The organism is Hallerella porci, assembly GCF_003148885.1.
Classification (GTDB): domain Bacteria; phylum Fibrobacterota; class Fibrobacteria; order Fibrobacterales; family Fibrobacteraceae; genus Hallerella; species Hallerella porci.
Genome location: NZ_QGHD01000014.1, coordinates 1 through 56,330 on the forward strand (window position 1 = coordinate 1; position 56,330 = coordinate 56,330).

The 56,330-nt window shown below is 45.6% G+C and carries 50 protein-coding genes; 29 read left to right on the forward strand and 21 right to left on the reverse strand.

Translation table 11 applies throughout. The features are described from left to right. Positions 1 to 43: 43 nt before the first annotated feature. From B0H50_RS07650 to B0H50_RS07680, 7 genes are read right to left on the reverse strand one after another with little or no spacing between them, the layout of a single operon-like run. On the reverse strand, positions 44 to 700 hold the full coding sequence (locus B0H50_RS07650) for an ATP-binding protein (protein WP_109587510.1): 657 nt from the start codon (positions 698 to 700) through the stop codon (positions 44 to 46). A 2-nt stretch (positions 701 to 702) separates the two neighbouring features. Further along, positions 703 to 1,248: a hypothetical protein gene (locus B0H50_RS07655; RefSeq protein WP_109587511.1), complete on the reverse strand. Its 546-nt coding sequence runs from the start codon at positions 1,246 to 1,248 to the stop codon at positions 703 to 705. Continuing rightward, entirely contained in the window at positions 1,232 to 1,519 is a 288-nt protein-coding gene (locus B0H50_RS07660) for a hypothetical protein (RefSeq protein WP_109587512.1), read from the reverse strand. The genes B0H50_RS07655 and B0H50_RS07660 overlap by 17 nt, the downstream gene beginning before the upstream one ends. 3 nt (positions 1,520 to 1,522) lie before the next feature. Continuing rightward, a complete protein-coding gene (locus B0H50_RS07665; RefSeq protein ID WP_109587513.1) occupies positions 1,523 to 2,674 on the reverse strand; it encodes a restriction endonuclease subunit S in 1,152 nt (383 codons plus the stop codon). A 49-nt stretch (positions 2,675 to 2,723) separates the two neighbouring features. Beyond that, positions 2,724 to 4,598, reverse strand: coding sequence for a class I SAM-dependent DNA methyltransferase (locus tag B0H50_RS07670; RefSeq protein ID WP_109587514.1), 1,875 nt, complete (start codon positions 4,596 to 4,598; stop codon positions 2,724 to 2,726). Then, complete coding sequence (locus B0H50_RS07675) at positions 4,591 to 6,087, reverse strand: ATP-binding protein (protein ID WP_109587515.1); 1,497 nt, start codon at positions 6,085 to 6,087, stop codon at positions 4,591 to 4,593. Before B0H50_RS07675 ends, B0H50_RS07670 begins: the two co-directional genes overlap by 8 nt. A 37-nt stretch (positions 6,088 to 6,124) precedes the next feature. Then, positions 6,125 to 9,250, reverse strand: a complete 3,126-nt coding sequence (locus B0H50_RS07680; RefSeq protein WP_109587516.1) for a type I restriction endonuclease subunit R — start codon at positions 9,248 to 9,250, stop codon at positions 6,125 to 6,127. A 234-nt stretch (positions 9,251 to 9,484) separates the two neighbouring features. On the opposite strand from B0H50_RS07680, the gene B0H50_RS07685 reads away from it, so the two are divergent. Together B0H50_RS07685 and B0H50_RS13460 are read left to right on the forward strand one after the other, a co-directional pair. Beyond that, positions 9,485 to 9,670 carry a hypothetical protein gene (locus tag B0H50_RS07685; RefSeq protein WP_146193710.1) on the forward strand — a complete coding sequence of 62 codons (186 nt, stop codon included), beginning with the start codon at positions 9,485 to 9,487 and terminating at the stop codon, positions 9,668 to 9,670. A gap of 196 nt (positions 9,671 to 9,866) precedes the next feature. Further along, complete coding sequence (locus tag B0H50_RS13460; protein ID WP_199219620.1) at positions 9,867 to 10,250, forward strand: hypothetical protein; 384 nt, start codon at positions 9,867 to 9,869, stop codon at positions 10,248 to 10,250. Between the two features lie 178 nt (positions 10,251 to 10,428). Here the strand turns inward: B0H50_RS13460 and B0H50_RS07695 are convergent, their stop codons facing one another. Continuing rightward, positions 10,429 to 11,661, reverse strand: coding sequence for a cysteine desulfurase (locus tag B0H50_RS07695; RefSeq protein WP_109587518.1), 1,233 nt, complete (start codon positions 11,659 to 11,661; stop codon positions 10,429 to 10,431). A gap of 132 nt (positions 11,662 to 11,793) precedes the next feature. On the opposite strand from B0H50_RS07695, the gene B0H50_RS07700 reads away from it, so the two are divergent. From B0H50_RS07700 to epmA, 3 genes are all read left to right on the forward strand, one after another. Then, positions 11,794 to 13,683, forward strand: a complete 1,890-nt coding sequence (locus B0H50_RS07700) for an EAL domain-containing protein (RefSeq protein ID WP_106198670.1) — start codon at positions 11,794 to 11,796, stop codon at positions 13,681 to 13,683. 71 nt (positions 13,684 to 13,754) lie between these two features. After that, positions 13,755 to 14,867 carry an FISUMP domain-containing protein gene (locus tag B0H50_RS07705; protein ID WP_146129179.1) on the forward strand — a complete coding sequence of 371 codons (1,113 nt, stop codon included), beginning with the start codon at positions 13,755 to 13,757 and terminating at the stop codon, positions 14,865 to 14,867. A 17-nt stretch (positions 14,868 to 14,884) separates the two neighbouring features. Next, on the forward strand, positions 14,885 to 15,841 hold the full coding sequence (epmA, locus tag B0H50_RS07710) for an EF-P lysine aminoacylase EpmA (protein WP_106198672.1): 957 nt from the start codon (positions 14,885 to 14,887) through the stop codon (positions 15,839 to 15,841). Here the strand turns inward: epmA and B0H50_RS07715 are convergent. Next, entirely contained in the window at positions 15,822 to 16,298 is a 477-nt protein-coding gene (locus B0H50_RS07715; protein WP_106198673.1) for a TlpA family protein disulfide reductase, read from the reverse strand. The two genes, epmA and B0H50_RS07715, sit on opposite strands and share 20 nt — an antisense overlap. A gap of 29 nt (positions 16,299 to 16,327) precedes the next feature. On the opposite strand from B0H50_RS07715, the gene B0H50_RS07720 reads away from it, so the two are divergent. From B0H50_RS07720 to B0H50_RS07735, 4 genes are all read left to right on the forward strand, one after another. Continuing rightward, positions 16,328 to 17,395 (forward strand): type IV pilus twitching motility protein PilT, encoded by a 1,068-nt coding sequence (locus tag B0H50_RS07720; RefSeq protein WP_106198674.1) that lies wholly within the window; start codon positions 16,328 to 16,330, stop codon positions 17,393 to 17,395. Positions 17,396 to 17,398: 3 nt separating this feature from the next. After that, on the forward strand, positions 17,399 to 18,601 hold the full coding sequence (locus B0H50_RS07725; protein ID WP_106198675.1) for a type II secretion system F family protein: 1,203 nt from the start codon (positions 17,399 to 17,401) through the stop codon (positions 18,599 to 18,601). A gap of 142 nt (positions 18,602 to 18,743) precedes the next feature. Next, positions 18,744 to 19,094 carry a SpoVG family protein gene (locus tag B0H50_RS07730; RefSeq protein ID WP_233244633.1) on the forward strand — a complete coding sequence of 117 codons (351 nt, stop codon included), beginning with the start codon at positions 18,744 to 18,746 and terminating at the stop codon, positions 19,092 to 19,094. An 11-nt stretch (positions 19,095 to 19,105) separates the two neighbouring features. Then, on the forward strand, positions 19,106 to 20,647 hold the full coding sequence (locus B0H50_RS07735) for a YifB family Mg chelatase-like AAA ATPase (RefSeq protein WP_109587519.1): 1,542 nt from the start codon (positions 19,106 to 19,108) through the stop codon (positions 20,645 to 20,647). Positions 20,648 to 20,687: 40 nt separating this feature from the next. Here B0H50_RS07735 and B0H50_RS07740 read toward each other — a convergent pair whose 3' ends face one another. Together B0H50_RS07740 and B0H50_RS07745 are read right to left on the reverse strand one after the other, a co-directional pair. Then, positions 20,688 to 21,059, reverse strand: a complete 372-nt coding sequence (locus B0H50_RS07740) for a dihydroneopterin aldolase (protein ID WP_106198677.1) — start codon at positions 21,057 to 21,059, stop codon at positions 20,688 to 20,690. Beyond that, positions 21,059 to 22,171 (reverse strand): hypothetical protein, encoded by a 1,113-nt coding sequence (locus B0H50_RS07745; protein WP_106198678.1) that lies wholly within the window; start codon positions 22,169 to 22,171, stop codon positions 21,059 to 21,061. The genes B0H50_RS07740 and B0H50_RS07745 overlap by 1 nt, the downstream gene beginning before the upstream one ends. 97 nt (positions 22,172 to 22,268) lie before the next feature. Between B0H50_RS07745 and hemA the strand changes: the two genes are divergently transcribed. The 4 genes from hemA to B0H50_RS07765 are packed head-to-tail and all read left to right on the forward strand — an operon-like array spanning position 22,269 to position 26,026. Next, positions 22,269 to 23,543 (forward strand): glutamyl-tRNA reductase, encoded by a 1,275-nt coding sequence (hemA, locus tag B0H50_RS07750; RefSeq protein WP_106198679.1) that lies wholly within the window; start codon positions 22,269 to 22,271, stop codon positions 23,541 to 23,543. A 2-nt stretch (positions 23,544 to 23,545) separates the two neighbouring features. Continuing rightward, positions 23,546 to 24,523 carry a hydroxymethylbilane synthase gene (hemC, locus tag B0H50_RS07755; RefSeq protein ID WP_106198680.1) on the forward strand — a complete coding sequence of 326 codons (978 nt, stop codon included), beginning with the start codon at positions 23,546 to 23,548 and terminating at the stop codon, positions 24,521 to 24,523. Further along, positions 24,474 to 25,127: a uroporphyrinogen-III synthase gene (locus B0H50_RS07760; protein WP_106198681.1), complete on the forward strand. Its 654-nt coding sequence runs from the start codon at positions 24,474 to 24,476 to the stop codon at positions 25,125 to 25,127. Before hemC ends, B0H50_RS07760 begins: the two co-directional genes overlap by 50 nt. Further along, positions 25,127 to 26,026: a TIGR01212 family radical SAM protein gene (locus tag B0H50_RS07765; protein WP_106198682.1), complete on the forward strand. Its 900-nt coding sequence runs from the start codon at positions 25,127 to 25,129 to the stop codon at positions 26,024 to 26,026. Before B0H50_RS07760 ends, B0H50_RS07765 begins: the two co-directional genes overlap by 1 nt. A 1-nt stretch (position 26,027) precedes the next feature. Here the strand turns inward: B0H50_RS07765 and B0H50_RS07770 are convergent, their stop codons facing one another. Together B0H50_RS07770 and B0H50_RS07775 are read right to left on the reverse strand one after the other, a co-directional pair. Beyond that, the gene (locus tag B0H50_RS07770; RefSeq protein ID WP_233244636.1) at positions 26,028 to 27,359 is read right to left on the reverse strand and encodes an MATE family efflux transporter; all 1,332 of its coding nucleotides are present in this window, start codon (positions 27,357 to 27,359) and stop codon (positions 26,028 to 26,030) included. 79 nt (positions 27,360 to 27,438) lie between these two features. Continuing rightward, positions 27,439 to 29,121, reverse strand: coding sequence for a proline--tRNA ligase (locus B0H50_RS07775; protein ID WP_106198684.1), 1,683 nt, complete (start codon positions 29,119 to 29,121; stop codon positions 27,439 to 27,441). Between the two features lie 67 nt (positions 29,122 to 29,188). Between B0H50_RS07775 and B0H50_RS07780 the strand changes: the two genes are divergently transcribed. From B0H50_RS07780 to ftsZ, 13 genes are all read left to right on the forward strand, one after another. Beyond that, a complete protein-coding gene (locus tag B0H50_RS07780; protein ID WP_106198685.1) occupies positions 29,189 to 30,334 on the forward strand; it encodes an FKBP-type peptidyl-prolyl cis-trans isomerase N-terminal domain-containing protein in 1,146 nt (381 codons plus the stop codon). A 350-nt stretch (positions 30,335 to 30,684) separates the two neighbouring features. Continuing rightward, entirely contained in the window at positions 30,685 to 31,167 is a 483-nt protein-coding gene (locus tag B0H50_RS07790) for a division/cell wall cluster transcriptional repressor MraZ (protein ID WP_106198686.1), read from the forward strand. Then, positions 31,154 to 32,089 (forward strand): 16S rRNA (cytosine(1402)-N(4))-methyltransferase RsmH, encoded by a 936-nt coding sequence (gene rsmH, locus B0H50_RS07795; protein ID WP_233244638.1) that lies wholly within the window; start codon positions 31,154 to 31,156, stop codon positions 32,087 to 32,089. The genes B0H50_RS07790 and rsmH overlap by 14 nt, the downstream gene beginning before the upstream one ends. Further along, positions 32,086 to 32,373, forward strand: a complete 288-nt coding sequence (locus B0H50_RS07800; protein WP_106198688.1) for a hypothetical protein — start codon at positions 32,086 to 32,088, stop codon at positions 32,371 to 32,373. Before rsmH ends, B0H50_RS07800 begins: the two co-directional genes overlap by 4 nt. Continuing rightward, on the forward strand, positions 32,374 to 34,254 hold the full coding sequence (locus tag B0H50_RS07805; protein ID WP_106198689.1) for a penicillin-binding protein: 1,881 nt from the start codon (positions 32,374 to 32,376) through the stop codon (positions 34,252 to 34,254). 5 nt (positions 34,255 to 34,259) lie between these two features. Next, on the forward strand, positions 34,260 to 35,666 hold the full coding sequence (locus B0H50_RS07810) for a UDP-N-acetylmuramoyl-L-alanyl-D-glutamate--2,6-diaminopimelate ligase (protein ID WP_106198690.1): 1,407 nt from the start codon (positions 34,260 to 34,262) through the stop codon (positions 35,664 to 35,666). Then, on the forward strand, positions 35,666 to 37,066 hold the full coding sequence (locus B0H50_RS07815; protein ID WP_106198691.1) for a UDP-N-acetylmuramoyl-tripeptide--D-alanyl-D-alanine ligase: 1,401 nt from the start codon (positions 35,666 to 35,668) through the stop codon (positions 37,064 to 37,066). Before B0H50_RS07810 ends, B0H50_RS07815 begins: the two co-directional genes overlap by 1 nt. A 3-nt stretch (positions 37,067 to 37,069) precedes the next feature. Further along, positions 37,070 to 38,221, forward strand: a complete 1,152-nt coding sequence (ftsW, locus tag B0H50_RS07820; protein ID WP_106198692.1) for a putative lipid II flippase FtsW — start codon at positions 37,070 to 37,072, stop codon at positions 38,219 to 38,221. Then, positions 38,221 to 39,294: an undecaprenyldiphospho-muramoylpentapeptide beta-N-acetylglucosaminyltransferase gene (gene murG, locus B0H50_RS07825; RefSeq protein WP_106198693.1), complete on the forward strand. Its 1,074-nt coding sequence runs from the start codon at positions 38,221 to 38,223 to the stop codon at positions 39,292 to 39,294. Before ftsW ends, murG begins: the two co-directional genes overlap by 1 nt. Before the next feature lies 1 nt (position 39,295). Beyond that, entirely contained in the window at positions 39,296 to 40,681 is a 1,386-nt protein-coding gene (gene murC / locus B0H50_RS07830) for a UDP-N-acetylmuramate--L-alanine ligase (RefSeq protein ID WP_106198694.1), read from the forward strand. A gap of 38 nt (positions 40,682 to 40,719) precedes the next feature. Next, positions 40,720 to 41,490, forward strand: a complete 771-nt coding sequence (locus tag B0H50_RS07835; RefSeq protein ID WP_158256481.1) for a cell division protein FtsQ/DivIB — start codon at positions 40,720 to 40,722, stop codon at positions 41,488 to 41,490. Next, entirely contained in the window at positions 41,490 to 42,830 is a 1,341-nt protein-coding gene (gene ftsA / locus B0H50_RS07840) for a cell division protein FtsA (protein WP_109587521.1), read from the forward strand. The genes B0H50_RS07835 and ftsA overlap by 1 nt, the downstream gene beginning before the upstream one ends. Positions 42,831 to 42,860: 30 nt before the next feature. Beyond that, positions 42,861 to 44,396: a cell division protein FtsZ gene (gene ftsZ, locus B0H50_RS07845; protein WP_109587522.1), complete on the forward strand. Its 1,536-nt coding sequence runs from the start codon at positions 42,861 to 42,863 to the stop codon at positions 44,394 to 44,396. 80 nt (positions 44,397 to 44,476) lie between these two features. On the opposite strand, the gene B0H50_RS07850 is transcribed toward ftsZ, so the two are convergent. Genes B0H50_RS07850 through greA form a run of 4 tightly spaced genes read right to left on the reverse strand, consistent with a single transcriptional unit; the run spans position 44,477 to position 48,654 of the window. Further along, complete coding sequence (locus tag B0H50_RS07850; RefSeq protein ID WP_106198698.1) at positions 44,477 to 45,355, reverse strand: YicC/YloC family endoribonuclease; 879 nt, start codon at positions 45,353 to 45,355, stop codon at positions 44,477 to 44,479. A gap of 32 nt (positions 45,356 to 45,387) precedes the next feature. Then, the gene (metX, locus tag B0H50_RS07855; protein WP_233244640.1) at positions 45,388 to 47,160 is read right to left on the reverse strand and encodes a homoserine O-acetyltransferase MetX; all 1,773 of its coding nucleotides are present in this window, start codon (positions 47,158 to 47,160) and stop codon (positions 45,388 to 45,390) included. 57 nt (positions 47,161 to 47,217) lie between these two features. Next, a complete protein-coding gene (holA, locus tag B0H50_RS07860; RefSeq protein ID WP_106198700.1) occupies positions 47,218 to 48,186 on the reverse strand; it encodes a DNA polymerase III subunit delta in 969 nt (322 codons plus the stop codon). After that, entirely contained in the window at positions 48,187 to 48,654 is a 468-nt protein-coding gene (greA, locus tag B0H50_RS07865; protein ID WP_106198709.1) for a transcription elongation factor GreA, read from the reverse strand. A gap of 158 nt (positions 48,655 to 48,812) precedes the next feature. On the opposite strand from greA, the gene argJ reads away from it, so the two are divergent. Both argJ and B0H50_RS07875 read left to right on the forward strand, forming a co-directional pair. Beyond that, positions 48,813 to 50,021, forward strand: coding sequence for a bifunctional glutamate N-acetyltransferase/amino-acid acetyltransferase ArgJ (argJ, locus tag B0H50_RS07870; protein ID WP_109587526.1), 1,209 nt, complete (start codon positions 48,813 to 48,815; stop codon positions 50,019 to 50,021). 316 nt (positions 50,022 to 50,337) lie between these two features. Further along, positions 50,338 to 51,318: an Rpn family recombination-promoting nuclease/putative transposase gene (locus B0H50_RS07875; protein ID WP_109587523.1), complete on the forward strand. Its 981-nt coding sequence runs from the start codon at positions 50,338 to 50,340 to the stop codon at positions 51,316 to 51,318. Positions 51,319 to 51,574: 256 nt separating this feature from the next. On the opposite strand, the gene B0H50_RS07880 is transcribed toward B0H50_RS07875, so the two are convergent. The 4 genes from B0H50_RS07880 to yajC are packed head-to-tail and all read right to left on the reverse strand — an operon-like array spanning position 51,575 to position 55,145. After that, positions 51,575 to 52,858 carry a tRNA (N(6)-L-threonylcarbamoyladenosine(37)-C(2))-methylthiotransferase gene (locus tag B0H50_RS07880; RefSeq protein ID WP_106198702.1) on the reverse strand — a complete coding sequence of 428 codons (1,284 nt, stop codon included), beginning with the start codon at positions 52,856 to 52,858 and terminating at the stop codon, positions 51,575 to 51,577. After that, entirely contained in the window at positions 52,837 to 54,240 is a 1,404-nt protein-coding gene (locus tag B0H50_RS07885) for a SpoIID/LytB domain-containing protein (protein WP_109587524.1), read from the reverse strand. Before B0H50_RS07885 ends, B0H50_RS07880 begins: the two co-directional genes overlap by 22 nt. Next, the gene (gene def, locus B0H50_RS07890; protein WP_106198704.1) at positions 54,237 to 54,776 is read right to left on the reverse strand and encodes a peptide deformylase; all 540 of its coding nucleotides are present in this window, start codon (positions 54,774 to 54,776) and stop codon (positions 54,237 to 54,239) included. Before def ends, B0H50_RS07885 begins: the two co-directional genes overlap by 4 nt. Positions 54,777 to 54,779: 3 nt before the next feature. Then, positions 54,780 to 55,145, reverse strand: coding sequence for a preprotein translocase subunit YajC (gene yajC / locus B0H50_RS07895; RefSeq protein ID WP_106198705.1), 366 nt, complete (start codon positions 55,143 to 55,145; stop codon positions 54,780 to 54,782). Positions 55,146 to 55,557: 412 nt separating this feature from the next. Between yajC and B0H50_RS07900 the strand changes: the two genes are divergently transcribed. Beyond that, positions 55,558 to 56,235, forward strand: a complete 678-nt coding sequence (locus tag B0H50_RS07900; protein WP_109587525.1) for a hypothetical protein — start codon at positions 55,558 to 55,560, stop codon at positions 56,233 to 56,235. The last annotated feature ends 95 nt before the right edge of the window (positions 56,236 to 56,330 follow it).

Consider the following 56,330-nt stretch of genomic DNA (forward strand, 5'->3'; position numbering starts at 1 on the left):
ATCATATTTTAGAAAACCTTGCAATATTTTCACAGGGTAGAAATCAGTTTTTCCCAATAGTTATGCGGGCTGGGCGGGATTTTAAGGGACGACTAAATACTATTTGATATTCTGGAGATGGTTCATAATAGGCATTTTCTTCATTGCCAACATCAATATGCCAATTAGGTATATCTTCTAAAATTTTTTCAAATTTTTCTTTTGGTGGTAAATCCAAATTAAATCGTTGCCGCCACATTCTCTCTACAACCCCAAAATCCGCAGATTTGTCTTTTGGAGTATTAGAATCTAGTGTTCTTGTATAAATATGATAGGGAAGAACCTTTTCATACTGCTTTGTAAGGTAAAAAGGTTTCAAAGAACATTCATAAACAATAAGTACATCAATCTCTTTTTCACCAAAAATAAATGTTCTCAGTTCAATTTCAGGACGGGCATCGGCAAACTGAAGGTTACGCAACAAATCAATATAATCAGCCTGAGTCTTCCTTTCTTTAGGCAACCCTTTTATTTCGCAACCACTTTTTGGATCAGAAACGCCCATAATGATGTACTTGTCACAACCGCTTAGGGAATTTGCCATGCATAAGACATCGTGCACAAAATCACCATTAATAGAATAGGCACATTCCTTAAAATCCCAATAAAGACCTTCCCGGCATGATTGTATCAATTGAAATACTTTATCTAACAAAGACATTTTTAAGCATCCGAATTACCATCTTCCAAGGCAACATCATAAAACTTTCTTTCAATTATGTTCAGATAAGCATTAACATCTATTTTTGTACTCTCATCAGTTTTTTCCATTTTTTTTGCAAAAAATCTTAAAACAAAACCAGATATTAAACCTATCGCCATAACAACTATTGTTATTACCAACTCGAATATTTTATCTTTTTGACAAAAAGAAATTAGAGTGACGAAAGCAGATCCTGCCACACTAAACGCAGCAAATGACCAATTTTGGAGATCATTGCAACTGCATGAAATTTTCTTTATTTTATTTTTCATATAATGGAATTCGTCTAAAGACATTGTCAATCCATCAATACTTCTATTTTTGGGAATGTTTATTGTTGTTCCCAAACTATATACGCTAGCCTTATCCTTAGGATTTGTTTTTGAGACCTCTTCCGTTTTAGGCGGTATTTCCTGCGCTTTATCTGGTTCTGGGGGTTGAATGCTTTTTGTGCCTTGATCCAAGGTGTTTTCAGCTTGCGGAGTCGGGTTATACGGTTTGTTCATTTCCGTCTCCTTTTTCATCATTCTGTTTGTTTTTTACCAAGCCATTTACAATAGCATTGAATAATATCGTATAGCCACAATTGCGACACATTATTGGCACAACGGGAATTATAGATCCATTTCCTAGAACTAAGTTTCCACCTTGAAATTCTCTCAATTCATAGGCACCCTCTTCAATTTGCCAATTTTTTGCACGACAAATAGGGCACGTTTTATCCTGCCATTGGGCATTCATTTTTTTCAAAAAATCATCCAAATTGTTCAACTTCATATTTTATACCTCCATTTTTTTGGACATTAATTTAGGAAGCAAGCGATCGCGAGCGTCCTTTGACTTTTCAATAACATTTTGGCATTTGCCAATTTTATCAAAAAGCGGTTTTACACTTTTTTCAAACTTCACAAGTAAATCCTTAGGCGGGCAGTTCAGTTTCAACGCATTAATGTCTTTTGCGTATACATGCGGTTGTGCAGCACCTTTTTGCAAACTATCCAAAGACTTTTTATTTTCCTTTAGGAAGGAATATACGAAATAAATAAAAATAGTTGCAGACGAATCTACATATGAACAATCAGAAGCCCAAATTTTCTGAAAATACATCCTTGCAAAACCCGCATTGGCACCCGAACCAGATACAGTTATAACAGGTGATTCCGTAAATGACGCATTATGATAATATGCGGGTTCCAAACCGCCAGCAACCACAGGCACGTTTCCTTCAACAACATCGCCCTTGGTGATTACTTTCCCTCGTTTAAACTCCGCAATATCACCGATTGATCCTTTTCTCCACCCCTCTGGTAAACCATCTACGATTTTGGTGGTTTCGTGACCGGGGAAGCGGAGGTCGATGAACCATTGTTTGTAGAGGCGCTGAGCGGCTTCTTCGAGGAGTTTTATTTGCTTCTGGTTGTTTTCTATCAGGTTGTCGTAGGCGGAAAGGATGTCTGCAATGCGTTTTTGCGTTGATAATGGAGGTAAGGAAATTTCAAGATTTTTTATCAAACCGGCATTTAGGTTAGGTTGCGCTCCGCCATTTTTCAAAGACACCAATTTATCATATAACGTGCACAAATTATAATATACAAATTCATAATCAGCTTTATTTTCATCAATAACTAAATTACAACACGCCTGATTCGTGCAAAGGGGAATTTTGTTTATCGCAACTCTTCCCGCCGTATCGCCTTGACCATACATTGCAACAATAACAGCATTTGCTGGTATCAATTTAGCACTAGAATTCTCAAGTCCCTTTTTTGAGATTTGATTATTTGTTTCATAAATACGACAGTAGTTTACTTCTTGAGTTTTCAACCATGGAATTTCTTTAGGTGAATAATAATCAGCCTTGGATGTCAACGGAGTTCCACCTGATGCAACCCATGCACATATATCGCCTAATTTCACTTTTTCCCAAGCCATTAGCAAACACCCTTCCTAGCTACTAACCACCAATCACTAACCACTCCTATCACAGTCCCATCTCCTTCATGTTCTTCGAGATGGTTTTCATGAGGGCGTTGCTTTCGTCCTGGAGTTTCAGGAGTTCCTGGTGGATTTCGGTCATGCGTTCGGCAAAATCCACGCCGTCGTCTTCTACGGGGGCGACACCTACATAGGCGCCGGGGGTCAGGCTGTAATTCTTTTCGGCGATTTCGGCACGGGTGGCAATCTTGCAGAGCCCAAGAATATCCTTGTACTTACCGTCACCGAATTTTTCGTAGAGCCAGTCGGCTTCCTTGGCGACTCCGATGATTTCGTCGAGTTCCGCGAGGCGGGCATCCCATCCTTCCTGGCTTTTCTTCTTGCTCTTTTTGTCGGCGGATTCTACGGCGGTTTTCGCCTGTGCGCGGAGCGTTTCGCGGTGTTCCTTGAGTTCCGCGAATATTTTTGCAATCTTTGCGGACTTGCGGAGAATCTTTTCGAGTTGTTTGTCTTCGGTGGTGTCGGCGTAGGCAAGCAAGGCGTTGCGGTATTCCACAAGCAAGTATTCATACTTGTCCGTTTCGCCGCGGTAGAGCCAAACGATGGCGTTCAAGTTCTTGAGTTGCCATTCGTTCCATTCGTTCAAGGTGCGGTCCACAACGGTGTAATAGTTGCGGGCATCGATGAACAGGACCTTGTCCTGAATTTTCTTCTTTTTGCCCTTGTCAAAGAACCACAGGGTGCACGGCAGGCTCTTGGTATAAAAGAAGTTGTTGCCCACGCTTATCATGCAATCCACATGCCCCGTAGCCACCAGCTTTTCGCGGATGTCCTTGTCCTTGCTCTGGCTGTCTGTCGCAGAGGCTGCCATCACAAAGCCCGCACGGCCCTTTTCGTTCAGGTAGCTGTAGAAGTAAGAAATCCAGAGGTAGTTGCCGTTGCCGATTTCCTTGTCCTTGTTTACCGCAGGGAGCCCGAAGGGGAGTCGCCCGGCATTCTGGCAGCTTTCCGCCTTTACCTTGTCCACGTTAAAGGGAGGGTTCGCCATCACGTAATCGCACTGGCCTTCCAGATTATGGGCGTCGTGATAAAAAGAGTTCGCCTCGTCGCCCGATTTTACAACTCCGGTAAGCCCGTGCACCGCCATATTCATCTGGCAAAGCTGGGCGTTGTATTCCACCTTTTCTTGACCATAAAAGGTCATGGTTTCGTTGCTCGCCATGCCGGCGGCATTCACAAAGTCGCCCGTCTGCACGAACATTCCGCCCGATCCGCAAGCGGGGTCCAGCAAAACACCATGCGTGGGTTCCAACACGTTCACAATCATTTTCACCAGGGACTTTGGCGTAAAGAAAACGCCGTCGTCGCTAGCGATGTTCTTGGCAAACTTGCTGAGGAAGTATTCGTAGATGCGACCCATCACATCGCCGCCCACATCATCGAGGGCATTGTTGTTGAAGGTGCGCAAAAGTTCGGCAAGCAGTTCGTCCTTGAAATCGGTGTAGGTCTTGGGCAATACGCCTTTCAGCTTTTCACTCTGGGCTTCGACAAGTTCCATGGCGTTGTTCACGACTTCGCCAAGGCTGTTGAGGGGCTGGCCGTGCACGTTCTTGAGTTTTGCCGATGCAATATTTGCAGGCAAGTTCACGAGGTAATCAAATTGCGCTTCTTTCGGGAGGAACAACGCACTCTTGGACGCAAAATCGCTAGGTTCAACAGGAAGCACGCGGCCACCGCGGCTCGGGCGGTTCTTGAGAATTTCGGTTTCGACTCTCTTGAAGCGGCCATAGGCGTAACGCAGGAACAAAAGCCCCAAAACAGGCATGCAATACTGATTCGATGTCAACTTGGAATCGGCACGGAGCAAGTCCGCAGATTCCCACAAATCGGCTTCAAGTTTCTTTAAGCTCTTGTTATCCATTTTGGTCCTTGCTAGTTTCTTGATTGAGCATGTATTTCCCTTTGCCATTTCCTTGCACGGGCTTTATAACACCCAAACTAAACATTTTCTTTATAATTCCGATTGCGGCAGTTTTGCTAACCTTAAGGGAATTGGCAACATACTTGGCTCCAAAAACCTGTTGCAACCCAACTTCGGTAATCATTGCCTTCATGTGCCTTTTCATCGTTATATTGTACGTTGAAGCGTCTACAATTTTTTCAAAGTTAAGTTTTTGCAGGTCAAAGTCAACTTTTTTCGGAGAAAAGTCACTCTTTTTGGGGTTAAAGTCAACCTTTTCCGAAGCAAAGTCAGCTTTTTTTAAAACATAACCCGAATTTCGGATAATGGCCTTCAAAATAAAGGAGTCCTGTTTGTATTCCGGCTTGGGCAGCCCCTGCGCTTCCATTTCCCGGCACATACGATCCACACCTTCGCCAAAATCCTTCACGTACTTGTAATCCTTCAAGTATTCCGCGATATGGGAATTGCGGGCAAAGTGGGAATTACGAATCTTGTTGATTTTCACTTGGCTTGGCAAATTCCCCGGAGATTCCACCACCAAATGATCATCGAACATCTTGATTTGGATTTCGGTTCCGCGAATGGAATAATCCCTATGGGTTACCGCATTTACGACCAGTTCTGTACGCACAAATTCCGGATATTCTAGTTCGGTGGTAAAGATTCCGCCCGCAGTCAAATAGGTACGTTCCTTGATCTGCGTTTGGATGTAGGCAACCGCCTGGCGAATCTGCTCCAGAATGCGACCTTCAAAAGTCACATCCTTGATAACATTCATCTCGGCGCCGAACTTTTCTTCTGTACCTTCGTAACGGATAAACCTGACTCGGGCCCTCGGGAAAAACGACTGGGGTTTCTTGCCGAACAGCAAAATTGCAGCAACGCTGAGTTGCAATTCGCCCTCTTTCTCTTTTGCGAAGTTCTTATTCTGTAGCAAATATTCTCGTGGGGATTTAGAATATCCGATTAAGCTCAAGTATTCTTTAAGATAAGATTCCTCTATATCTTCGTAGCAGGAGTCTGGAACAAGAAAATCTTCAAAGGAACGCAACCCTTTGTCGAGGGTCAACGTCAAACGGTCATCGTAAGAAAGTAGTTTGGATTTGTCACCCACACGCATATAAACATCATGCGCCTGGTTTTCGTGAACAAAGGGGCTTGCCTCTATGTGGAATACCAGCACATGGTTCGGCTTACCTTTGGCATCAACGCATTCCACAAGTTCGTGAGCAAAAGGAACCGTCGGCGAACAAAAATCCATCGGAACACGCAAGAGTTCATTGACATCTTTTTCACGATGGTCAACACCCTCGATGCGGCGATTTTTATCAGAAATGCCGACAACGATGATTCCCCCGTCGGCATTTGCAAAAGCGCACACATGGTTAGAAAAATCCTTCGGAGCAATGTTTACGCTCTTGCGGTCAAAAGTCTGGGATTCTTCCATAGCGAGAATATCTTCTATACGCACTGGGCCTCCAGATTTATGCTACTCTATAATGGGTGTAAACGTATTCGTAAACGCGGGCGCGATACATGTTGATGGCCACGTCGTCGTAACTTTCGGGCAGCTCTTTCCAGAGCGTGTCGCGAATGAGGGTGTCCACAGCGGCCTTGGTTTCTTGCTTGTCGGTCCAGTGATCCAGACTGACAATTTTCGCCTTTATCTTTTCGAGCAATTCTACGGCAACAGATTTTAACTTCTTGATGTCCTGCTTGCTCAAGTTGTCCTTGAAAAGCAAGTCATACATGGAGAGTTCTTCGTCGTTCTTGAAACCTTCACGGACAAAGCGCTGTTGCTCGGAATCCATGGACGACGCCAAATCCATCAAGTCCATAAAGGTCTTTTCGATGGTCGCACGGTCCTGTTCGCTATTGTAGGCGTTGATGATTTCTTGATAACGCTCGTAAAAATTGATTCTACCAGCGTTGGTCGCCAACAGCAAAGAAAGTCGCTCCTTTAACAGTTCTTCCAAATCGCGGAGCAAAAGGTTTTTATGCTTTGCCTTGGCAAATTCCCGACCGAGCAATTCAAAATCAATCTTGCTGATGTCGAACTGCTTGGGGTTCTTTTTACCGCCTACGTCCATCTGAACGTATTCGTTCACAATCTTGTTCAGTTCCACCATCAAATCCACATTGGTCACATGACGGCGTTTTGCCTTCAGGTTGCGGGCGACCGCGTCAATCGCGTTTATCTTGGCGCGATTCTCGGCTGTGACGTCTTCGCGGTTCGTGTAGCGTACCAGGCGAGAAAGTTCGGCGGCGTATGTGGAGAAGGTCTTCTTGTTTTCTGCCGAAGAACAGACTGCATTTGCCGTGTCTTGAATCGCGGCAATCTTATCAAAGCCCTTGGATTCAACAACCTTTGCAAGGGGAGCGTTGAGGCCACCCAAAAATGCTTCCGTTTTTGCAATAATTTCGATAATGCGATTCAGCAATTCCGACTTGTCGATTGTCGGGTCGGCACGCCCGCCGCTCACATTGTTCGTATAATCGGCGAGAGCCTTGCGCAATGCCTTCACGATGCCCGCATAATCTACAATCAGGCCGTTGCTCTTGCCCTCGTTCACACGGTTCGCACGGGCAATCGTCTGCATCAGCGTGTGAGCCTTCAACAGTTTATCCAAGTAAAGGCAACTGAGGCACTTGACATCGAAACCGGTGAGCCACATGGCACAAACGAACACAACGCGGAATTTATTTTTGGGGTCCTTGAATTCCTTGTCCAGTTCCCGCTTTTCCATCTTGGTGCGGTGCGGAGTAATGTCCAAGCCCCACTTGGCAAAAGTCTGCTGTTCGTTCTGTTCTTGGCTTACGACGACCGCCATTTCCGTTTCGCGCATCCACTGGATTTTGCGCTCCAGTTCCTGGGCTTCTTGCTGGGTTGCAATTTTCAACTGCTTTTCGAGAGCTACGATTTCTTCGGCCCAATATTCCTGAACGAAATTGTACATGCGGACGCAAGTCACCTTGTTCAGGCAAACAAACATCGCCTTGCCGCTAGTCCAAAGGTCTGAATAATGATGTGCAAAATCTTTTGCAACCAAGCGCAATCGCGGCTCTGCCGTAAGCAGGTGGTATTCCTTGGCAAAATCCTTTTCCAATTTTTCTTGCTGTTCCGGGTCAAGGTCTGCGGCTTCAATCGCATTGAGAATCTTGTCCGTAATTTCAGGATTCTTGAGTTCCTTGATTTTGTCGGCACGATTTTCGTAATAGAGCGGAACTGTCGCACCATCTTCTACGGCTCGCTTGAAATCGTAAATAGAAATGTAGCCGCCGAAAGTTCTTTCGGTAATGTTGTCATCTTTCAAGAGCGGAGTGCCCGTAAAGCCGATACGCGAAGCCGTCGGAAGCAAGGCACACATGTTGTCTGCAAAAATTCCGTTCTGGCTACGGTGCGCTTCGTCGGACATCACTAAAATATCGTGATCCGGATAAATCGGGGTCAAATCTTTCTTGTTGAACTTTTGAATCAGCGTAAAGATGAAACTCGGGTTGCCCTTGAGTTTTGCGACAAGGTCGTTCCCGCTCGTGGCAATGAACTTGGATGCTTTTACCTTGCCGAGCATTCCGCAATTTTCAAACGTATCGCTAATCTGCTTGTTCAGTTCGTCACGGTCCGTAAGGATGACGATTGTGGGCGAACCTTTTGCACAACGGCGAATCTTCTGCGATAAGAATAACATTGAGTAGCTTTTGCCGCTCCCTTGCGTATGCCAGAAAACGCCCAGCTTGCCATTGCGAAGTTTGCGGTCTTCGTATGCTTTGAATGCCTCGTTTACGCCCAAATACTGGTGGTTGCGGGCGAGAATCTTGACCGTATTTCCATCGGAATGATCGTAAAGAATGAAATTCGCCAACAGGTCAAGGAATGTTTCTTTTTTGCAAATCCCGCGAAGCATCGTCTGGAGCGCAACGGAACCCGCATCGGATTCCTTGAGGCGTTTCCATTCGTGGAAAAAGTCATACTTACTGCCAAGCGTGCCGACTTTCGCTTCTACCCCATTAGAAAGCATCAAAAATGCGTTGTAATAGAAAAGTTGCGGAATCGTCGAAAGGTAATCCGTGTAGTTGTCATCGTAGGCGTTTTGCACAGCGACATCGTTACGCTTGAGTTCCACAAACAAAAGCGGGATGCCATTGACAAAGCCGACTATATCGGTACGGCGGCGATAAATTTCGCCGTGAATTTTCATCTCCTTGACGGCGAGAAAATCGTTATTCTCCAGATTCAAAAAATCAATGACGAGAGCCCGCTTGACATCCGAAGTTCCATCAGGTTTCTTGTAAGAGACAGGAATGCCATCGCGAATAAAGCCGTACTTTTCTTCGTTGATTTGAAGCAGCGAAGACGTGCTGAGGGTTGCCGTGAACTTTTGTACGGCTTCGTCAATTTGCGTAGGCGTTATCCACGGATTCAGCTTCTGAAGTGCTTCGCGAAAATACCGATGCAACAAAACTTCTCTGTAAGAGGTGCGCCCGAATGTTCCGTTTTCGCCTAATTTTTCTTCATTATACGCAAATACAACACGCCAGCCCAACTCATGCTGGAGCAGGTTGCCGGCGCTCTCTTGAACGAGAATATTTTCGCTGTATTCGTAGGACATAAAAGCCAAACTATTCCAATGTAAATATAAACAAAATAGGTTGTCATAATATGCCAAAAACGTTCGGGCCTATTGACAAGGGGATTTTTTGAGATTAGATATTAGTAAATATTTGTTCAGTCAAACAAAAGGCAACTAACTTTCTGCCTTTTCGCATGTAGGCAGATGGAAGTATATAACTGGCTTGATGTTCCTTTTTTAATAATGTATATTAGACTGGAGGAGATACGTAGAATGGCTACATCGAGCATAAAAAATAACTTTACCGTGGCAGGGACCAAGCAACTTGAGTCCTTCATCAAAGCCGTGGATCACTCGCTAAAGGCCCCCGCTCTCAAGAGCCAGATCAAATCAGACTTTCTAAGCGGAGTTTCCGGTTTAAGAAAACTTTCTCGCCTTAGAAAAAAAAATGGTTTCTAAATCCTATTTTGTTGTTAACATCATGGAGTATCTAGACAAAGCTCCTATGGAAGAGGACTTTTCCCGTCTTCGAAATTTTTACGAATGTCCCCAGAACAAAGATGTCGAGTGCTTCTTGAAAAAGTCGTCTGTAGATTTCGCCAAAAAACATTAAGCTGTAAGTTACCTGGTCTTTTCGCAAGCGAACGGAGCGTTCTTGGGATACTTCTCGTTAGCTATAAAAACTATTTCTGTGAAAGCGCAAAATGTTTCCAAAACCATTCAAAAAAAGCTCTCGCGTTTGAGTGCATTAGATGACAACGGTGTGTACAACATCCCCGCATACCTGATTGCACAACTTGGCAAAAATTTTCAGGCAGGGTTAAACGACACCATTTCTGGAAATGAACTATTGTCCCTTGCAATGGAGCAGATTTTACTTATGCAGCACAGCGTCGGCGGGGTTCTTTGTGTTTTGGAATGTGAAAACAACGAAAAGCTTTTGAATTTTTATTGCACACAGAACCATTTTGTCGAATTCGGAACAAGAAAAACAAAATCTTCCGACAAGAATCTTTTACAACTGCTAAAGACAATCTAGTTGCAGCTTGATAATTACGGTTTATAGATAACGAGAATAAGAGCTAACTCAATGTTAAACTCGCGCCCCAAACCGCGAGGAAAGGGGCTATGTCTGTGGGGAATATAGATAAAAAGAGGATGGAGATTTTGGCGTGCGTGGCTGGAAAAAGACAGAAGAGTTCTTTCCGAACGGTTTTCTATCCGAAAATGCGGTTCACGCGGAGCAAACCTTCGACAAGCCTATCGATTTCCCATTTTTCTGTGTAAGCGCCGAAGCTTGCGCGGATAGTCGCTGGAACGCCGAAGCGTTGCATGACCGGTTGGGCGCAGTGATGTCCGCTGCGAACGGCGATACCGTCTTCGTCTAAAAGGGTTGCCGCATCGTGCGGATGCGCAGCATCTAATGTAAAACTCAAAAGAGAACCGCGATGTTTTGGATTTCCCAAAATATGCAAGCCCGGAATTTCTTTTAATTTCGATTCTGCGTAATGCAAAATTTCTTGTTCGTAATCCGAAATCGCTTCGATGCCTGTGCGGTTAATCCAATCGACAGCAGCGCCGAGGCCAATCACTTCGGCGATCGGAGGCGTTCCCGCTTCAAAGCGATCCGGTGGAAGTGCAAATGTCGTTTTTTCAAATGTGACTTGGTCGATCATTTCGCCGCCACCTTGGAGCGGTGGCATCGATTCTAAAATTTCATATTTTCCGTAGAGCACGCCGATTCCGGTTGGACCGTACATCTTGTGTCCCGAAAAAGCGAGAAAGTCGCAGTCTAAATCTTGCACGTCAATTTTTTTGTGCGGTGCGCTTTGCGCGGCATCGACGAGAATTTTAATTTCTGGATCAATTCCGCGGACGATTTTAACGATTTCTTTTACCGGATTTTCGGTTCCAATCGTATTGCTGATTTGCGCAAAAGCGACGATTTTCGTTTTGCCTTTGACGATGAGCTCCGGAATTTTTTCGAGAATCAGGTCTCCGTCATCGGCTACGGGAATCACTTTGAGCTTTGCTCTGCGCTCTTCGGCGATGAGCTGCCACGAGACGATGTTGGCGTGATGTTCGAGTGCGCTGATGACGATTTCGTCACCATCCTTCAAAAATTTCCTGCCGTAGCTCCAGGCGCAGAGATTGATGCTTGCCGTGGTGCCGCGCGTAAAGACGATTTCGTTTTCGCTTTGGGCGTTGATGAATTTGGCAACTTTCTTGCGGGCGGATTCGTAAGCGTCTGTCGTTTGTGCTGTCATGGAGTAAACGCCGCGTTTAATGGAGCTGTAATGTTTGCGGTAAAAATTATCCATCGCATCGATGACGAATTCCGGTTTTTGCGTGGTCGCAGTACTGTCTAAAAATGCAAAAGGCTTTGCATCGTGATCGTGGAGCGCTAAAACAGGAAATTGACTACGGATTTCATCAATAGGATAATTCATGCGCAGAAAATAGAAAAGTTTATGAGCTCAATTTTTCGGGAGTAAAATTTTTTTGCAAAAACAATTAAATTCTAGTTTGAAAATGTTATATTCCGTAATATGCTGCCTTGGAGTAGCTTTTAGGATTGGAATATGTTCAATATTAAAATACAATGCTGTGCCCTCATCTTGCTTGTCGTATTGCATTTGTTATTCCGTCCTTATCGCAAATTAAATACGCTGCCGAATCGCGTTTTTCAAGTTACCTATTATATAATTCTTGCGGGACTTATTGCGGATATTCTTTCCGTTTTCTTGATTACTTATCAAGATCGATTGCCAAAAATTCTCGTCGAAGTCGAAGCGAAAACTTATTTGATTAGCTTAGAATTGACAGCACTTCTCGGGCTTTTGTATCTCATTTCAAGCGTGACGAGTAAAATGGAAAAAATCCGAAAATGGATTCGAATCAATTTTGGCGTCGCAGCATTTTTTGTGATTTTAATTTACGTGCTCCCGATTCATCTCGTCGGCGAAAATAACGGTGAAATCGTTTACAGCAGTGGACCTTCTGCACTTGCTACTTATATTTCTGCCGCTTATTTTTCCATTTTCGTCGTCCTTGCTTTGGTGACGAAACGGAAACTTCTCCCCACAAGACAGCACCGCGCGATTCTTATGTGGTTTTGTCTTTGGATGGTCGCTTCCATTATTCAATTTTTCAATCCGGAACTTTTGCTCGTCGGTTATGCGGGCGCGCTCGGCATTATCATAATCTTTTTCCAATCCGAAAATCCCGAACTTTATTTGGATCGGTATACAGGTCTTTTTAATTCGATGGGATTTTTCCGTTATATGGATGAAAATTATAATGCCAATCAAAAATTATCGGTGATTTCGATTCGCTTTGAACAGACTGTGGGACATGAACATTCGAGCGATTATTCGAATAATATCGTCACCTCTGCAGCCAATCAATTCTTGTCTTTGCGCAGTGCAAAAGTTTTTAAAATGCTCGAAGACGAAGTGCTCATGATTTTCCGCGATGCCGAAGAAGCGCGCCGAATTTTGGAACTTCTCAAACGCGATTTGCCGGTAAAGATGACGATTCGAAATATCGTAACGGTCGTCTTTGTCGAAGATACGCGTTATGTCAAATCGTCGCAAGAACTTTTGGATTTGATTACTTATGCGCGGGCATCGAAAACGGATTTGTCCACGCGGAATTTTATCACGGCGGATGAATCGCTTACGCAAAGAATGTTTGCAGAAAAATTGATGAATCAGCAAATTCAAGAAGCGATTGCTGAAGACCGCATCAAAGTTTTTTATCAGCCGATTTTTTCTATCTGCGAAAATCGTTTTGTGAGCGCCGAAGCGCTCGTGCGCATTGAAGATGAAAATGGAAAAATTATTTCACCGGTGGACTTTATTCCCATCGCCGAAAAGAACGGCTTAATTATGGACATCGGACGCCGTGTTTTTGAAAAAGTTTGCCATTTCTTTGTGGACAAAAAATTGGAATCTTTTGGCATTCAATATATCGAAGTGAATTTGTCTGTCATTCAATGTGCCGATGAATTTTTGGCGCACGAATACGGACGCATTATGGAAAAATTCCGCATTAAACCATCGTGCATCAATTTGGAAATTACAGAATCCGCATCGCTTCATGCCAAGCAAATTTTGATAAAAAATATGCAGCAACTTTTGGATTATGGTACATCATTTTCTCTCGATGATTTTGGTACGGGAAATTCGAATTTGAATTATATTGTCGATATGCCTGTGCAAATTGTCAAATTTGATCGCAGCATGATTCAGTCGTATTTTACAAGTCAAAAAGCAAAGTATGTCATGGACGCTGCCATGCAAATGATTCACGGTATGGAATTGGCGATTGTCGCCGAAGGCATTGAAACCGAAGAACAATACAATGCGATGAAAGAAATTAAAATTAGTTACATTCAAGGTTATTATTTTTCAAAGCCGCTTCCCGAAGAAGAATTCTTGGATTTTTTGCGCGAAAAACAGCCCGCTTAAATTGCAGAAAACGATACGGAAAATTGGAAAATTGCACGGCGAAAAAGGGTGCGATTTTTTATATTGTGAATATGAAAAAAATTATTTTGATTCTTCTTTTTATTGCGGCATTTGTTCAAGCGGCTGCACCGAAAATTTCAAAAGCTTGCTCCAAATCAAAAGGCGAAAAAGCTTGTTCGGAATCTCTCATTCAGTTAGCAGAACAAGGAAAAGCGGGCGATACCGCAGCGATTGATTTATTCGGAAAAACATTGACTGCGGTGCGGAAAAATAAAGCGTTCATGAAACCGGTCATGATTAAAGTCGATACTTTTCTTTGGGAAAATTGCAAAAAGAAAGAACGCGACGCTTGCTTAGAAGCGTGCACTGTTCGCACCGATTCTTCTTTTACTCGCGAAGATGCTCCGGATTCGGCGACTTGTGCTGCGAACCCGCAAAAGTTAGTTGCTAAAAAAGTAAGCGTTCCGACGCCATCGCCGATGAAAATTTTCATCGATTCGCTTTCGACGGATGTCTTTTGGAATTCTTCTTTTGAACTCGCAAAAAATTGGCGCATAGCGATTGCGGATTCGATTATTCCGAGTTTAGATTCGGCGCAAGCGTTTTTGCTTTCGGCGGATCCCGCAGATTTTATCAGCGCCCGTCGGAAATTTCATTTCTGCGCTGCTTATGGCGATTCGCTCAATGCCCGCTTGGATTCGTTGCAGGCACCTGTTCGTTGCCCTGTCATCGGAAGCGTTGTAGATTCGCGGGATAATCAAAGTTATCGCATCGAACGATTCGGTGAAAAAATTTGGATGATCGATAATTTGAATTTTGACATTCCCGATTCTTCGGCTTGCTATGATGGCGATTCTTTAAATTGCGAAAAATATGGAAAATTATACACATTTGCTGCGGCACAAAATGCGTGCCCCGAAGGATTTCATTTAGCGACGGACGAAGATTTTGATGCGTTAACGCCGATTGATGTTGCAGAATTTGCGGTGACGATTGTCTTTGGCGGTTACTTTAATCAAAACGGAATTTGCGCGCTTTCGGGCGAAGGCACTTATTTGTGGACGGCAACCGAAGAAGATGCGTCTCGCGGATTTGTGCGCAATCTTTTCTCCGATGCGACAGCACTTGACAAAGCTTCTGTCGATAAACGTTACGGCCTTTCTGTCCGCTGCGTTCAAGAATAATTTTCGCCGAGAAGAAAATGGAATTTCGTCCGAGTTGTTCCCGAGAAACGTGGAAAAATCGTTTAGCGCTCACGCAAAAAGTGCGCGCTTTTTTTCAAAAGAGAAATGTACTTGAAGTCGAAACGCCTGTGCTTTCGCGGGCGAGCGGAACCGATGCGCATTTGGATTATTTTGAAACTATCGGAAAGCCTTCGCGTTATTTGATGACGAGTCCGGAATTTCATTTGAAGCGTTTACTCGCCGCCGATTTCGGGGACATTTTTGAAATCGCACACGCATTCCGTTTAGACGAAGTCGGGCGCAAACACAATTCGGAATTTGAACTTGTGGAATGGTACCGCGTCGGAATGCATTACGAAGAATTGATGTGCGAAGTCGAAGATTTAGCGAGTGAAATTTTAGGGAAAATGGTGAAGGCGGAACGGCTTTCTTTCCGCGAAGCGTATCGGCGTTATGCGCAAGTGGATCCGTTTACGGCAACGCGAGAAGATTTTCGTCAAGCATTAAAAGCAAATCAAGTTCCCGATGTCGAAGGTTCTGATTCATTTTCCCGCGAAGATTTTTGGGATTACTTAATGGTCACCGTAATCGAACCGCATTTGGGAAAGGATTCTCCACAATTTTTAATGGATTATCCCGAAAGCGAAGCAGCGTTAGCGCAGACCTATTTGAACGCAAACGGCGATCGTGTGGCAAAACGTTTTGAACTTTATATTCAAAATATGGAGCTCTGCAACGGTTACGAAGAACTCACCGATCCTCAAGAACAGAGACGGCGATTTGAAGCGGACATCGCTTGGCGCAAAGCGAATGGAAAACCGATTCCCGCAATCGATGAACGATTCTTGGCGGCGTTAGAACACGGAATGCCCGCGGCTTCGGGAGTCGCCATGGGACTCGATCGTTTGTTTATGCTTGCACTTGGAAAATCAAAAATCGAAGATGTCGTCTTGTTTATGGACGACAATTCGTAGCCGCATTTCCAAGCGCCCGCTCAATTTGAACGCGGATAATTTCTTCGTGGAGCGGACCGACTTCGCGGAGTTTAATGGCACCGGTACTGTCGATTAAGAAATGCGTCGGGATGGCGCGCGGGTGTCCGAATTTCTTCATCAGCTGAAAATCCCAATAGACGACGGGATACGGAATTTGTTTTTCGCGGACAAATTCTTTCATTATTTTTTCGTCGTCATCTTCGTTGATTCCGATGACATGTAAACCGCACGGAGAATAGTCAGCATAAATTTTTTTGACGAGAGGAAGTTCTGCGTTGCAGTAGCTGCACCACGATGTGTGAAATACAAAAAGGGTGACGCCTTCGTAACCTTCAATGCGTTCGGGAATGCGGTCGTAGGCGGCGTCGCTGCAAGCCGCACAGAAAAGCGCCGAAATGAGGGATGCGCCTAAAAGGATTTTTTGAAAGTTGAGCATTGTATAAACAATTTAGTTATATTCAAAACATGGCTTACAATATTCAAGATCTTCTTTCTGAAATGGTGAAACGCGGCGCTTCGGACTTGCACATTACGGCGGGAATTCCTCCGATGCTCCGCTTGGCGGGAAAGCTTGCTCCGATGGGAACGGAAACCCTGAAACCGGACGAGACGATGCGCATGACTTACAGTCTGATGAACGAACTCCAAAAAAAAGCGTTTGAACAGAACAAGGAATGCGATTTTTCTTTTGGCATTGCGAATCTTGCCCGCTTCCGGGCGAACGCCTATCTGCAGCGCGGTTGCGTCGCCTTGGCTCTTCGAATTATTCCTCTTGAAATCAAGACGTTTAAGGATTTGGATTTGCCGCCGATTATTGCGGAATTTACCACGCGTCCGTCGGGACTTGTGCTCGTGACAGGTTCTACAGGTAGCGGTAAATCGACGACTCTTGCGGCGATGATTGATAAAATCAACAAAGAACGCCACGAACATATTTTGACGATTGAAGACCCGATTGAATTTTTGCACAAACATCAGAATTGTATGGTGAACCAGCGCGAAGTGGGAAACGATACGAAGAGTTTTTCGCAGGCGCTCAAAATGGCTTTGCGCCAAGACCCCGATATTGTGCTCATCGGCGAAATGCGTGACTTGGAAACGATTCGCGCAGCGTTAACGATTGCAGAAACCGGTCACTTGACTCTCGCAACACTTCATACAAACTCAGCAGTGCAAACGATTAACCGTATCGTCGATGCCTTCCCGCAAGGAGAACAACAAACGGTGCGAACGCAACTTTCGTTTGTGCTTCAAGGCGTTGTGTGTCAGATGCTTTTGCCGAAAATCGGCGGCGGTCGCGTCATGTGTTACGAAATCATGAATGTGACTCCGGCAATTCGCGCTCTTATCCGCGACAATAAATCGCATCAAATCGGATCGATGATTGAAATCGGTCAGAAGTTCGGGATGAACACGATGAATATGCGTCTTGCAGAACTCGTGCGCCAAGGAAAGCTCGAACACTTTGAAGCGGTCGCCAAATCTCCGGATCCGAATCAGCTCGAAAAAGAACTTGAGAAATTGGGAGTTTAATCCATGCCTGTTTTCCTTTATAAGGCGCAGAATACTCAAGGGAACCAGTTTAATGGGAAAATTGAGGCGAAGGATAAAAACGAAGCGGAATCGCTTTTACGTCGCAAGCATTTAGTGGTCGAAAGCGTTAAGCGGAAACCGCTCGAACTCAAAATTCAAATCGGTTCGGGCATTAAGTCAAAAGACATTTCCCGCTTTACGCGTATGTTCAGCTCGATGACTTCGGCGGGCCTTCCGATGTTACAATGCTTGACGATTCTCGAAGAGCAAATGGATAATCCTGCGATGCGCGATGTGGTGCATAAACTCACGATGTCGATTAGCGGCGGTTCTAGCCTTGCCGATGCATTAACGCAGCATCCGAAAGTCTTCGATAAATTGTATTGTAACATGGTCGCAGCCGGTGAAGCGGGCGGTATTCTCGATGGCATTTTAATGCGTCTCGCTGACTATCAAGAATCCAATGAACGCTTGGTGCGCAAAGTGAAAAAAGCGCTTACGTATCCGGTGATGGTCGCAGTCGTCGCCGTGGTCGTCGTGATTTTGATGCTTTCGTTCGTGGTGCCTACATTTGCCGCTTCGTTTACAGAACTCGGCGGTGAACTTCCGGGTCCGACGCAATTCGTGATGGACCTTTCGGATATTATCCGCGATTACGCTGCCTTCTGGATTTTGGGTGCGGTTTCGATTATCGTCGCCTTTAAAGTCGTGATGAAAGTGCCCAAGCTCCATTTTGCGTTTGACCGCTTTTTGTTAAAAGTGCCGAAAGTGGGCGACTTGCAAATCAAAAGTGCGGTGGCTCGTTTTAGCCGCACTCTTGGAACTCTTTTGAATGCGGGCGTTTCGGTGACAGAAGCGTTGCAGGTAACAGCGAAAACTTCGGGTAACTCGGTTGTTGAAGCGGCGATTATGAAAATTGCCGTGGGACTTGCCGGCGGTAAAAGTATCGTAGAACCGATGAAAGAAACCGGAATTTTCCCTGCGATGGTGATTCAAATGGTCGGCGTGGGCGAAAAGACTGGTCAGTTGGGCTCAATGCTTTTGAAAGTTGCGGACTTCTATGACGAAGAAGTGGATGCGGCAATTGACGCTTTGACTTCGATGATGGAACCTCTTATCATGGTGGTGCTCGGCGGCGCAGTCGGCTTCCTCATGATTGCAATGTACATGCCGATGTTCAGTATGTCCGATGCGATTAAAGGCTGATTAATCGCTTAAATTGATCGATTAAAATCATTTCAATTTTTCAAAACGGCTCGTTTTTTCAAAAAACGGGCTGTTTTCTTTTTGGCACGCATTTTGCATTTATGCGATTGCCCTAATGTTGGGGTTTTTAAGGAGTGCATTTATGCAAATGAAAAAGAACGTCACCGAAAAACAGACCGCAGTCAAGTCTTTGCCGAAGACTTCGGAATTTGATTGTTTGGTCGTCACCAATGTCCGCGTATTTCCGTTTAAGGAAGGCGTCAATATGGGACATATCAAAGCCTTGGCAAAGGTTGTGCTGAACGATCAAATGCAGTTGACAGGTCTCCGCGTCGTCGATGGGGAAAACGGACTTTTCGTCGGTTATCCGAATGATCCCTTTTACAAGGGCGATGAATATCGCAGCATTTTCTTTCCGATTACCAAAGAATGCCGCGAACACATCGAAAATTGCATCTTGGAAAAGTACCAGGAAATGATCGCAGCAGCTTAAGGAATTGCAACGTGTTTCAGAGAATTCGCACAAGTTGTCTTTTGGGTATTCAAGCAATCCCAGTAAATGTCGAAGTGGATTCTTCGGCGGGTCTTCCCGGATTCACTTTGGTAGGTTTACCGGATAATGCTGTTCGCGAATCTCGGGAACGCGTTGTTTCTAGTATTCGAAGTTCAGGTTATGCGGCTGCAGGCAGCCGGATGACGGTGAATTTATCGCCCGCAGATTTGAAGAAAGAGGGGACTTCTTTAGATTTGCCGTTAGCGATGGGAATGTTAATTGTGAGTGGAGAAATCCCCGCAGACAATCCCGAAAAATTTGTGTTTATGGGGGAACTTTCTTTAGATGGAAAAGTCAAAGCGGTCCGCGGTGTTTTATCGGTCGCGATGAGCCTTTCTAAAGAGAATGATATTTTTGTGGTGCCGAGGGAAAATGTAGCCGAAGCGAGTTTGGTGGAAGGACTTGCGGTGATTGGCGTCTCCACACTTTCGGAGTGTATCGAGGCGGTTGCGCCCGAGTCTGGGGTGACTCCGTTACGGTCGCAAGGAATTTCACATCGAAATTCTGTTGTGGATTCCTCGGCACCGGATTTTCGTTCTGTGGTGGGAATGGAAGGGGTAAAACGTGCGTTAGAAATTGCGGCGGCGGGCGCGCATAATTTTTTATTAGTGGGTTCACCGGGTTCGGGGAAGACTTTTAGCGCGCGATGTCTCCCGGGAATTTTACCGCCGATGACGGATGAAGAAATTTTGGAATGTACGCAGATTTATTCATCGATGCGGGTTTTAGGGGCTGCAGGAACAGAACGCTTTTTGAATCGTCGGCCGTTTCGTTCTCCGCATCATTCTTCATCGATGGTCGCACTCGTGGGGGGAGGAGCGCATTTGCGCCCAGGGGAAGCGAGTTTAGCGCACAATGGCGTCTTATTTTTGGATGAATTGCCGGAATTTAATCGCAACGTATTGGAAGCTTTGCGGGAACCGATGGAAGAAGGAATTATCCGCATTAGTCGTGCTTGCGGAACGGTTTCGTGGCCTGCGCGATTTATGATGGGGGCTGCGATGAATCCGTGTCCATGCGGTTATTCGATGGATCCGAAACGCGATTGCACTTGTTTGCCCGATGCCGTTCGCCGTTATCGTCAACGGATTTCGGGACCGATGCTCGATCGCATTGATATTCAGGTGGCGGTGCCTTCTACCGATCCGCAGAGTTTGATGCAAAAGAAAGCGGGGGAATCTTCGGCAGAAATTCGGGAGCGGGTAATTGCCGCAAGAAATTTGCAGCGGCGACGTTTTGGGAAAAAAATTCGTGCGAATGCTGAAATGTCTAGCGATGCGACGAAAGCTTTTGCGCAGATGAGTACCGCGACAGAACATTTTGCAGTAGCCGCCGCCGATAAAATGCAGTTAAGTGCCCGCGGCTATTATCGGATGTTAAAAGTTGCCCGCAGCATCGCTGACTTGCGCATTGCGAAAGACGGTGAAAACGCAGTCGATGCTCCCGTAGAAAATGGCGATGTTGCAGAAGCTTTGCGATACCGAGCTTTTTAATAAAATGGATGGCGCCCGCAGAGCGCCATCTTTTCCATTTCTAATTCTTTTCATTTCTCGTTATTTTTATTTCGGCTTCCGAAACAGCGCTTCCGGGGAGAGCTTCGGGCTTTTCCACTTTGACCCAAGCCGCTTGAATTTTCTCGGATTGAGCGAGAAGAAATTCCGCAGATTTCGAGACGAGAGTTTCGATGAGAATGAATTTGGATTCTTGAATGTAGCGTTTTAACGCTTCGGAGAGAGCTGCATAATCTACGGTGGCGTTCAAGTCATCGGAGGCGGCAATCGGGGCAAAATCAAGCCATAACGAAAAGTGCAAACGGATGGGCTGTGGCTTTTCGCGCTCAAAAGAAAGGGCTCCGAGAATTGTCTCAAAGCCCATATCTCTAACTGTAATTTTTCCGGTAGCCATTACCAAGTGAAGAGAACGATAGAACCCGCAATAGAAAGTGCGGCGATACCGAACCAGATATTACGAGCAGTGGAATAAGAATCCATCGTATCTTTGTTCTTGCTCTTTTTCTTCTTCAAAGTGTAAAGAGCAGCGTGTTCTTGCTTAGTGCCGTTTTGGTATGCAATGTCATTGGATTCGTACCAGACGACGGATTCGTAGCAAGAATTCTTGCCACCGCAAGCGGCTGCGATACTTTCTTTGTGCTTATCCATCAAATCGCTGACATCGTCGTGAGCCGATTTTGCATCGCTGTATTGCATTTGATCGTAGATACCGACGCCGATACCGAGAGCGGCGACACCGACAAGACCCCAAGCGCTCCATTTGCGAACTTCATCTGCGATACCGAAACGGTTTGTGACATCGTTCGAAGCTTCATCGGCTGCATAACTTTCATCGTTGGCGCGGTTAGCGGTTTCGCTGACATCGCCTTTCACATCGTAATTGTAATCGTCTTCGGTTTCGCAATCCGGATCGTCATCGTCGCAGTATTCATCGTCATCGGAGGAAGAAGAACTTTCGGGGACGGCGGCTGCGGCTGCATACATTTCATCGCTCGACGAAGAAACATCCCCTTCGGAGCTGCTCGATTCCACATTTACCGGAACGAGTGCAATGGTCTTCACCCCGCGGTGCACGAACATCGCCGAAACGCCTTCGGCAAAAACGGACTTGCCGTCGAAGTAAACTTTTTCGAGGTCGCTGTTCGCATCAGCAGATTCGCTCGAATACGCTTTTGCTTTGACGACGAAACCGTAAGCGATTCCATCGGGAAGAGAAAATTCGGCGAGTTCCGACTTTCTCGAACCTTCGCGTCCTTCGTAAAGTTGATAAGTCGTCGGCGATTCGCCAAACGGATCTTCGAACTTTTGACGAACATAAAAGCGTCCGCTTTGCACATTTTCTACGGTTCCAGAAGAGGAAATTTTTAACGATCCACCAAATTCTGCGTCGATAAATTCGTCGGGAGTTCCCGCTTCTTCACCGGAAAAGCTTTGAATCGTATAGTTGTCGGCAGCAAAAGCCGTCATAGCAAGGATGCCGATAAATGCGAATAGCGTAGACTTCATTCGTACACTCCGAAAAATATTCTGCCCTAAATATATATAATCATTTTTTGAATGGTATCGTCCGAAAAATTTTCTAGCTTAGATACTCGAAAAAGTGATGAAAAACAAAGAAAATACCCATTGCGTCGTGCTCGGCGCAAGTCATAAAACGTGCCCCGTCGCCTTGCGGGATAAGCTCGGTTTTTCGGGGGAACAGCTCGAAAAAGGGCTTTTGAGCTTGAAAAATCTTCCTGGACTCTCGGAAGCGGTCATCGTTTCGACGTGTAATCGCACCGAAATTTACGCAGCGACTCTTTATCCCGAAGATTTACGCGATACTTTGGTAAATTGGTGGGCGGAATTTTCGCATTTGGATGCCGCAGAACTCGTTCCGCATTGCTTTTATTTGGCTCATACCGAAGCGATTGCACATTTATATTCGGTCGTTTCGTCCCTCGATAGCCTCGTCCTCGGGGAAAATCAAATTATGGGGCAAGTCAAAGATGCGTTTCAAAAAGCGCAAAAAACGGGAAGCGCAGGATTTTTCCTCAGTCATCTTTTTCAGACGGCGTTGAGCGTCGGGAAAAAAGTCCGCGAAGATACTGCGATTGGCGACGGAACTGTTTCGATTCCGTTTGCTGCGGTGCAGCTCGCTTTGCGAGAATTTGGTCAACTCGCCGCGTTGAATGTCGGCGTTCTCGGCATGGGCGAAATGGGAAATATCGCTTCGGTGGAACTTTCGGCAGCGGGAGTCACGCGATTTTCTTTTTTCAATCGGACTCTTTCGCGGGCAGAAAATTTTGCAGCGCGTTTTGGCGGCGAAGCTTTTGAATTGAATCAAATTTCGCAGATTTTACCGAAATTAGATTTACTCATCGCAGCGGCATCGACTCCGGAATATTTAATTACCGCCGAAATGATTCCTGCGGAGAAGAAAAATAAACTCGTTTTAATCGACATCGGAGCGCCGCGGAATATCGATCCCGCCGCAAAAGACATTAAAGACGTTTCGCTTTTTTGCATTGACGATCTCACAAAAGTCGTCGAAGAAAATCGCAGCAAGCGAAGACATTCAGCGGAACGCGCCCGCGAAATTATCGGCGACGCTGTGGATGAATTTGCCGAATGGTATGCGACTCTCGGCGTGATTCCGCTCGTCCTTTCTTTGCGAAATCATCATCTTAAAATTGAACAAGAAGTTCTCGCCAAATGGGAACATCGCGTTTCGCCCGAAGACTTTGAACGGCTGCGGCGATTTGCTGACGAACTCATCGCAAAAATTTTGCACACGCCTTCTGCAGAACTCAAACATTTGGGCGCAGCAGGACTCGGGCTCGAAAGCCGTTTGATTTTAGAAAAATTATTCGATTTGCAAGAAGACGAAAAAGGGTAAATATGGAAACGGTGAGAATCGGAACGCGCGGAAGTGCTCTAGCTTTGGCGCAAGCTCATTTAACGCAAGATTTGATTCAACGAGAATTTCCGCAGTTGAAGGCAGAAATTTGCGTCATCAAAACGAGCGGTGATAAAGATCATGTGCGCTCTCTAGTTTCGTTCGGCGGGCAAGGCGTTTTTGTCAAAGAAATTGAAGAAGCGCTTTTGGAAAATCGAATTGACATCGCGGTGCATTCTCTCAAAGATGTTCCCGATTCGATGGATGCGCGACTTGAACTTTCGGGATTTTTAAAACGCGAAAATCCGCGGGATGTTTTGGTTTCAAATGGTGTGCGTTTTGACGATTTAAAACCGAATGCGAAAATTGGAACGGGTTCACCGCGGCGCGTGCTGCAATTAAAAAAGATGCGGCCCGATGTGCATTGCGTCAATTTGCGCGGGAATTTACCGTCGCGAATTGAAAAAGTCAAAACGGGAGAATTGGATGCAATTCTTCTCGGCGCTGCGGGATTAAATCGCTTGGGACTTGCGAAATCGATTTCCGAAATTTTTGCGGTGGAAAATGTTACGCCGGCGATTGGACAAGGAATTATCGCAATTCAAAGCTGCGTGAACAATTTGCGCGCCAAAGAAATTGCGAAAAAAATTTCCGACGAAACGACGGTGATTGCTGCGCGCGCAGAACGTTTATGGATGAATCTTCTCGGCGGCGGATGCCGTGTTCCGATGGGCGCTATTTTAGAACCGCAGAATAAAAATTTTTTGTTTACGGCTTACCTTTCGGATCCGGCGAATGGAAATTTTTTACGGCTTGCGCAGAAATTTTCTGCAGAAGATTTAGCGGAAAATATTTGCGAAAAAAGTCTGAAAAATTTTGCGGAAAAATTTATCGCCGAATGCCGCAAAAAAAATATTCGTTTACCGTCGGATGTCGCAGGAACCGAAGCGATTGCCGCATTTTGGAACGCGGAACATTAACGTGAATTTGATTTTTACAAAAATCGATGCGCCTTCGAAAGAATTTGTCGAAAGTGAAAAGGCAAAAGGAAATGTTGTCTTGCATATTCCCGCATTAAAATTTTCGAAGACGGAAATTTCGTTAGAAATTTTTGAATGCGATGCGGCATTTGTCGGAAGCCCGCGGGCTGCGATGATCGCTTGCGATGCGCTTAAAAATTTTAATGGCTCGATTTTTACGGCGGGCGAAAAAACGGCGCAGTTCCTTTTGCAGCAAGGAATTTCGGTTGCGGCAGCGGGAACATTAGAAGGTGCCTCAAAAAATTTCCCTGAATTTTTGCGCATTCGAAAAACGAAAAAAATCGCGTGGATTTCGGCGCAAGAAACGGCTGCGGATTTGACAAAAATTGCAGAAGAAAATCATGTTGCAATTCAACATTTCCCCGTTTACAAAACGAATGCTGCAGAAATCGATGAAGAAAAAATGCAAGCGTTAACGCATCCGCTGATTTGGAATTTTTATTCGGGAAAAGCGGTGAAAGCAATGCTTCGCTTTGTGCAAAAAAATGATGCAGTGAATTTATTTGGAGCAAGCGCCAAAAAAGCGTTTGAAGAAAATTTCTAATGAGTGCGCAAAAATTTTACACGACTTACAAAGAATTTTTAGCAAAAGTTTTTCCGGATTTTAAACGCGTGCGGAAGCTTCCGCTTTCGGGCGGGATGTCGTGTCCGAATTTAGACGGTTCTAATGGAAAAGGCGGCTGCAGTTATTGCAACAATAAATCGTTCAGTCCGGTTTGGGATAAAGCGAGCGTCAGCGTGCAAGAACAAATTGCAGAATTTTTGCCGCGGATTCGAAGGAAATATAAAGACGCAGGAATCCTCGCATACTTTCAACCTTATACAAATACTTATGCGCCTGTGGAAAGATTGCGCGAAATTTACGAGCCCGCATTTGCGTCAAATGAAATTGCTGGCGTTGCGATTGGAACGCGTCCAGACTGCGTTCCCGATGATGTCTTGGAACTTCTCGCTTATGAAAATTCGCGGAAGCCGGTGATTTTGGAATTGGGATTGCAAACGGCGAATGAGGAAACTTTAAAAGTGATTGGGCGCGGCCATTCGGTTTCAGATTTTTGTGAAGCCTCTTCGCGGGCGCATGCTGCGGGGCTTCTCGTTTCGTCGCATGTGATTCTCGGACTTCCCGGAGAAAATTTTCGCGATTTTGAAAGGACGGCAGAAGTCATTCGGGAAACGAAAATGTCTGCGGTGAAAATTCACCCGCTTCATATTGTCCGCGGCACAAGACTTGCAGAATCTTTTGCGCGGAAAGAATTTGAATTGCTTTCTTTTGACGATTATTGCAAAGCTGTTGCGCGTTTCATTCAAATTGTCGGGAAAGATGTGGCGATTGAACGCTTTAGCGGCGAAGCGCAAAATGAAACTTTAATCGCTCCCGATTGGTGTGGCGACCGCAATCAAATCGTTTCGAAAGTTGAAGAAATTTTAAGCACTTCGCTTTAATTTAGACGACGGTTGCGTTTTTCCAACGTCCGCTTTTCCAACGCCAAAGGTTTGCGCAAGAACGGTAAAATTCATCGCTTGCCATGCCGAGCCAAAGCCCTATCAAACCGAGATCCAAAACGAAAGCGAGGAAAAGTGCGGTGCCCGCGCCGAGAGTCCACATCATTAAGCTTCCGAAAATGGCGGGGAATTTTGAATCGCCCGCTGCGCGGAGTGATCCGGTTAAAATCACATTTGCCGATTTAAACGGCTGAAGAATTACATCGCACCAAAGGCAAGCGCTGCCGAGTTCAATGACTTCGGGATTATTCGTGTAAAAACTCATCAAGTGCGGTCCTAAAAGGGCGACGATTAACGCGACGAGAAATCCTAAACTGCTGCTAGCGATGAGTGATTGAAACGTGCGGCGATTTGCTTTTTGATAATCGTGTGCACCGACGAGATGGGCGACGAGAATTTGATTTCCGTTTCCGAGTCCGACGCCTAAGATAATGGCGAACATTGCAAAGTTTGCGCTAAAGACGCGGGCGGTTACTGCTAAGGTTCCTAAGTGCACGACCATCGCAGTGATGAAAACTTGGAAAAGTTGAAAGCTGACCGGTTCTGCGGCAGCGGGAAGCCCGATGCGAATCCAATCGCCGAGGACAACGCGCGAACGTTTAATGTCCACTTTTTTTGTTTTGTGATGCACTTTAAATCGCAGAACGAGCCAAAGAATTCCGCTGGAAAATGCCCACGAAAGCGCGGTCGCGAGAGCGACTCCTTCGACATGCATTTTCGGAATTCCGAAAATTCCATTTAAAAAGATGATGTTGAGCCCGATGTTCAGCGCAATCGTAATTGAATTGCCGATGAGATTCCAAATGGTGAGCCCATGAGTCGCAATCATCGCGGTGAGCGTTGTTTGAAGCGCGCGGAAGACAAATCCAAAGCAGACGATTTGCAAAAATTGAATGCCGAATTTTGCGGTATCGCCATCGAGTCCGAGAGCGTGGACAATCCACTTGGACGAAGGAAATACGAGAAGAGTCATCGCAACGCCCAAAAGTAAACTGCCGACAAGGACCATCGAAATCGTGGAACGCGCATGGCTCGAAGAATTGGCTCCCATAAATTGCGAAGCGATGCTTGCTCCCGCTTGCGAAAAAGCTTGGATCGCCATAAAGATGGTGCCTAAAATCGGCATGAGAGCGCCGACGCCAGCGGCTGCGCTTTCGCTTGTCCGCGAAAGAAACCAACTGTCCATCATCGGCTGAAAAACGCCAATGCCAAATGTGATGATGAGTGGCCACGAAAGGCTAATAATGCTGCGGTCTTTGACGTTGTCTGCCATGATTAAAAATTAGAAATTCAGCGTGAATTTGTGCGCATAAAAAAAGCGTCCCGAATGGGACGCTTTTTGCAAGAATTTTTTATTTGTAAAATTCTTTGACTTTCTCGACGACATCGGAAAGGTTGACCATCGTCATATCCTTTTCGGAACGGAGCTTCCATTCGACTTGTCCGTTGGCGAGGCCTTTTTTGCCGAGCGCAATGCGGATTGGAATTCCCCACAAGTCAGCGTCTTTGAATTTCACGCCAGCGCGTTCATCGCGGTCATCGACTAAGACTTCAAAGCCAGCGGCTTCCAATTCTTTTTCGAGTTTGTCGGCAACATCGGATTCTTTGACGATGTTCACGATTTCAACTTGGAAAGGTGCGATGGTTTTTGGCCAAATCGGTCCGAATTCATCGTGACTGTTTTCGACGACAGAAGCCATCAAACGGCCGACGCCAATTCCGTAGCAACCCATGACGATAGGTTCTTCTTTTCTGTCGGCGGTGAGGAATTTCGCGTTCATGCTGCTCGAGAATTTTGTGCCGAGCTTGAAAATATTTCCGAGTTCAATGCCGCGGGTTTCTGAAAGAGGTTCTCCGCATTTCGGGCATTTGCAGCCTTCTTCGGCTTCGGCGATGTCGGCGACTTGGTAACCGCTCATATCGCGCTTCGGATTGCAGTGCAAATAATGGAAGCCTTTTTCGTTAGCGCCGACGACGAGATCGTAGGAATTTTCGAGGGCGGTATCAACGATGACGATGGAATCGTGAGCGCCGATCGGACTTGCAAATCCCGGAACCATACCGCATTTTTCAATGAGAGAATCTTCGGCGGGGTAAAGTTCTTTTGCTTTTAACAAATTGTGCAATTTGATTTCCGAAACATCCAAATTTCCGGGGACGAGGCATGTGACGAGTTTTCCGTTAAAGTCAAAGAAAACGCACTTCGCAGTCGCTTCCGGTTTGACATTTAAGAATTTGCAAAGATCGTCGATGGTCGCTGCATGCGGCGTCGGAACTTTTTCAAGAGGAGCGTTGGCATCGCCTTGATACGGAACGCGTTCGAAGGTCGCAATTTCACGGTTTGCTTGGTAACCGCAATGTTTGCAGAGAATCAAATAATCTTCGCCGTTCGGCGTATCGAGCATAAATTCGTGCGCCACTTTTCCGCCCATGATGCCGGTATCGCTTTGCACGATGACGGGTTCAATTCCCACTTTGCGGAAAATATTTTGATACGCTTTGTATTCGAGTTCGTAATGCTTGTCCAAATCTTCTTGCGAAGTGTGGAAACTGTAAGCATCTTTCATCAAAAATTCGCGGACGCGGATAAGACCGCCGCGGGCACGTGCTTCATCGCGGTATTTCGTTTGAAATTGATAAAGCATCACCGGAAGTTGTTTATAGCTTGAAACGACATAGCGGACGAGATCGGTAATCGCTTCTTCGTGCGTCATCGCAAGAACCATATTGTGATTGTTGCGATCTTTGAAACGCAAAAGTTCTTCGCCGATAGCGGTATAACGTCCGGATTCGCTCCAAAGTTCTGCGGTTTGCACAACCGGCAAATTGACTTCGAGTCCGTCGATCGCATTCATTTCTTCGCGAATCAAATTTTCGATTTTTTTGAGAACGCGGAAACCCATCGGCAGATAGCTATAAATTCCCGTGGAAAGTGGCTTGATATAACCGCCGCGCATCAAAAAGATGTGGCTCGGCATAGTCGCATCGCTCGGCGTTTCGCGGAGCGTAGTATAAAAGAACTTAGAAAGCTTCATAGTGGACTAGAATTTAGAAAATTTACTACTTTATGCTAGACTAAAAATATGCCAAGGAGGCATTGAAATGAAATTACGTACTCTTGCGTTTGCAGCGTCGGCAGCCGCTTTGTCGGTTTCGCTTTCGGCTTGCAACTCGGGAAAGTCTGAATCGGTAAAAGTGGATTCAAATGCTGCAGACGATGTGAAAATGGCTTATATGCTCGGTTCACAATTCGGCGCGCAAACTTATACCGTCGAAACGGAACAACTCGAATTTAAAATGGATGAAGCGGAATTTTACGCAGCTCTCGAAGATGGATTTAAAATGGTGACGGACACCGCTTTTAAAATCAAGCATCCGGATTCGGTGATGGCTTCCATTGCGCAGAGTATGAATACGCGTGCGCGTTCCATTATGATGGCGAAAATGCCGCAGTTCAAGCAGGATTCGACGGATACCGTGACGGTGAAAGCGCCGAAAAAACCGGGTCCGATGCCATCAGAAATGATCAAAGATGCGTCGTATCTTTTGGGCGTTCAATTCGGTGCACAATTTGCTTCGATTAAGCAGCAATCGGGCGCAGAAATGAATTTGGAAGCTTACAAACAAGGCGTCCGTGATGCCCGCGCTCGCGCTGCGGATACGACGATTCAGTTAAAACTTTTGCCGGATACACTTCAAGCGGTAAGCCAACGTCTTCGCGATAAAATTATGGAAGAACGCAAAGCGTTGATGGAAAAGCAAAAAGCAGAAGAAGAAGCGGTGAAGAAAGCGATTGAACCGCTCAAGGGCGATACTCTTGCTGACGGAACTCAAGCGAAATTAAATTTTGCGGTGAAGGCAACGGGCATTTCGGTTTCCGCAGAAAATTTACAAGCTTACGCTGGAAAGCCGCTCTTCGTTTTCTACTTCTCGACGACTTGCGGTCACTGCCGCCACGCGACTCCCGAAGTGAAAGAAATCGCATCGCAATTTAAGGAAATTAAATCCATCGCTATCGCAAGCGGTGGCAATTCCAAGCGCGATGTGCGCAGTTATATCGATGAATTCAAATTGGATGAAGCGGGAATTGATGTCTTCTTTGACGAATCCCGCGAATTCGGTGAACTTTACAGCGATGGCTACGTTCCGAAAGTTTACGTCGTCAAAGCGGACGGTTCTTTGATGACTTTCAAAAACTTTGAAGCGCAGAAGGATTCCATTAAAGCGGAACTTGGCAAGTTGAAGTAATTGTAAAAAGTTAACGCAGACATTTTGGAAAAGTGCGCACCCGCCCGCAGGGCGGGCGCGGAAGTAACACCCCCGCGAAGCTCCGCTTCGCGGGGGTGTTTTTTTGAAAAAGCAATTTTCATTCTAAATCAAAAATTTTTCAAAAAATTTCTCGGGAAAATAATTTACCTGCTCATTTGTTTGTCAAATTTGCAAGTTTCTTGGCATTTTCTGTTATGAAAAAGGTGAGTATCATCGCTTTGAACTCTTATTCACTTCCAAATCACCGCTAAATTCGGCGATACTATTGAAGAAAGTGGGTAAATGTGGTTATATTTGTATTGTTGTGGATTAAAATGGGTAATTTCTAAATGGAATTGAACGAATTCATAGGGCAAGCCAAAACGGCTCTCGACGAAAAGGGACGGACTCCCGTTCCTAGGGAATTTCGTCGTGTACTCTCGGATGAAGAGTGCGAGTCATTGATTGTGTCCTTTGGAGAAGCGGATTCTTTGATCTTGTGGACGATTGAAGAATATCGTAAGTTCACCGCTCATTTAGAAGCGCGCCCAGCGACCAAGAAGAACATTGATTTTCGCCGTCGTTTCAAGGCAAATTCGCATTTGGTGGTTTTAGACAAACAAAACCGCATTTTGCTTTCGAAAGACGACAAAGTCCGAGCCAAACTAGAAGGCGAAGTCCTCTATGTGGCGCGTTCGGGCAAGTCGGCGGAACTTTGGAATCCGGTAATCTACAACTCGAAGTTTGGCTTCAATTCAGAAGAAGACTTGAAGGAGTTCGACGACGGATTCTTTGACGATGTGTCTTCGGGGTCGGCAGATGAAAATCGCTGAATATCATTCCCCAGTTCTGTTTGAAGAATGCATGAAGGCTCTAATTTGGGACCCGAATGGCGTTTATGCGGATTGCACTCTCGGCGGAGGCGGCCATTCCGAAGGCATTTTAAAACGCCTCTCGGCTGCGGGACATTTGCATTCCTTTGACCGCGATCCCGAAGCAATCGCGTACGCAACGCAAAGACTTTCGCCGTTTTCTTCTCAAGTAACATTTCATCCGGTGCCGTTTGGCAGACTAGCAGATGAAGTTCAACCGAATTCGCTTTCGGGGATTTTATATGACTTGGGAATCAGCAGTCATCAGGTCGATGACGATGCGCGCGGCTTTACTTTCCAAGGGACAAATCCGATTGATTTGCGGATGGATTCGCGTTCGGATTTTAGCGCACAAGAATGGTTACGCACAAATTCACCTGAAGCGATGACGAAAGCGTTTAAAGAAAATGCGGATTTGGATCGTGCGTACAAATTAACTTTGAATATTCAAAGCGTTATAGCAGATTTGAAAACGCCGATTTTGCCGCAGCATATCAAGTCTGCGGTGGAAAAAACTTATCCGGATCGAATGCGCGATGTCAACAGCATTCTCGCCCGCGTTTTCCAAGCGATTCGCATGGAAGTGAATTCGGAATTGGACGAAATCCGTTCGAGTATGCGGGCAGCCGTCGATGCGTTAATTCCGGGCGGGCGTCTTGTCGTCATCACTTATCATTCGGTGGAAGATCGCACGGTGAAGCTCACTTGCGCCGAATTTGAACGTGCTTGCATTTGTCCGCCGCAATCTCCCGTATGCCTTTGCGGGGGAAATCATCAAAAATTAAAGAAAGTTTTGCGGAAACCGGGACTTCCGAGTGCAGAAGAAATTGCGCGGAATCCGCGGGCTCGTTCTGCGAAATTGAGGGTGTACGAAAAAGTATGACAAGACTCTTCTACGCCCATAAATTCTTGACGACGGTTTTCGTCTTAATCTGCTTAGGAATTATCCTTTGCGGGTATCTTTGGATGCAAAATCGCTACGAAGCAATCGCGACCGAAAAAGCTGCGCTCGTGCGCCAAATTTCAGATCTCCGCGGACAAGTTGTGCTTCGCGAACTTGAAAATAAAGAGCTTTCTTCTTTGGATCGCATTGCAAAAGTCGCTCCGCTTTTGGGATTGGATTATGCGCAGGTTCCTCGTAAAATCAAAAAAGTGGGGGATCGTTAAATGCGTTTAAGTCGGATGTCTTGGGTGATTTTATTGACGATTGCGATTTGGTTTGTGATGTTAGGACGCACATTCCAAATTCAAGTTATCGATAGCGATAAGTACACGAAAATTGCGAATATGCATGCGCGCGACCGCGCTATTCGAAAGGCTCCGCGTGGACGCATTCTCGACCGTAACGGAAGAATTTTTGCGCAGAGCATTCAAGAACGCGTGGGCGAATCGAATCGCACCGAAGACCGTCGCATTTTCCCGCAAGGCGTTTTAGCGTCGCAATTAATCGGGCAAGTGGGCCGCGACGGACAAGGACTTTTTGGACTCGAATTTTTGTTTGAAGATAAATTCCGCGGAACGGACGGTTGGCAAATGCGCATTTTAAATAGCAAGCGTCATGTGCAAGCGGGACGCATCCAAGATGGCGCTGATCCGATTCCGGGAAAAGATTTGGTGTTGACGATTGACCGCGATATTCAAGAAATCGTGGAAAAAGCTTTGAAAGATGGCGTGGAAACTTATCACGCCGAAAGCGGAAGCGCTGTCGTCGTCGATCCTTATACCGGCGAAATTTTAGCGATGGCGAGTTATCCGACTTTTGATCCGAATGCGCCGATTAGCGCAGCATCGCGGGCGAAGCGCAATGACATCGTCACTCTTGCTTACGAACCGGGTTCGACATTTAAAGCGATTACGGCAGCGACTGCAATTGAAACGCATTCTGTAAATCCAGAAACGATTTTTAGCGGAGAAAAGGGCGCGTGGAATGCGGGCAACGGCATTATTATTCACGATGACGGCAGACGCGATCACGGCGATCACAATATGACGGGCGCGATGGCGGTTTCGTCGAATATCATTTTTGCAAAAATCGCAGATAGTATCGGCGATAAAAAATTCTACAGCTATGTGCGCGATTTTGGATTTGGCTCGAAGACGGCGATTGAACTCCCCGGCGAAGAAAGCGGACTCTTAAAACCGCCGCATACGTGGAGTGGTCGCACGGGAAAAACGATGGGCTACGGCCACGAAATTTTGGTGACGCCGATTCAAATGGTGATGAGCTATTGTGCGATTGCAAATGGCGGCATTTTGTATCAGCCGACGATTGTGAAAGCGTGGCGTTCATTAGAAGGCGATACTTTGGAACTTCAAAAACCGATTCAAGTGCGCCGAGTCATTTCGGAAAAAACTGCAGCGCGTGTGCGTTCAATGCTTCGCGAAGTGGTGGAAATTGGAACGGGTAAACGCGTCAATTCGCAGAAACTTTCGGGAATTGCGTTCGGCGGGAAAACGGGAACGGCAGAAAAGTACAATAAAGAATTGCGCCGTTACGATCATACGCGGCAAGTGGCTTCTTTTATCGGGCTTGCGCCTGCAGAAAATCCGCGTTACGTTTGCATGGTTTTAATGGATGATCCGAAAGGGCAAACTTCGGGCGGTGCGACTTCGGGTCCGATTTTCCGAAAAATTATGGAAGGCATTTATTACGGGCCATCGATTTCACCGTTGCCGTATAATTTGGCGAATGTTTCGGTTCACGAAAATTGCAATGTCGAATTTGTCGGGCTCCCGAGAACGGAAGCGAAAAATCAAGCGGAAAGCCGGAAATGCCCAGTCACATTTGAAGGCGAAGGCTCAACGGTAATCGCTTCGGAATATGATTTTGAAAATAGCGGGCGGAAGCTGCGTCTTGGCACATTGAATGTGCAAAAGATGCCGAATTTAGCGGGGCTTACGTTACGCGATGCGTTGGAACAAATCGGAGAACTTTCGGGTTCAATTGAATACGAAGGCGTGGGACGCGTGAAGAAACAATATCCTGCTCCCGATGCGGTCATTAAACGCGGTGAAAAATTTAAGCTCATTCTTTCTGAGAAAGGTTAGGTGATATGCTTTCTGAAACCATTCTGAAGAATTTGAAAATTCAAGGACTTTGCGATGATTCTCGCAAGGTAAAACCGGGCGATTTGTTTTTTGCAATGCCTGGAGAACAGTCTGTCGATTTTGCACGAAACGCTTTGAGTCAAGGCGCGGTAGCTGTTGTCGGCGAATGCGAAGCGCCGCAAGATCTCGCAAGCAAATGGATTTTAGTTCCGAGCGTCAAAGAAGAACGCGCATCGGTTGCAAAAATTTTCTATCACGATCCGTTTTCAAAACTTTCGGCGCATGCGGTCACAGGAACAAACGGAAAAACGACGAGCGCATTTTTAATGGAATCGATGCTTTCGAGCGATGGCAGAAAAACCGCTCTCGTTGGAACGATTTGCAAAAAAATTGGCGACAAAGTAATCGCTTCGAATTTGACGACTCCCGGCATTTTGGAATTGTATGCGTTTGCAGCAGATGCTGTCGCTGCGGGCTGCACCGATTTTGTGATGGAAGCTTCTTCGCATTCTCTGCATCAAGGACGCGTTCAAGGCATTCGTTATCGGAGTGCGCTTTTCTCCAATTTGACCGAAGATCATTTGGATTATCACAAGACGATGGAAAATTATTTCCAAGCGAAAAAACTTTTGTTCACCAAGTACTTGGCGGAAGATGGCGTCGCGGTAATCAATGTGGACGATGAATATGGAGAACGTCTTTTCCAAGAAATTGCGACGAAAAAAATTTCGGTTTCGCGTCTTGGAAAATCGGGTGCGATGATTGCGCCTACTGCAATTCAAAGTTCCGAAGACGGTTTGATTTTGACGGTGCCTGCGATTGCAGAAACGCCGATTGAAACAGCACTTGTCGGCGAATTTAATGCGGACAATGTTCTCTTGGTCATGAGTTGGGCAAAAGCGATTGGCATTTCGGAAGCGTCAATTCGCAAGGCGCTCAAAACGGTAAAAGTGCCGGGGCGTTTTGAAATGACATTTAACGATGGAAATCGCCGCGTCATCGTGGACTATGCGCATACTCCCGATGCGTTGGAACGCGTTCTGCGCGTTGCGCGCTCGCTTACGAAAGGAAAACTTTCTGTCGTCTTTGGTTGCGGCGGAGACCGCGATCGCAATAAGCGTCACATCATGGGCGCCATCGCCGAAAACGGAGCTGATTTTGCTTGGGTCACTTCGGATAATCCGCGGACCGAAAAGCCCGAAGCGATTATCGAAGACATTGTGAGCGGTATGCATTCGGATCATTTTAAAGTCATCGTTTCGAGAGAAGAAGCGATTCGCGAAGCGTGCCACGCAATGCAATCGGGAGATTTTCTCGTCGTCGCGGGCAAAGGCCACGAAAATTATCAAATCATCGGAAAGACGAAACATCATTTTGATGATCACGAAATTATTCTGCGGGAGATGCACTAATGCAAAATTTGGATTTGACAATCGCAGAACTTTGCGAAATTCTAGAAAGCGAACCGGTCGGTGTTTCGCCGCGAATGGCAAAGCGCAAAGTCAAACTTTGCTTGGATAGCCGCGAAGCGGGTCCGGGTGTTGTCTTTTGGCCGTTAAAAGGCGGCCGCTTTGATGGTCACGATTTTATTTCGGATGTGATGAAGAAAGGAGCATTGATGAGTGTGATGGATGCAGACCGCGCAGGAGATTCTTTGTCGGATGTTTATGTTCCCGTGGACGATTCGAATAAAGCGCTCCTCAAGCTTGCGAAAGGTTATCAGCGTAAATTCAAATTGAAAAAAATCGCCGTCACCGGTTCGAATGGAAAAACGACGACGAAGGAAATGCTCAAAGCAATTCTTTCTTCGGAATTTAAAACGATTGCAACCGAAGGAAATTTCAACAATCAAATCGGCGTGCCGAAAACAATTTTCCGTTTTAAGCATAGCGATGAAGTCGCTGTCGTCGAAATGGGAACGAGCGCACCGGGAGAAATTCATCCGCTGTCGATGACTGTGGAACCTGACATCGCTGTGATTACAAATGTCGGCGCAAGTCATTTGGAACATCTCGGCAATTTGGATAATGTCTTTAAAGAAAAAGTGACGATTGCAGATGGCTTAAAGAAAGGCGGCCTTTTGGTGGTAAACGCAGACGATTCTCGCCTTTCAAAATTGCGCACAAATAAAAGTTATCGCGTTCTCACTTTCGGCATTAAACGCGGCGTCATCAAACCGGAAAATCTCACGTGGGATGCGAACGCTTGCGCGAGTTTTAAAATCGGACGGACGGAATTTCATTTGAATGTTCCGGGCATTCACAATGTTTACAATGCGCTCGCAGCGATTGCGGTCACCACATCGATGCGGATGTCGAAAGCAAAAGTTTCTGCGGCATTAGAAAAATTCCACGCAGCAAATATGCGAATGGAAATTCGAAATGGCGCAGGCATTAAAGTGGTTTCGGATTGTTATAACGCCAATCCGTCTTCGACGAAAATGGCGCTCCAAACAATCGGCGCACTTTCTAATACAAATCGTAAAATTGCGATTCTCGGCGATATGTTGGAACTTGGCGAAAAGTCCGAAGAATTGCATCGTGAAATTGGTGAAATGGTTCCGCAGATGCATTTTGATATGCTTATCTCAGTGGGAAAACTCAGCCAAAATATGCAAGCGGGTGCGCTCGCCGCAGGAATGGATGCCAAGTCCGCTTTGCATTTTGACACGGTGCAAAAAGCCATTGAATTTTTGGAAGGTAATGTGCACTTCGGTGACATTCTTCTTGTCAAAGGTTCGCGCGGCATGAAGATGGAACAAATCGTCGATAAATTACTTCGCTTAGAGCCGGCTGCAGTTACCAAAGGTTAATGCATGAAAAAGTGGCTTGCGTCCTATTTGAGTTTTGATAAACCGATGCTTTTAGCAATGGTCGCATTGCTTGCGCTCGGTGTTTACGTCATTTACAGTGGAAGTAATTTCCATGCGACAGAACTCGGGCGCCCCTCTTATTATTATGCGATGAATCATTTGAAAGTCATCGCTCTCGGTTTTGTGGCGATGGGAATTGTGACAGCAATCGATCATAAATTGTGGCACGATATTGCGCGTCCCGTATTTATTCTTTGCTTAGTCGGACTCATTCTCGTAATCATTATGGGCGCTGTGACAAAAGGAGCTGCTCGCTGGTTAACGATTGCGGGTTTTTCCATTCAGCCCGCAGAACTCATGAAAGTTGCGATGTTTGCTTATATGGCGCGGCGGCTCTCGGAATTGGGCGATGCCATCGTGGATTTAAAACGCGGCATGATTCAACCGCTAGTAACTCTTGGCATCGTCGCCGTTTTGATTCTTTTGCAACCGAATTTTTCGATGACGTTGATGATTGGCGTTTCGACATTTGTGCTTTTATTTGTCGCAGGCGCACGGCTAAAATATCTGGGTGGCGCATTAGCACTCTGCGGAATCCTTGTGCTCGGCGTTGGACTTTCGGCTTCGTATCGCTTGAAACGTTTAACCGTCTTTTTGCATCCGGAAGAGCATTTGAGCGGCGGCGGATATCAGTTGTATAATGCGCTCGTAAGTCTTGGACACGGCGGCATCACCGGCACAGGAATCGGACAAGGAACGCAAAAATTGGGATTCCTTCCAGAGTCGTATAAAGACGTTGCCTTTAGCCTTCTCGGCGAAGAACTCGGATTTTTAGGAACGAGTTTTGTGCTTATCCTTTTTGGCCTTATTGTTTATCGCGGATTTGTCATCGCTCAAAATGCGAAGACGCGCTTTGCCAAATATTTTGCGACGGGTTTAACTTGTGCGCTTGGGCTCAATGTCATCTTGCATGTTTTTGTGAATACCGGACTCATGCCGACGACAGGACAACCGCTCCCGTTTATCAGTTACGGCGGAACCAATTTGCTGGTTTCGATGATTTCTGTGGGAATTCTTTTAAATATTTCGCGGCCGAATACGGGCTTAAATATCGATGAACCGCGGAGTATTGTACAAACGATGAAGGTGGCATAATGAAACAGAAGAAATTTTTATTTGCATGTGGCGGAACCGGTGGGCACGTTTTCCCGGCGGTAGCGATTGCCGAAAGTTTGAAAAAAGCGGGAATTGAAAATATCTCGTTTGCAGGCCGCAAAGATTCGATGGAATCGCGACTTGTAAAACCGTATTTTGAATTTGACGAAATCTCGGCAGTTCCTCTTCACCGTGGTTCGTTTATGCAAAATTTAGGGCTGCCTTATAAATTATTGAAAGCAGTGCAAAGCGCAAAAGTCGTTTTGAAAAAACGGAAGCCCGATGTTATCGTTGCGACGGGCGGTTATGTTTCGCTCCCCGTTGTCATTGCTGCAGGCCGCGCAAAAATTCCGGTTTATATTCAAGAGCAAAATGCAGTCGCTGGCGTGGCGAATAAAATTGGCTCTCATTATGCGAAGAAAATTTTTGTCACTTCAAAAGATGCGCAGAAATTTTTCCCGTCGACCGAAACGATGGTCTTCGGAAATCCAGTTCGCGAATTGCCGAAAATTGAAAATCTTCCGCGTCCAAAAGAATATCGCGACGGCACAAAAACTTTGCTCATCGTCGGCGGCTCGCAAGGAGCCCGCGGCATTAACGTCAAAATGGAAGAAGCGCTTTCGCAAATCGCCGAAAGAAAAGACATTTCGGTGGTGTGGCAAGTCGGTGCAAAAAATTTCGATGAAATTTGCGCACGCATTCAGATTCCAGAAAATGTTTCGGTGAAAGCATTCCTCGATAACATTTACGCTTACATGGGTCATGCGGATTTAATCGTGAGCCGCGCAGGCGCTTCAACTCTTGCAGAAATTCTCGCATTCGGAAAACCGTCGATTCTTTTCCCGTTCCCATTTGCGACTGCAAACCATCAAGAATTTAACGCACGCGTTGTTGAGAAAGCGGGCGCTGCTCTCGTTGAACTCGATAACGATCCCAATGATTTGTGGAACAAAGTACAAAGTCTTCTTTCGAATGCAGAAAAATTAAATCAGATGGCGTCAGCAGCAAAATCCATCGGCATGCCCGACGCAGCCGATCAAATCGCCAAAGTCATTTTGGAAGCGGAGTGCTAATATGAATTTGATTCCGAGCAGTCGCGTAAAAAGGTTGCATTTTGTGGGCATTGGCGGAGCTGGAATGTCTGGCATTGCCGAAGTGCTTTTTGAAAATGGTTTTGTGGTTACAGGAAGCGATACCGGCGACGGTCCTGCCATTGAATATTTGAAAAATTTAGGCATTGAAATTTTCCCGACTCACGATGCGAAGAATGTGGAAAACGCAGACCTTCTCGTTTATTCGTCGGCGGTGAAAATGGACAATCCTGAAATTGTCGAAGCGAAAACTCGCCGCATTCCGGTAATTCGCCGCGCAGAAATGCTCGGAGAATTGATGCGTTTAAAATACACTCTCGCAGTTTCGGGAACGCATGGAAAGACGACGACCACATCGATGCTCGGCGCCATTTGGGAAGCCGCAGGCGAAGATCCCACTGTGATTGTCGGCGGCGTGGTGAAAGGAAAGGGCAGTGGCGCAAAAGTCGGCCGTGGACGTTACTTGATCGCCGAAAGCGATGAATTCGATCGCAGCTTCCTTTCGATGATGCCTTCGTCGGCAATTATCACCAACATCGACCGCGAACATTTGGATACTTACGGCACTTTAGATGCGATTAAAGATGCTTTCGTCGCCTTTGCGAATAAAGTTCCGTTCTACGGACAAGTCGTCGTTTGCATCGATAATCCCAATATTCAATCGGTGCTCACGCGTTTTACAAAGCCCGTGGTGACTTATGGATTTAGCCGCCAAGCGATGTATCGCGCGGATAATGTCCACATGGAAAATGGCATTTCGCGATTTGAAGTTTTCAAAAACAACGAAAGCTTAGGGGAATTTACTCTGAAAATTCCGGGCAAACATAATGTGCTCAATGCGACGGCGACGATTGCGCTTTCGCACGAAGAAAATATCGCACTTGAAATTGTTCGGAAAGCGCTTTCGGAATTTACAGGAGTTAAACGCCGCTTCGAATTCATCGGCGAAGAAAACGGCATTCTCGTCTACGATGATTATGCGCATCATCCGACGGAAACGGCTGCGACTTTGCAAGGCGCCCGCGATACGTTCCCCGATAAACGCATTGTCGTCGTTTTTCAACCGCATCTTTACACGCGGACTCGTGATCAATACGAAGCCTTCGCCGAAGTCTTTGCAAACTGCGACGAACTCATCACTCTCGAAATTTACAAGGCGCGGGAACAACCGATTCCGGGCGTTTCGGGAAAATTGATTACGGACACAGCAATTGCCCGCGGACATCAAAACGCCAAATTTGTGAAGACAAAAGAAGAAGCGATTGAAGTTTTAAAGCAAGACGCGAAGCCAGGAGATCTCGTGCTTTTCATGGGCGCAGGTGATATCTGGAAAGCGGAACGTCCGTTCTTGGAGGCTTTGAAAAAGTAATGGCGCGTTTAGGCTACAACGCTATCCGGAAAAAGGAAATGCGTCGCGAAAAACGTCATCAGACGATCGCGGGTATTTTCGGCTGGATGAAAAAGAAAGGCTGGAAGCTTTTTCTTGTCTTTGCGATTGTAGCCGTTGCGATTTGGCAAGGTTGGAGTTTCATTCGAAAACTGAATCCGGCAGAATTGCGCACGTTGAAAACGGTTGAAATTAACGGCAATCGAATGCTCACATGGGAAGAAATCCTGCAAACTGCAGGATTAGAAACCGGAATGCCGATGTCCGAAATCAACGCGGACAGTGTGAAAATTCGATTGCTTGCGTTACCGTTATTGCACGACGCAACGGTGGATGTTGGAATTTTCCGCAAGGTTACGATTACCGTGAGCGAAACGACGCCTCTCATGCAAACTCTCGAAAAGGGTCAGTGGAAAGCGTATTCCGAACGCGGACAACAACTGCCGATTGCGACAGGTGCGCGCTTGGATTATCCGGTTGCAACCATTCAACGCAGCCGCGAAATCAAACCGATTGCGAGTTTCTTAGCAGCGATGCGCTCTGCCGATGAATCGCTTTACCGCGAAGTTTCGCAAGTTGCGCTCGACGAAAAATTGCATGCGATTGAAGTATTCTTTCGCAACGTCCGTTTTAAAGTTCTTTTCCCGATGGATAGCGTTTCGGGAAATGCGTTTGCCCATTACCGTTTATTGGTCGATGGACTTTCCTCAGAAATGGAAAAAGTGAAGTCATTGGATATGCGTTTTGAAGGTTTTGCTTATGCGTATCCGTCTGCTCAAGAGGTCAAATAATGGCTAAAGAAGAAAAATCCGGAAACGAAACGAACAAGAAAATTGTCTCCTTAGACATTGGCAGTTCGAAGATCGGAGTCTTTATCGGCGAAATCTTGGAAAATGGCAAAGTCCGAATTTTGGGCTTTGGAAATCCTGTGATGAAGAAAGGCGACGATAATGAACTTGAAGCCACCGTGAATGCGCTCAAGAAAGCGGTAGTAGACGCAGAACTTTCGAGCGGCGTCGATGTCAAAGAAGTTTACGTCGGAATCGCGGGCAGCAGCGTGCGTTCTCTTGTCAGTCGTGCGAGAATTCCTTTGCGCGACTTTGAAGGCGTTGTGACCAAAGAAGCGATGAATCGAGTCGTTGAGCAGACGAGTCAAATGGTGCAATATCCCGCCGACTTAGATATTATTCATGTGCTTCCGGGCGATTATTCTATCGATGATCGCGAAGGCATTAAAAATCCGTTAGGCATGGAAGGCGCAAGTTTAAGTGTCGAAACGCTCTTGGTAATGGCTCCGCGCGGAATTATTCGCACGATTCATAAAGCGGTAGAAAGCGCAGGTCTTGTTGTGAAAGGACTCGTCTTGGAACAACTCGCCGACGCTTGCTGCGTTTTGTACAAAGATGAAAAAGAATTGGGCGTTGCCATCGTTGATATCGGAGCGACCTCTACCGATATTGCGGTTTTCAAAGATGACAAAGTCGTTTACACTTCGTCGTTTAATGAAGCGGGAAATTCAATTACCAATGACATCGCTTACGGTTTAACGACGCCGATTGAAAGCGCCGAAGAAATCAAAAAAGAACACGGCACTTGCTTCCGCTCCAATCTTTTGGACGACAGCAAATTTACGGTCCCGGGAATCGGTGGACGCTCGGGCAAAGAATGCAGCACAAAACATTTGGCTTATATTATTTACTGCCAAATTTATAACATCTTAATGAAAGTCCGCGCCGATTTGGAAGCGCAGAATTTCTTGAACAAAAAGAAAAAAACGGAAAATGAAAATCCCGAAGAAAAGGGAGTTTTCAATGGAAAAGATGATGTTGTCAAAAATTTAGGCGCAGGCATCGTCATCACCGGAGGAACTGCACAGTTGAAAGGCATCTTAGAACTTGCCGAACAGATTTTCGACGATGTAGAAGTGCGTCTCGGCGCTCCGCAAAAGAATGAATCGGGCTTTAGTGAAATTTTAAGTATGCCGCTTTATTCAACGGGTGTTGGACTTTTGAACTATGCCGCTCAAAATGAACAACCGCGCGGAAAACGTGAAACGCAGACGACAAAAATTGTCAGCGCTGTTGGCAGCAAATGGAAGCGTTTCAGCTCTTGGATTGGACAATACATTTAAAAGTTTAAACATAAAAACAGGGAGAAACAAATGAACGAAGAACTCAACAACATGATTCCGGAAGATTCCGAAGTCAGACACATTATCGACGCGAGTGGTGCAGATCACAAGGCGAAGATTAAAATCATCGGTGTCGGTGGCGCTGGCGGAAACGCGGTGAACCGCATGGTGAAAATGAATATCAAAGATGTTGAATTCATTTCCATCAACACGGATGCTCTTGCGCTCGACAATAATCTTGCCGACGAAAAAATCGCCATCGGTCAGAAGACCACAAAAACTCTTGGCGCTGGCGCAAAGCCCGAAATCGGCCGTCAAGCTTTGATGGAAGATAAGGATCTCGTCGAAAAGAAATTAGAAGGCGCCGATATGATTTTCATCTCGGCAGGAATGGGCGGCGGAACGGGAACGGGTGCAGCTCCCGTTGTCGCTGAAATCGCTCACAAGCTCGGCATCTTGACCGTGGCCGTGGTGACAATGCCTTTCAAATGGGAAGGTCCGATTCGTCGTCGCAACGCCGAAAAAGGTCTTGCAGCTCTTCGTAAAAATGTTGATTCGATTATCGTCATCAACAATCAGCGCATTTTGGATGTCATCGAAAAGACGACTTCTATTGCCGACGCTTACCTCAAAGTGGATGAAGTTCTCGGAAACGCTGTCCGCAGCATTTGCGACATTATGTTCATTCACGGAACGATTAACGTGGACTTTAACGACGCCCGCACAATTATGTCGAACGGCGGCGCTGCTTTGATGGGAACAGGAACTGCATCGGGCGAAGGCCGCGCATTGAAAGCCGCGCAAGATGCAATTACTTGCCCGCTTTTGGACAACATCAAAGTCTGCGGTGCATCGGGCGCTCTCATCAATGTTTCCCACGGCGAAAATTTCTCGATGGTGGAATACAGCGAAGCGTTGGATTACTTGTATCAGCAAATCGGCGAAGACAATGAACCGAATATTGTCGCAGGCGATGTAACGATTCCAGAACTCGGTGACCGCGTAAGCATCACCGTGATTGCAACCGGCTTTGAAAAAGAAAGCTACGGCGAAGCTACAGCAACTTCTGCGCAAACTGCTTCGGCTCCTGTGCAAGCTGGCCCGCATATTGAAAAATCCATTCCGCGTACAAACCGTATGGATTTTGCAAAAATGGCAACCGAAGAAATGGAAGAAGTGCAAAAGCCCGCGCCGGTGCAAGCTGCTCTTGTGCAACCGCAGCCTGTCCGCGTAGAACAACCTGCGATGGAAACCGCTTCGGAAACGGCTCGCATGTCGGTGATTCGCCCTGTCGAAGAAACGCGCGCCGAAACTTCTTCTGTTCCGGTCTTTACTTCGCATTTTGTAAGCTCAAATTTCGAAGCGACAAAGCCCGCTGTTCGTGAAGAAGAACGCACTCTTGCGCAGACAATGCCGATGCCGAAAATGACGATGCAAACTGCAACTATTAAGTCTGCAAAAGTAGAATCGCCGGAATACGCTTCGGAATCAAAGATGAGCGAAGGCGGAAGACTTCCTGCCTACATGCAAAGCTTACCCGGAATTATGTCGGAAAATGAATTCTAAATAAGTCTCCACAACAACAAAAGACTGGTGCGGTTTCCCTGCTGTGCCAGTCTTTTTTGATGGAAAAAAATAAAAAAAAATTATTCGATATTCATCGTTTGTTCGCGAATCGTTTCCACGCTATCTTTCAAACGAATGGCGAGTGCCGCAATTTTTGCACTCTGACATTTTGTTGCGAGGGTATTTGCTTCGCGGCCCATTTCTTGTAAAATGAATGTGAGTTTTTTCCCTTGATTTGCGCCGAGTTCCAAAGTCGAAAGGAAAAGTTTATTGTGACTTTTGAATCGCGTAATTTCTTCGTTAATATCTAAACGGTCTGCGATGACGCTCGCTTCTTGCGTGACGCGGACGGGATCTAAACCCGCTTCGCCGACCAAAGCCTTCAACCGTTCTTCAAATTTCTGCTTCCATTCGACAATGCGTTCCGGATCTAAAACGCGGACTTCGTCGAGAACTTTATCCATTTCATACACGCGGGCTTCGAGATCTTTTTTCAAATTCAGCCCTTCTTTTTCGCGCATTTGCATAAGCGATTGCAGCGCACGATTTAAAGAAGCGTGAATTAAATCTTCCATTTCTTTTTGATCGGCTTCGGAATTGTAAACGAGCACATTCGGCAGCGAAAGCACTTGTTCCAAAGTCGGTTCCCCCGAAAGACCGTATTTCGTTTTAATGTCTTTCGCAATTTTCAAATAGGCTTCGACCGTTTCCGTCGAATATCCTGTCGGAACCGAAGCTCCATCGTTATCGCCCAAAGAAATGGTCAAATTGACAGAACCGCGAGCGAGAATTTTTTTAACATCTTCTTTCAAACTAAATTCTAAATAAGAAAGCGCTTTCGGAAGGTGACAAGAAATTTCTAAAAAGCGATTATTCACCGAACGCACTTCAACAGAACACAATGCGTTGTGAAACTTAAATTCATCTTTACCGTAACCGGTCATCGAAATAATAGCCATAAAAAAAATATAGCAAATAAAGACGATGCTGTTTATTCTTTGCGTTTCACCATCGCGATGACGCGTTCTGCGCCCAAATTGACGAAGCCAATTTTTGTCAAAAGTTGACTAAGAGTGTGATCGTTCACGGTGACGATTTTTTCAATTTCCAAATGTTCTGCTTCGGCGAGGCGAACAAAATCGCGGTAAGTGAAGCAATGAATATTAGGAGTTTCGTACCATTCATACGGAAATTCGGGCGACTTCGGCATGCGTCCGTGATAGCAAAGCGCCCAACGCATTTCCCACGAACCAAAATTGGGGAAAGTGATAATTGCGTGTTTTGCAATGCGCATAATTTCGCGGAGCATTAAACGCTGATTTCTCACTTCGGGCAAAGTGCGATTGAAAACGGCGTAATCAAAACTGTTGTCTGCAAACGATTGCAGCGCTTCCAAGTTCAACTTCTTTTCGATCACAGGAACGTCGCGTTCTATGCAGCCGAGAATATTGGCAAAATTTTTTTCGACGCCGACGCCGGTGACTTTTTTCTTTTGCCAAAGCGAATCGATTAAAAGTCCATCGCCTGCGCCTAAATCCAAAATGCGCGCTTTCGCAGGAATCAAAGAATCGATAATTGAAATATCTTTTTCGCTGTGGAACGCCGGAGTTCCAGTCGATTTTGCATTGCCGATTTGACCGCCGAGAAAACGCGAAACCGCCATGCCGAGGGCGCCGCATTCGATTAAAAATCCATCGTGACCAAAATTCGTGTCGAGTTCCAAACTGGTGACGACTTTGCCATCGTTTAAAAGCGCTTCGGTAATTTTCCGCGATTCGTTGGGCGGGAAAAGCCAATCCGACGAAAGATTCACATTGAGGAATGTCGATTGCACATTCTGAAATGCTTTTTCTAACGAACCGTATTCTGTCGCAAGGTCAAATGTATCCGTTGCGTGTGCAATATGAAGATAACTATTCGCGTCAAATCTTTCGACAAATTTTGTCCCTTGATGATCCAGATAAGTTTCAAGAGATGAACCCGAATAAAATTTTTCGGGATGTTCAATGCGAATATCCGAACGGGTGAAACGCGTCTCCATGCCTTTTGCCGAAAGGTATGTAATGTGGGCGAGTTTCCGCGCATTCGCAAGTCCTATCGCCGGAATTTGCTTGTCGTAATAATCGCCGTTATTGTAATTCGGATCTTGCGTAATCACATCGCGTCCGACGATTTCAAAACCGAGAGCTTGCGCCGAGAATCCGGGAGACGTTGCGATTAAAATGACGCGGTCGATGATTTCGGGATAATAAATTGCCCACTTCATCGCTTGGAAGCCGCCCATCGAGCCGCCGATGACGCAATAAAAACTTTGAATGCCGAGAGCGTCGGCGAGTAACTTTTGTGCGTGAACCATATCGCCGATGGTAATCGTTGGGAAACTAGAACCGTAAGGCTTTCCCGTGCGCGGGTCAATACTTGCGGGCCCCGTAGAACCTTTGCAGCCGCCGAGAACATTCGAACAGACGACGTAAAATTTATCGGTATCGACCGCTTTGCCTTTGCCGATGAGCGCATCCCACCAACCGACGTGCTTGTCATCGGGTTTGTAAAATCCTGCGACATGAGCGTCGGCGGTAAGCGGGGAACAAATCCAGATAGCGTTGGATTTATCTGCGTTCAATTTGCCGTAAGCTTCGTAACGGAGCGAAACTTCGGGGAGAGATTTTCCGCTTTCGAGGATAAAACCGTCTGGACCGAGGGGCAGTTTTTGATCGTGATATTCAACGGGTCCAATGCTATCTTTATGCAAATATTCACTCATACGCATAAATATAGTAAAGTTAGAAGCTAGGAGTTAAAAAATGCGTCGCAAAAATTTTTAGCGGATGACTAAAGCGGCGAGGGAAAGTTCTAAACCCATCCGGCTGTCGCAAATGCCGTTTTTAATTTCGCAGTCGAGTTCGCCTAAGCGTTTAATGACGCGGCACAAAAGAGGAATGGGCCAATTTAATGCTTTTCGCGGTTCGTTCAATTTATTTTCAAAAAGCCACGGATTCGCGCCGAGTTTTGCAGCGATTTCTTTCGCAGAAATTTTTCGGCTGAGCATTGTGTGAATGTGCAAAAGTCGCACTGCGTAAGCTTCGAGAGCGGCGACGATTTGAATGCCTTCGACGCCAGAATCCAAAAGTTCGCGGAGTTTTTTGGTGTAAGCAATCGGGTCGCGGTCACCGAAAGATTCGCGAATTTCGAAGGCGGCGATTTCCCTTTGCGGAGCAATCATCAATTTCGCTTGCTCCAAAGAAATGATTTTTCCTTCGGGATCGAGAAGAAGAATTTTTTTAATTTCGGAATCGATTAACGCTTGATTTGTTCCGAGAGCGTCGGCGATATATTCAGCGGCAAGCGGTTCTATGCGTCTGCCGAGATCGGTTTCGGTATGGAGCGTCACCCATTTCGCCATTTCATAATCGCGCGGCGATTTGCATTCTTTAACGGTTGCAATTCCCGAAAGAGCTTTATAAAGTTTGCTCGTCTTTAAAAGCTTTTCAAATTCAAGAAGTAAATTGGCGTCGGGTTTTGTCTTAAACCAATCTTCTAAGGCTGCAGAATCGCTCGCTTTTAACATTTCTGCATTGCGCAAAACGACGGATTGCTCCGTCGCAAAAAGCGAGCACGAATCACACGATTCAATAATCGCATCGGAAACCGATTGGACATTGGAATCGTTTGCAAAAATAATTTTGCGGGCAAGAGGATCGTCCTTGCGGTCGCCCAATGTTTTTTCAAGGAACTGCTCAATTAAGCGTTCCTTTTCAAATTCACTGTCGCCGATGAGGACGATAATCATTTATTGCACGTCCAAAATTTCAAAAAGATTTTTGCCTTTGGGCGTAATGACTTCTGCGATATCGCCTTTCTTTTTGCCGAGAAGCGCTTTTCCAATCGGACTTGTAAAACTGATTTTTCCGTTAATCGCGTCAACGCCTTCCGGAGAAACAATCATATAAGTGATTTGACGATTCGTCTTTTTATTCAAAAGTTTTACCGTCGCGCCGAATTTAATTTCGCCGCTTTTGCTCGCATCGTACTTGATGATGACAGCGCGTGCGACGCGGTCTTCCAAGTAGTTAATGCGGGATTCGATTTCGCCTTGGCGGTCTTTGGCTGCGTGATAAGCAAAGTTTTCGCTCAAATCACCTTGTGCGCGCGCTTCAGCGATTTCGTCGATGATTTTTGGACGTTCCACTTTTTTCAGTTGGTCCAATTCTTGTTTCAGTTGATCGTAGGTTTCTTGTGTTACAGGTATATTATCCATACCCAAAAAAGTATAAAATTTCAAAAAGAAACGCAGCGCTTTCTTCGAAAACTTTTGCGAAAAGCGGGAAAGTTTTGAAATGCGGAAAACGGATAACAAAAAATGCAAAACTTTCTACATTTTGAATGCCCGCGGAATTGGGTAAAGGAAGTTCAAATATGTTGACGATGCTGAAAGACGGTGGCGTTTGCTCGCCGAAAGGATTTACGGCTTGCGGTTTTACAGCTGGCATTAAAGCGAGCGGAAAACCGGATATGGCGCTTCTCAAAAGCGAACAAGCTGCGCGTTGCTTTGCAGTATTCACCACAAATAAAGTGAAAGCTGCGCCCGTTCTTTACGATAAATCGGTTTTGGAACATGCGCATTTTGCGTCGGCAGTTATCGTGAACAGCGGCAATGCAAATGCATGCACCGGCGAAAAAGGTTTTCGTGATAGTGCGCGTACCGCAGAACTTGTCGAAGATCAACTCGGGCTTGCGCCGAAGAGCGTTTTAGTTTGCAGCACCGGAGTCATCGGACATTTAATGCCGATGGACAAAGTGGAAAAAGCGATTCCGCATTTGATTCAAGGTTTGCACGAAAACGCTTCCGAAGAATTTGCGACAGCGATTCTTACAACAGACCGCGTCAAAAAATCTCTCGCCATTGAAATTGAAACGGCGAAAGGAAAAGTTACGGTGGGCGGTTGCTGCAAAGGCAGCGGCATGATTCATCCGAATATGGCGACGATGCTTGCGTTCATCACCACGGATCTCGGACTTCCGTTGGATTTCTTTGCCGAATTCCGCGCAGACATTTCGGATTCGTTTAATGCGATTACTGTCGATGGCGATATGAGTACAAATGATACATGCATTTTACTCGCCAACGGCGTCTCGGGAATTAAATATGAAGATCTTTCCATTAGCGAAAAAAGTGAATTCCGCGCTGCGTTAATGACTGTGATGAAAGAACTCGCAAAGAATATCGCCCGCGACGGCGAAGGCGCAACCAAGTTCATCGAAATTCGCATTGAAAAAGCAGAAAGTCATGCAGAATCCCTTAAAATGGCGCGCTTTATCGGAACAAGTAATTTGGCAAAGTGCGCGATGTTTGGCGAAGATCCAAACTGGGGGCGTATTCTTTCAAGCGCAGGATCGAGTGGCGTCAACATGATTGCAGACCAAACCGATCTTTACTTCGGCGATGTTCAAGTTCTCGCGGGCGGTCGTCCCTTAGAATGCGATCAGAAAAAATTGGAAGCCGTCGTGAAGCAACGCGAATACAAAGTCACTCTCGTTCTCAACATCGGCGAAGCCAGCGCTTCGGCATATACCTGCGATTTGAGTTACGAATACGTGAAAATCAACGCAGAATACACGACCTGATGTTCAATTTTTTGATTAGTGCGACTTGTCGCACTAATCATCTATGTCATATTTTTTTCAATTTCCCAGAATTTTTTTCATCGATAAAGGGAGCGTTAAAAATTTTTCTTCGAAATTTTTTTTGTTAAATCAATAATTTATGAGAAAAGACTTTTGTAGAATTTGATGAATAAAAAATGAAATTTTACAAACAAATTACATTCTAAACCTTGACACTTTTTCTGAATCAACTACATTACCGCCCGAACCTCCGAATAGGTGCGCATCCAAAAATTTTTTGGATGTGTTTTTTTTTCTAATCCTAAATGGAGGTCTCATGAATCAGTCTCAATCCAATCGCGATCACGACGGACTTTTTCGCTACGAATATAGCGAGCCGAAAAACGCAAAAGCTCTGCTGGACATTTGCCGGACAAGCAATCGAAATCTCGATGTGATGCTTGCGGATGTCAATCTCGACACACTGGAGCGCATTCCCGAAGGTTACAACGAGGTCGGAGAGCGCGGCGAAGCGGACGTCTGCTTCAAGGCAAAAATTTTCGGCGGAAAAGAAATCAACGTCGGAATCCTCATGGAACATAAGTCCAAAAGCGACAAAAAGGTTCTTGAGCAGATTGGAAGATACGCTATCAGGTTGATGAGAGACCGTGGTGCCGATATTTTTAGTTGGTTTCCGACCAAGGCGATTATCATTTATAACGGCCGTACAAGCTGGGATCCGCTTGCCGAATACCGCAAGAAGGAACGTGCCAAATTTAATGGCGCAGATCTTCCATACGAATGCGTTCTGGTAAACTTGGCCGATGTCAACGAAAACGCTTGCCTTTCTTCCAACACGCCCTCCGCAGCAATTGTCGCCATCGCTATGAAGTACGCCTTTAACCCAGAGGGATTTAAAGCGGCAATTCCAAAAGTTGAAGAATTGCTTCACCGTCTCCCAAACGATGAACAGGCAATTCTCATCGAAAAAATTGTATTATATTTAGGGGAGTACATCGGTGAGAAAACCGTGGAGGATCTTCAAATGGCATGGCAAAGTATTGGACAAAAATATGGCTTTGTAAGCGCCGGCGATGCACGTCGCGCCGCTGAAAAAGAAGGTCGCGCGAAAGGTCATCAAGAAGGCCGTGCTGAAGGACTTGCAGAAGGCCGTGCAGAAGGTCGCGCAGAAGGCCGTGCAGAAGGCATTCGGCAAGAAAAGTTTTCTCTTGCTAAAGGTTTCCGGGATGAAGGCGTACCTTTAAACATTATCGCCAAGCAAACGGGCCTCACTATTAATGAAATCAAAGCTTTGTAGAAAAAGGAACCATTCGTGAAGAGAGCTCCAAAAGTTATGTCCAACTTTTGGGGCTCATTTTATGAGCGTTAGAGAATTTCGACTTTAGAACAAATGATGTGTATTATGCTGGTGAAGATGCTGTTTATTGAACCTCAACACCAAAAGCCGATAACGAAAAATTTGCATGCCATTGAATTTTATTTTGAATCAGAAAAGATTTAGATGATTATGAAATTGGCCAAAGAGGAAAGCTTGACGGATTCGGATTTTTGAATTAAATGAGCTCGGCGATGAGCGCAAAAGTTTCTGCGCGGACGATTTTAACGGGAAGAGTTTTACTGGCGGGGAAGTTTCCCGATAGGGCGACGGGACGATAGGCGTTATCGCGGGCGATAGTTGTACCCGGACGCTGACCGTTTTTTTCGACGGTGACCATTTCGGTTTTCCCGATGAAACGACTGTTATTTTCTAATGCAATCTGCTGAAAGATGCGGGAGAGTTCCGCAGAGCGCGCATAGCGCTCCTCTTTCAAAACTCCGTTTTGAAAGGCGAAGGCAGGCGTGCCTTCGCGCGGAACAAAGCGGGTAATGTTACAAATGGACGGCCGCGTTCTCTTTACCAATTCGACGCTTGCGAGAAAATCTTCTTTCGTTTCTCCGGGAAAGGCGACGATAATATCGGTGCCAAGAGTCATCTCGGGAAAGTGCGTTTGAAAAGTTTCGGCGATGTGAAAATATTCTTTGACGGTATGGCGACGGTTCATCGCTTTTAAAATGCGGTCGCTTCCGCTTTGCACAGGAATGTGCACAAATTTATATAAATGGTCGTCGGAAAATGTTTCGAGAAGAGCGTCTAAATAACGCAGCACATGCCGCGGGTTTCCCATTCCCAAACGAATTTTATAATCGCCCGGAACGTGGACGAGAATATTTTGCAAAAGTTCGGCGAGATTTGTTTTCAAATCAAATCCGTAGCAACTCGTATCTTGACCGGTTAAAAAAATTTGCTTTGCGCCGGCTTCTACTTTGCGTTGCACGCGGCGAACAATGGACTCGGGAGAAGCGCTTCTTAAGATTCCTTTGACTAAATGCGTTGAACAATAACTGCACGCATCTAAACAGCCTTCTTCGATATTGACGAGGCCTATGCCAGAATGGCAAAATAAATTTTCGTCGTGTTGAGAAATTTCGGAATTTTCAAAAGTTAATTTGTCCAGGAATTCACGAAATGCGGATTCATTTTTGTGCGCATCTTTTGGCCCGAAACAAAAATCGGGATATAAACGCAACAGTTCGCGTTTTAAATCTTCGGTCGCGCAGCCGGTCACCCAAACAGGAATGGTGGGAAATGCGCTTCGAATTTTTTTTGCGAGTTTCGTTGCTGAAGAAATTCCTTTGACGGTGCACGAATTTAAAACAATCGCATTTGGCGTTTCGGAGGGCATTTCAAATTGGACGGCGAATCCCTCTTGGGCGAAGCGTTCCCCGATCTTTTCTCCGTCCCCAAAGTTCGCCGCACAGCCTTCGCTGAGAATGGCTACTGTTCGCTGTGAACGCATTGGAGAGATGTCCCCGGGTAGTAGGCTTGCAGAATTTCCTGGAAACTTTGGCCGGCTTTTGCGCGTGCGCGTGCGCCCATTTGGCACATCCCGATTCCGTGTCCAAAACCCGATCCGTCGAGTACCCAAACTTTTCCATTCTTTTCGATTTTAAATTTGGAAGACGGTAAAATTTTTGAACCTTCTTTGAAGAGTTGACGAATGCGGTCGCCGTTTGCGGTGAAGATTCCTTTGTCGGTTAAAACTTCTAATTGATTGACGCGGCGTCCCGGAAATTCCGATTGCACTTCGATTTGTTGAATTTTGCTAAAGTCAGAATTTCCGCTGGCTTTGGCCGCTTTGAAATTCTTCTTAAACATCGTCACCAATTCTTTTTCGCTGTAAACTTTTTTCCACGAAGAGTATGAACTTGCGCTGCACCAAGCGGAATCGGTGTTTTTCATATCGCTTTGACTTTTGAGATAGCTGACGGGAGCAAGTCCCCAAACTTCAACGCCGTCGGTGTAGCCGCCGCAAGTGGAATGATAATACGCTTCGATAAATTCGCCGTTATTGGTGAGCACAATTCCTGCGGTCGAATCAATTGCAGCACTTGGTAATTCGGCTTCGCTTGCGCATCCGTTATACACTTGATCTTGTACGGTGGCAAATACATCGAAACCGAGAGAAATGCGGGAATTAAAATGATGATAAGCGTAAGTGCGCGCTGCAACCGCTTGCACTTTTAATGCTTCAAACATACTCGCGTCGAGTTTTCCAATTTCGTTTGGAACGACGCCTTTCAAATAATCTTCAATCGGGAGAATGTTGATGACGTTTAATTTTTTCGCCGAATTGACGACGAGAATTTTTCCGCGGTATTCTTTGCCGTCGACAGAAATCCGAGAACTTTCGCCGGGGAAAATCCAAACAGAATCGGCTTTATCCGAGCCCGCTGAAACGCGGGAACCGTTCGCCGAAATTTTTAATGCGCCCGATTTTTCGGAGCCGTCATCATTTTCATGAAAAGCGATGCGGTAATTTTTGCCCGAAATTTCGGTCTTTGAAACGCCGACTTGAATGCCGACGCGAAAATCGCGAGAAAGTTCTGCGGCTAACGCCATCGTCGGAATATTTTTGGGAGTACTCGAAAGAACAGGCGCAGGTTCTACCGGTTTAAAATTGGAAGAATCCGAAACAGAAGAATCCTTCGGAGCCACCGCTGGCGCGACGGCAACAAAGGGAACGCTTGCTGCAGAATCTTTCGAAAGTGAATCGGCAGAAGCGATTTTTTTTTGTGAATTTTCCGCTGGAGTTTCACTCGGAGGATCGGTTACGAGCGGCGGCAGAGGCGCGCAGCTCACAAGACCTGCGGCGAGGAATAGCAGCGGAAAACGCATCATCTTTTTTTAGCCTTCTTGGATTTTTTCGCCATGTCGCGGAGCTTGGAACGGTTGAGAGCTCGATCCGCCGTAGAAATCACATCGACAAAAAGTTTTCCGTCGAGGTGATCGGTTTCGTGTTGGAAGCAACGGCAAAGGAGACCTTCGACATTGTGTTCTTCCACGGTTTCGCCGAGTTCGTTCGTGTAGCGAATCCAAATTTTTCCGGGACGATAAACATTGCAAAAAATATCCGGAACCGAAAGACAGCCTTCGTCATACGGGACATCTTCCGAGTCGGGTTCTGCGCCCCATTCGGGATTAAAGATAATCCGCGGCGCGGGCTTTTCATCTTCGTCAGGACGCGTGGGGTCGATGACGACAAGACGCATATCTTTTGCAACTTGCGGCGCAGCAAGTCCCACGCCGCCGGCATCGTACATCGTGTCGAGCATATCGTGGGCGAGGGCGACGAGTTCTGGGGTGATTTCGGTCACCGGCTTGCATTTTACGCGAAGCGCCTGGTCGCCGTAAATGGTAATATCTAAAACTGCCATTTTTTACTTTGCCGGCTTGACGTCTTTCTTGTCTTCGGCGTTCAAAACGCGGACAATTGCCGATTGTTCAAAATCGAGACGCGTATCGTTTCCGGTTTTCACGGTGACGATATTGTTTTCCACATTCACCACGGAACCGATGATTCCTGCTGCGGTCAAAACTTGGTCGCCTTTCTTCAACGCTTTACGCATCGCATCGAGCTTCTTCATTTCCTTTTGCTTCGGCATAATGAAGAAAAGATACATGACGACGAACATCAAGATGAACGGGAGAAATCCCATCAATGCAGAACCTTGTTGTTCCGGAGCTGCTTCTTGTGCAAAAGCGGAAGCGGCAAACATCAGGGCGATCAGAGCGGAAAATTTCATAAAATATCCTTTTGAAAAATGAACGGGGAAAATTTAGTAAATTAAAAAGGCTTAAAAATTAGGAATGGGGCAGTATGCTCTTAACACTAAAAATCGCTAAAGCGATTTGTGTTAAGGCATATTGCATTAGTCGACGATCAAGCGAACAGGGGAATGAAAGCTCTTAGAGAAATGCTGTTATTGCCCCGAAAACGGCTAAAATTTCATTTCTAATGGGTGCATTTTCTTGGGAGAGATCTTTATAGAGCGCATTTTGCACTCAAGAGATTCTAGAATTTTTTATCTCAAATTAAAAGCTTAAAAAATTGCGAAAAGGGAAATAATGCCATCTTTTTTTTACAAAATTTAAAATTTTTCAAAACACCCTTGAAAATCTTTTTTTTTTCTTACTTTTGTAAAAAATAAAAAATATATGAAATCTACAAAAGAGAAAGATAAAGAACAATCAAAGAGTAAAATGTCTGTTTGCATTTTCGTATTTCCTGTGTTGTTTCTTTTGTTTTCATTTTTTGCTCCGGCAATATTTACTCGCAATATTCCGCTTCTTTCATATATTCCTTGGGTAAATGAAGTTTGTTTTAATGAAAAAACAGGAGTTATTGGCGATACTTTTGGGATTATGAACCCATTTATTGCTATTGCTGCGGCAGTCATTACGGGGCTTGCGTTTTGGGAGCAATATAAAGCAAATCAGCAATTAAAAGATGACAATGCAAAACAGCAAGTAGAGCGACAATTTTATGAAATGTTAAAAATCCATCGGGATAATGTAGCAGAGTTTATTACAAGAAGAGAAGATAAAGAAATAAGAGGTCAAAGAGCTGTAAAATATTTTCTGAAAGATTTTCTTAAAATCTATGATAAGGTGTCAACTGTAATAGATGCGAATCAAAAAGACTTAGATGACAATTCAAAACTTTCGCAAGATAAAATCGAATTGGCGTATCTTATATTTTTTGAAGCAGAAGATTGTGAAAGTGTTATTAAGGACTCTCATATAAAAGAGTTATTAAAAAAGTTCAAAGAGAGTGATGAGTATAAAAATTTAGAACTCATCAATCGGTTCTGTCAAATAAACTGTGTCATTTAGTTTTGTTAGCTAAAAAAAGAGCTTTGAAATTTCAAAATTGAAGAAGCGAAAAGCAAAATCAAAGCGATGTTTTTTCAACTCGATTTTGTCTTTGC

What these genes read in the sequence shown, in the direction of transcription:
- B0H50_RS07665 (WP_109587513.1), bottom strand. Translation starts at nt 2,674, where the DNA reads ATGGCTTGGGAAAAAGTGAAATTAGGCGATATATGTGCATGGGTTGCA.
- B0H50_RS07765 (WP_106198682.1), top strand. Translation starts at nt 25,127, where the DNA reads ATGAGTGCGCAAAAATTTTACACGACTTACAAAGAATTTTTAGCAAAA.
- epmA (WP_106198672.1), top strand. Translation starts at nt 14,885, where the DNA reads ATGGAATTTCGTCCGAGTTGTTCCCGAGAAACGTGGAAAAATCGTTTA.
- murG (WP_106198693.1), top strand. Translation starts at nt 38,221, where the DNA reads ATGAAACAGAAGAAATTTTTATTTGCATGTGGCGGAACCGGTGGGCAC.
- B0H50_RS07650 (WP_109587510.1), bottom strand. Translation starts at nt 700, where the DNA reads ATGTCTTTGTTAGATAAAGTATTTCAATTGATACAATCATGCCGGGAA.
- B0H50_RS07805 (WP_106198689.1), top strand. Translation starts at nt 32,374, where the DNA reads ATGCGTTTAAGTCGGATGTCTTGGGTGATTTTATTGACGATTGCGATT.
- B0H50_RS07660 (WP_109587512.1), bottom strand. Translation starts at nt 1,519, where the DNA reads ATGAAGTTGAACAATTTGGATGATTTTTTGAAAAAAATGAATGCCCAA.
- B0H50_RS07835 (WP_158256481.1), top strand. Translation starts at nt 40,720, where the DNA reads ATGCGTCGCGAAAAACGTCATCAGACGATCGCGGGTATTTTCGGCTGG.
- B0H50_RS07875 (WP_109587523.1), top strand. Translation starts at nt 50,338, where the DNA reads ATGAATCAGTCTCAATCCAATCGCGATCACGACGGACTTTTTCGCTAC.
- ftsA (WP_109587521.1), top strand. Translation starts at nt 41,490, where the DNA reads ATGGCTAAAGAAGAAAAATCCGGAAACGAAACGAACAAGAAAATTGTC.
- metX (WP_233244640.1), bottom strand. Translation starts at nt 47,160, where the DNA reads ATGAGTGAATATTTGCATAAAGATAGCATTGGACCCGTTGAATATCAC.
- B0H50_RS07680 (WP_109587516.1), bottom strand. Translation starts at nt 9,250, where the DNA reads ATGTCCTACGAATACAGCGAAAATATTCTCGTTCAAGAGAGCGCCGGC.
- B0H50_RS07700 (WP_106198670.1), top strand. Translation starts at nt 11,794, where the DNA reads ATGTTCAATATTAAAATACAATGCTGTGCCCTCATCTTGCTTGTCGTA.
- B0H50_RS07720 (WP_106198674.1), top strand. Translation starts at nt 16,328, where the DNA reads ATGGCTTACAATATTCAAGATCTTCTTTCTGAAATGGTGAAACGCGGC.
- B0H50_RS07800 (WP_106198688.1), top strand. Translation starts at nt 32,086, where the DNA reads ATGACAAGACTCTTCTACGCCCATAAATTCTTGACGACGGTTTTCGTC.
- greA (WP_106198709.1), bottom strand. Translation starts at nt 48,654, where the DNA reads ATGGATAATATACCTGTAACACAAGAAACCTACGATCAACTGAAACAA.
- B0H50_RS07730 (WP_233244633.1), top strand. Translation starts at nt 18,744, where the DNA reads ATGCAAATGAAAAAGAACGTCACCGAAAAACAGACCGCAGTCAAGTCT.
- argJ (WP_109587526.1), top strand. Translation starts at nt 48,813, where the DNA reads ATGTTGACGATGCTGAAAGACGGTGGCGTTTGCTCGCCGAAAGGATTT.
- B0H50_RS07850 (WP_106198698.1), bottom strand. Translation starts at nt 45,355, where the DNA reads ATGGCTATTATTTCGATGACCGGTTACGGTAAAGATGAATTTAAGTTT.
- B0H50_RS07880 (WP_106198702.1), bottom strand. Translation starts at nt 52,858, where the DNA reads ATGCGTTCACAGCGAACAGTAGCCATTCTCAGCGAAGGCTGTGCGGCG.
- B0H50_RS07685 (WP_146193710.1), top strand. Translation starts at nt 9,485, where the DNA reads ATGGCTACATCGAGCATAAAAAATAACTTTACCGTGGCAGGGACCAAG.
- B0H50_RS07705 (WP_146129179.1), top strand. Translation starts at nt 13,755, where the DNA reads ATGAAAAAAATTATTTTGATTCTTCTTTTTATTGCGGCATTTGTTCAA.
- B0H50_RS07675 (WP_109587515.1), bottom strand. Translation starts at nt 6,087, where the DNA reads ATGGAAGAATCCCAGACTTTTGACCGCAAGAGCGTAAACATTGCTCCG.
- B0H50_RS07725 (WP_106198675.1), top strand. Translation starts at nt 17,399, where the DNA reads ATGCCTGTTTTCCTTTATAAGGCGCAGAATACTCAAGGGAACCAGTTT.
- B0H50_RS07780 (WP_106198685.1), top strand. Translation starts at nt 29,189, where the DNA reads ATGAAATTACGTACTCTTGCGTTTGCAGCGTCGGCAGCCGCTTTGTCG.
- B0H50_RS07655 (WP_109587511.1), bottom strand. Translation starts at nt 1,248, where the DNA reads ATGAACAAACCGTATAACCCGACTCCGCAAGCTGAAAACACCTTGGAT.
- B0H50_RS07760 (WP_106198681.1), top strand. Translation starts at nt 24,474, where the DNA reads ATGTCGCAGGAACCGAAGCGATTGCCGCATTTTGGAACGCGGAACATT.
- B0H50_RS07810 (WP_106198690.1), top strand. Translation starts at nt 34,260, where the DNA reads ATGCTTTCTGAAACCATTCTGAAGAATTTGAAAATTCAAGGACTTTGC.
- holA (WP_106198700.1), bottom strand. Translation starts at nt 48,186, where the DNA reads ATGATTATCGTCCTCATCGGCGACAGTGAATTTGAAAAGGAACGCTTA.
- ftsZ (WP_109587522.1), top strand. Translation starts at nt 42,861, where the DNA reads ATGAACGAAGAACTCAACAACATGATTCCGGAAGATTCCGAAGTCAGA.
- yajC (WP_106198705.1), bottom strand. Translation starts at nt 55,145, where the DNA reads ATGAAATTTTCCGCTCTGATCGCCCTGATGTTTGCCGCTTCCGCTTTT.
- B0H50_RS07740 (WP_106198677.1), bottom strand. Translation starts at nt 21,059, where the DNA reads ATGGCTACCGGAAAAATTACAGTTAGAGATATGGGCTTTGAGACAATT.
- hemA (WP_106198679.1), top strand. Translation starts at nt 22,269, where the DNA reads ATGAAAAACAAAGAAAATACCCATTGCGTCGTGCTCGGCGCAAGTCAT.
- B0H50_RS07670 (WP_109587514.1), bottom strand. Translation starts at nt 4,598, where the DNA reads ATGGATAACAAGAGCTTAAAGAAACTTGAAGCCGATTTGTGGGAATCT.
- hemC (WP_106198680.1), top strand. Translation starts at nt 23,546, where the DNA reads ATGGAAACGGTGAGAATCGGAACGCGCGGAAGTGCTCTAGCTTTGGCG.
- B0H50_RS07775 (WP_106198684.1), bottom strand. Translation starts at nt 29,121, where the DNA reads ATGAAGCTTTCTAAGTTCTTTTATACTACGCTCCGCGAAACGCCGAGC.
- B0H50_RS07745 (WP_106198678.1), bottom strand. Translation starts at nt 22,171, where the DNA reads ATGAAGTCTACGCTATTCGCATTTATCGGCATCCTTGCTATGACGGCT.
- B0H50_RS07790 (WP_106198686.1), top strand. Translation starts at nt 30,685, where the DNA reads ATGGAATTGAACGAATTCATAGGGCAAGCCAAAACGGCTCTCGACGAA.
- def (WP_106198704.1), bottom strand. Translation starts at nt 54,776, where the DNA reads ATGGCAGTTTTAGATATTACCATTTACGGCGACCAGGCGCTTCGCGTA.
- ftsW (WP_106198692.1), top strand. Translation starts at nt 37,070, where the DNA reads ATGAAAAAGTGGCTTGCGTCCTATTTGAGTTTTGATAAACCGATGCTT.
- B0H50_RS07715 (WP_106198673.1), bottom strand. Translation starts at nt 16,298, where the DNA reads ATGCTCAACTTTCAAAAAATCCTTTTAGGCGCATCCCTCATTTCGGCG.
- B0H50_RS07815 (WP_106198691.1), top strand. Translation starts at nt 35,666, where the DNA reads ATGCAAAATTTGGATTTGACAATCGCAGAACTTTGCGAAATTCTAGAA.
- rsmH (WP_233244638.1), top strand. Translation starts at nt 31,154, where the DNA reads ATGAAAATCGCTGAATATCATTCCCCAGTTCTGTTTGAAGAATGCATG.
- B0H50_RS07770 (WP_233244636.1), bottom strand. Translation starts at nt 27,359, where the DNA reads ATGGCAGACAACGTCAAAGACCGCAGCATTATTAGCCTTTCGTGGCCA.
- murC (WP_106198694.1), top strand. Translation starts at nt 39,296, where the DNA reads ATGAATTTGATTCCGAGCAGTCGCGTAAAAAGGTTGCATTTTGTGGGC.
- B0H50_RS07885 (WP_109587524.1), bottom strand. Translation starts at nt 54,240, where the DNA reads ATGATGCGTTTTCCGCTGCTATTCCTCGCCGCAGGTCTTGTGAGCTGC.
- B0H50_RS07900 (WP_109587525.1), top strand. Translation starts at nt 55,558, where the DNA reads ATGAAATCTACAAAAGAGAAAGATAAAGAACAATCAAAGAGTAAAATG.
- B0H50_RS07695 (WP_109587518.1), bottom strand. Translation starts at nt 11,661, where the DNA reads ATGAATTATCCTATTGATGAAATCCGTAGTCAATTTCCTGTTTTAGCG.